Annotated in this window: 42 protein-coding genes; 19 read left to right on the top strand and 23 right to left on the bottom strand. The window is 42.2% G+C overall.

The window, feature by feature from the left end:
* Window positions 1-285: 285 nt before the first annotated feature.
* The 6 genes from GPM24_RS21230 to GPM24_RS21210 form a co-directional block, all read right to left on the bottom strand.
* On the bottom strand, window positions 286-867 hold the full coding sequence (locus GPM24_RS21230) for a Crp/Fnr family transcriptional regulator (protein ID WP_158829604.1): 582 nt from the start codon (window positions 865-867) through the stop codon (window positions 286-288).
* A 138-nt stretch (window positions 868-1005) separates the two neighbouring features.
* Window positions 1006-2283, bottom strand: coding sequence for a fumarylacetoacetate hydrolase family protein (locus GPM24_RS21225; RefSeq protein ID WP_158829602.1), 1278 nt, complete (start codon window positions 2281-2283; stop codon window positions 1006-1008).
* Window positions 2284-2304: 21 nt separating this feature from the next.
* Window positions 2305-3276, bottom strand: coding sequence for a DUF6268 family outer membrane beta-barrel protein (locus GPM24_RS21220; RefSeq protein WP_158829599.1), 972 nt, complete (start codon window positions 3274-3276; stop codon window positions 2305-2307).
* A 723-nt stretch (window positions 3277-3999) separates the two neighbouring features.
* Window positions 4000-4401: a helix-turn-helix domain-containing protein gene (locus GPM24_RS22405; protein ID WP_369409722.1), complete on the bottom strand. Its 402-nt coding sequence runs from the start codon at window positions 4399-4401 to the stop codon at window positions 4000-4002.
* 96 nt (window positions 4402-4497) lie between these two features.
* Complete coding sequence (locus GPM24_RS22400; RefSeq protein WP_369409721.1) at window positions 4498-4917, bottom strand: hypothetical protein; 420 nt, start codon at window positions 4915-4917, stop codon at window positions 4498-4500.
* 53 nt (window positions 4918-4970) lie between these two features.
* Entirely contained in the window at window positions 4971-5738 is a 768-nt protein-coding gene (locus GPM24_RS21210) for an SDR family NAD(P)-dependent oxidoreductase (RefSeq protein ID WP_158829597.1), read from the bottom strand.
* Window positions 5739-6112: 374 nt separating this feature from the next.
* Between GPM24_RS21210 and GPM24_RS21205 the strand changes: the two genes are divergently transcribed.
* The 8 genes from GPM24_RS21205 (at window position 6113) to GPM24_RS21170 (ending at window position 12278) form a co-directional block, all read left to right on the top strand.
* Complete coding sequence (locus tag GPM24_RS21205) at window positions 6113-6697, top strand: Crp/Fnr family transcriptional regulator (RefSeq protein WP_158829595.1); 585 nt, start codon at window positions 6113-6115, stop codon at window positions 6695-6697.
* Window positions 6698-6799: 102 nt separating this feature from the next.
* Complete coding sequence (locus GPM24_RS21200; RefSeq protein ID WP_158829594.1) at window positions 6800-7213, top strand: ABA4-like family protein; 414 nt, start codon at window positions 6800-6802, stop codon at window positions 7211-7213.
* A complete protein-coding gene (locus tag GPM24_RS21195; protein WP_158829592.1) occupies window positions 7210-7974 on the top strand; it encodes a hypothetical protein in 765 nt (254 codons plus the stop codon). Before GPM24_RS21200 ends, GPM24_RS21195 begins: the two co-directional genes overlap by 4 nt.
* A 528-nt stretch (window positions 7975-8502) precedes the next feature.
* Window positions 8503-9240 (top strand): helix-turn-helix domain-containing protein, encoded by a 738-nt coding sequence (locus GPM24_RS21190; protein ID WP_158829590.1) that lies wholly within the window; start codon window positions 8503-8505, stop codon window positions 9238-9240.
* Between the two features lie 119 nt (window positions 9241-9359).
* Window positions 9360-10304 carry an NAD(P)-dependent alcohol dehydrogenase gene (locus GPM24_RS21185; protein WP_158829588.1) on the top strand — a complete coding sequence of 315 codons (945 nt, stop codon included), beginning with the start codon at window positions 9360-9362 and terminating at the stop codon, window positions 10302-10304.
* Between the two features lie 44 nt (window positions 10305-10348).
* Window positions 10349-11110 carry a pirin family protein gene (locus GPM24_RS21180; RefSeq protein ID WP_233268927.1) on the top strand — a complete coding sequence of 254 codons (762 nt, stop codon included), beginning with the start codon at window positions 10349-10351 and terminating at the stop codon, window positions 11108-11110.
* A gap of 99 nt (window positions 11111-11209) precedes the next feature.
* The gene (locus GPM24_RS21175) at window positions 11210-12115 is read left to right on the top strand and encodes an NmrA family NAD(P)-binding protein (protein WP_158829586.1); all 906 of its coding nucleotides are present in this window, start codon (window positions 11210-11212) and stop codon (window positions 12113-12115) included.
* Between the two features lie 10 nt (window positions 12116-12125).
* Window positions 12126-12278, top strand: coding sequence for a hypothetical protein (locus GPM24_RS21170; protein ID WP_158829584.1), 153 nt, complete (start codon window positions 12126-12128; stop codon window positions 12276-12278).
* Window positions 12279-13536: 1258 nt separating this feature from the next.
* Here GPM24_RS21170 and GPM24_RS21165 read toward each other — a convergent pair.
* The 14 genes from GPM24_RS21165 to GPM24_RS21100 all read right to left on the bottom strand — a co-directional run bounded on the left by GPM24_RS21165 (window position 13537) and on the right by GPM24_RS21100 (window position 32179).
* The gene (locus tag GPM24_RS21165) at window positions 13537-13758 is read right to left on the bottom strand and encodes a hypothetical protein (protein ID WP_158829582.1); all 222 of its coding nucleotides are present in this window, start codon (window positions 13756-13758) and stop codon (window positions 13537-13539) included.
* Between the two features lie 36 nt (window positions 13759-13794).
* Window positions 13795-14490: a GIN domain-containing protein gene (locus GPM24_RS21160; RefSeq protein ID WP_158829579.1), complete on the bottom strand. Its 696-nt coding sequence runs from the start codon at window positions 14488-14490 to the stop codon at window positions 13795-13797.
* Window positions 14491-14501: 11 nt separating this feature from the next.
* Window positions 14502-16697, bottom strand: coding sequence for a peptidase domain-containing ABC transporter (locus tag GPM24_RS21155; RefSeq protein WP_158829575.1), 2196 nt, complete (start codon window positions 16695-16697; stop codon window positions 14502-14504).
* Window positions 16694-17983 (bottom strand): radical SAM/SPASM domain-containing protein, encoded by a 1290-nt coding sequence (locus tag GPM24_RS21150; protein ID WP_158829573.1) that lies wholly within the window; start codon window positions 17981-17983, stop codon window positions 16694-16696. The genes GPM24_RS21155 and GPM24_RS21150 overlap by 4 nt, the downstream gene beginning before the upstream one ends.
* A gap of 59 nt (window positions 17984-18042) precedes the next feature.
* On the bottom strand, window positions 18043-18258 hold the full coding sequence (locus tag GPM24_RS21145; protein WP_158829571.1) for a hypothetical protein: 216 nt from the start codon (window positions 18256-18258) through the stop codon (window positions 18043-18045).
* 111 nt (window positions 18259-18369) lie between these two features.
* Window positions 18370-21066, bottom strand: a complete 2697-nt coding sequence (locus GPM24_RS21140; protein WP_158829569.1) for an outer membrane beta-barrel family protein — start codon at window positions 21064-21066, stop codon at window positions 18370-18372.
* Window positions 21067-21188: 122 nt separating this feature from the next.
* Window positions 21189-22166: a FecR family protein gene (locus GPM24_RS21135; protein ID WP_158829567.1), complete on the bottom strand. Its 978-nt coding sequence runs from the start codon at window positions 22164-22166 to the stop codon at window positions 21189-21191.
* A 57-nt stretch (window positions 22167-22223) separates the two neighbouring features.
* Window positions 22224-22802 (bottom strand): RNA polymerase sigma factor, encoded by a 579-nt coding sequence (locus GPM24_RS21130; RefSeq protein WP_158829565.1) that lies wholly within the window; start codon window positions 22800-22802, stop codon window positions 22224-22226.
* Window positions 22803-23409: 607 nt separating this feature from the next.
* Window positions 23410-23919 carry a cupin domain-containing protein gene (locus tag GPM24_RS21125; RefSeq protein ID WP_158829563.1) on the bottom strand — a complete coding sequence of 170 codons (510 nt, stop codon included), beginning with the start codon at window positions 23917-23919 and terminating at the stop codon, window positions 23410-23412.
* Window positions 23916-24308 (bottom strand): DUF4267 domain-containing protein, encoded by a 393-nt coding sequence (locus GPM24_RS21120; protein ID WP_158829561.1) that lies wholly within the window; start codon window positions 24306-24308, stop codon window positions 23916-23918. Before GPM24_RS21120 ends, GPM24_RS21125 begins: the two co-directional genes overlap by 4 nt.
* Before the next feature lie 71 nt (window positions 24309-24379).
* The gene (locus GPM24_RS21115; protein WP_158829559.1) at window positions 24380-24958 is read right to left on the bottom strand and encodes a Crp/Fnr family transcriptional regulator; all 579 of its coding nucleotides are present in this window, start codon (window positions 24956-24958) and stop codon (window positions 24380-24382) included.
* A 657-nt stretch (window positions 24959-25615) separates the two neighbouring features.
* On the bottom strand, window positions 25616-26923 hold the full coding sequence (locus GPM24_RS21110; protein WP_158829557.1) for an alkaline phosphatase family protein: 1308 nt from the start codon (window positions 26921-26923) through the stop codon (window positions 25616-25618).
* 150 nt (window positions 26924-27073) lie between these two features.
* Window positions 27074-28852, bottom strand: coding sequence for a RagB/SusD family nutrient uptake outer membrane protein (locus GPM24_RS21105; protein ID WP_158829555.1), 1779 nt, complete (start codon window positions 28850-28852; stop codon window positions 27074-27076).
* 18 nt (window positions 28853-28870) lie between these two features.
* Window positions 28871-32179, bottom strand: a complete 3309-nt coding sequence (locus GPM24_RS21100; protein WP_158829553.1) for a SusC/RagA family TonB-linked outer membrane protein — start codon at window positions 32177-32179, stop codon at window positions 28871-28873.
* Between the two features lie 569 nt (window positions 32180-32748).
* Between GPM24_RS21100 and GPM24_RS21095 the strand changes: the two genes are divergently transcribed.
* The 5 genes from GPM24_RS21095 (at window position 32749) to GPM24_RS21075 (ending at window position 37368) form a co-directional block, all read left to right on the top strand.
* A complete protein-coding gene (locus tag GPM24_RS21095) occupies window positions 32749-32991 on the top strand; it encodes a hypothetical protein (protein ID WP_158829551.1) in 243 nt (80 codons plus the stop codon).
* A gap of 230 nt (window positions 32992-33221) precedes the next feature.
* The gene (locus GPM24_RS21090; protein ID WP_158829549.1) at window positions 33222-34967 is read left to right on the top strand and encodes an APC family permease; all 1746 of its coding nucleotides are present in this window, start codon (window positions 33222-33224) and stop codon (window positions 34965-34967) included.
* Between the two features lie 17 nt (window positions 34968-34984).
* A complete protein-coding gene (locus tag GPM24_RS21085) occupies window positions 34985-35863 on the top strand; it encodes a mechanosensitive ion channel family protein (RefSeq protein ID WP_158829547.1) in 879 nt (292 codons plus the stop codon).
* A gap of 109 nt (window positions 35864-35972) precedes the next feature.
* Window positions 35973-36887, top strand: coding sequence for a universal stress protein (locus GPM24_RS21080; RefSeq protein WP_158829545.1), 915 nt, complete (start codon window positions 35973-35975; stop codon window positions 36885-36887).
* 10 nt (window positions 36888-36897) lie between these two features.
* Window positions 36898-37368, top strand: coding sequence for a DUF2147 domain-containing protein (locus GPM24_RS21075; RefSeq protein WP_158829543.1), 471 nt, complete (start codon window positions 36898-36900; stop codon window positions 37366-37368).
* 154 nt (window positions 37369-37522) lie between these two features.
* On the opposite strand, the gene GPM24_RS21070 is transcribed toward GPM24_RS21075, so the two are convergent.
* Window positions 37523-38053, bottom strand: a complete 531-nt coding sequence (locus GPM24_RS21070) for a DUF421 domain-containing protein (RefSeq protein WP_158829541.1) — start codon at window positions 38051-38053, stop codon at window positions 37523-37525.
* Window positions 38054-38138: 85 nt separating this feature from the next.
* Between GPM24_RS21070 and GPM24_RS21065 the strand changes: the two genes are divergently transcribed.
* From GPM24_RS21065 to GPM24_RS21055, 3 genes are all read left to right on the top strand, one after another.
* Window positions 38139-39374 (top strand): DUF2254 domain-containing protein, encoded by a 1236-nt coding sequence (locus tag GPM24_RS21065; protein WP_158829539.1) that lies wholly within the window; start codon window positions 38139-38141, stop codon window positions 39372-39374.
* A gap of 257 nt (window positions 39375-39631) precedes the next feature.
* Window positions 39632-41110 carry a trypsin-like peptidase domain-containing protein gene (locus GPM24_RS21060; RefSeq protein ID WP_233268926.1) on the top strand — a complete coding sequence of 493 codons (1479 nt, stop codon included), beginning with the start codon at window positions 39632-39634 and terminating at the stop codon, window positions 41108-41110.
* A gap of 28 nt (window positions 41111-41138) precedes the next feature.
* Window positions 41139-41750: a hypothetical protein gene (locus tag GPM24_RS21055; RefSeq protein WP_158829537.1), complete on the top strand. Its 612-nt coding sequence runs from the start codon at window positions 41139-41141 to the stop codon at window positions 41748-41750.
* Between the two features lie 49 nt (window positions 41751-41799).
* Here GPM24_RS21055 and GPM24_RS21050 read toward each other — a convergent pair whose 3' ends face one another.
* Window positions 41800-42036, bottom strand: a complete 237-nt coding sequence (locus GPM24_RS21050) for a hypothetical protein (protein ID WP_158829535.1) — start codon at window positions 42034-42036, stop codon at window positions 41800-41802.
* Between the two features lie 180 nt (window positions 42037-42216).
* Here GPM24_RS21050 and GPM24_RS21045 point away from each other — a divergent pair, with 180 nt between their 5' ends.
* Both GPM24_RS21045 and GPM24_RS21040 read left to right on the top strand, forming a co-directional pair.
* Window positions 42217-42429, top strand: a complete 213-nt coding sequence (locus GPM24_RS21045) for a hypothetical protein (RefSeq protein ID WP_158829533.1) — start codon at window positions 42217-42219, stop codon at window positions 42427-42429.
* A 379-nt stretch (window positions 42430-42808) separates the two neighbouring features.
* Window positions 42809-44623, top strand: coding sequence for a DUF8459 domain-containing protein (locus tag GPM24_RS21040; RefSeq protein ID WP_233268925.1), 1815 nt, complete (start codon window positions 42809-42811; stop codon window positions 44621-44623).
* Between the two features lie 371 nt (window positions 44624-44994).
* Here GPM24_RS21040 and GPM24_RS21035 read toward each other — a convergent pair whose 3' ends face one another.
* Window positions 44995-45957 carry a CE1 family esterase gene (locus GPM24_RS21035; protein ID WP_158829529.1) on the bottom strand — a complete coding sequence of 321 codons (963 nt, stop codon included), beginning with the start codon at window positions 45955-45957 and terminating at the stop codon, window positions 44995-44997.
* A gap of 103 nt (window positions 45958-46060) precedes the next feature.
* On the opposite strand from GPM24_RS21035, the gene GPM24_RS21030 reads away from it, so the two are divergent.
* Complete coding sequence (locus tag GPM24_RS21030) at window positions 46061-46441, top strand: winged helix-turn-helix transcriptional regulator (RefSeq protein ID WP_158829527.1); 381 nt, start codon at window positions 46061-46063, stop codon at window positions 46439-46441.
* Window positions 46442-46761 lie beyond the last annotated feature (320 nt).

Raw genomic sequence — 46761 nt, 5'->3', positions numbered from 1 at the left:
CTATAAAATTTATAGTACAAAGATGCTTCGCTTTGACCATGCCCGGTTTGTTGAAAAGTCCAAGTTTATATGCTGAAAGGGTCAATTGGTCATCTTAAGACACGCGGGCAGTTATGAGCTCTAAAACAACGCCGCTCATGCCGGTTTAATCACTGGCTACCATGTAGAGATGTTTTGCTGAAGGGACTTACCACCGGGACACGAAGACTAACTTCGTTTTGGTAGTAATGCGGCAGATCAAACGTGCCGTTAAATTATTTGCTTGTTGCTGCTGTCAATCGGTTACTAAACTTTTTTTCGTATCCGGCTCAAGTGTTCCGGTGTTAAGCCGAGGTAAGAAGCAATATAGTATTGTGGTACCTGCTGGATGACGTTAGGATAAAGGGCTGCAAAGTTCCGGTATTGCTCTTCGTGCGTCGTTGCGATGATCTTCTTTCGCTTGGCTTCTACGCCACAGAATACATGCTCGATGATCAGCCGTCCGAAGCGCTCCCAGATTTTATATTTGTCGTACAGCCTGTTGATCCCATCCTTTTTAAAGATTACCAGTTCAACATCCGTTAAGGCCTCCAGATATTGATTTGAAGGTGTTGACAGGATAAAACTTTGGAAATCGACAACAAACTGATTTTCAGACACGAAGTCGACCGTGGCTTCTTTGCCGTTTTCAAATGAATACTCGCGTATGACACCAGAATTCATAAAGCCAATAAAGTTGCAGGTTTGTCCGCCCTCCAGCAACAGGTCTTTCTTCTTTAATTTCTTTTCCTGTAGTATGGCTGCAAATGCATTCCACTCTTCCTCGTTTGGTTGAATGAAATGCCTGATGAATGCTTCTATCTTATAAAGGTATGTAGGGTCGGCCATAAGCTCTGCTGGCAATTAGTCAGGGTATAAATATCGATCATAGGAACTTGTAAACAAAGTATAAAATGGGTTTGATCGATATCAATCAGCGGATCAGATAGCTATGTTTTCTGATCCGCTTTGACGCATACCACCGGCTCATTTCAACCGGGTGAGACTAGCAGGTCTTTGATCCGTTTTGGTGTTGTCCCTAACAATTGTTGTTTTAATGGTTCCGAGGTAACTGATTGTTGTTTCAATGTGATCTCCCGGTTTCAGGTACCGGGTGTTTTTCATTTCTTTCTTCAAATATTCGTTCAGAATATAAGGATGCATTTTTTTATGGAAAAACCCACCGGTGAAAATGTATTTGGTCACTGACCCGAAAATGAAGCCCTTGGTTGGCGCATTGAAGACGACACCTGCGGGCGTCCCGGTGATGATGATACTATTGGCCGGGATACAGTTTCCTTCAAACAATTTGATCATCCGGTTCTGGTAGTAGCTGTCCGTTTTACCTTTTACAGAAAGCGACCGGTCGACGATCTTTTCAATATCCCAGACCATATCCCTGGCATAACCATTTTGGCGGACAACACCATTAACGCTCAACTGAAGATTAAGCTCTTTAATAAAATTGCGCCAGTTTCTGGGAATCACCAGATAGGGTCCGGTCGGCAAACAGCCTTTTTTACTTTTGGCATCTGGGAACCCTTTGCCGCCGGTTACGTTTTGGCTGTCCATTTTGCGCATCAATTCCGCCCGGTCCGTGAAGTCGTTGACCACAAGGAAGCCCACCAGCATGTTGTTAAGGTCAGCCGCAGCGCAAACCGCTGATGGAAATACGATGCCGAGTTCGACCTCATGGTCCAGCAACCAGCCATCGTTATAGTGTAACTGGTGTATGGCGGGATCTGTATGAAGCAATTTAGGGAACATAAAGGGCTTGACCTGTCCCGTTTCTTTACCGTGCTCCGCATAGTTGATGCCGATCGCCAGGTGGTGCGTGCCGGCGATGCTGGGCAGCAAGTCAGTATACTTGAGGGAAATCCGCTTATGGCTATGGCTGATGGTCTTTACCACTTCTTCGTAAGCCATTCCGCGAATTACGTCAAAGGAATTTGTGTCGTAGCGACCTAATTCTGCGCTGATATCTATTCCCGTGACGCTTTGGCCATTGTCTTCTTGTACAGCCAGGGTATGCACCCGGCCATCTTTGTCAAACCTGCTAAGGGTCAGTGCTTCGGAGGTGGTCTTGATCGAAGGCCCGCCTTCTTTTAAAATGCTTGCCTCTGCTACCGTATCGATCAGTAGTTCTGCAACTTCATTGTGGTGTCTTGTGTTTTTCCATTTTGGTAAAAAACTGCAAAACGCCGGACAAGTATTAATGATGGTTAGGAAGCCACCAACGGCTAATCCAATGAGTAATCTGGTCATGGCAATGGTGTTTTATAGTGATTATTTTTTACCTGGAACGATTCTGTAGCTTAAGCCAATCTTAAAGGCGAGGCCCTTGGATACTTCAGGGTTGATCGGGTCGGCGCGGTCTCCAAACTCTGCGAAATCGATGAATGCTTTTGCCTTATCTTTTTTATTGTATATTTCCATGTTCCTGATCAGGGTGTAAGCGGCCGTTGCCCTTACCGCCCAATTGGAAGAAATGTAGCGTTCAACGAAAAGGCCCGGATTAACCGTATTGTATTCGAAATAACGGTCTTGGTTGTTCAGGCGGTAAGTGGAGTTTTGAACAGACAAGTTGAACCCGGTATTCATTTTTGGGTTTAATGCATAATTGATAGTCAGGTCTTTAGGCACATCACCGAAAATCCTTAATCTTTCACTGGCTTTCCAGTCCATGCCAACCGTAGCCAAATACTGTGGCCCGTAAAACTGTTGCCTGTAACCCAATACCGCTCTCCAGGTTAGGTTGTCATTGGCCTTCCAGCTGCCCCTGACAATACCTCCAAATTTGATGTCTGAACTCTTGACGTTTTCATAGTCGCTGTTTATGGTGGGCGTCAGTAATGCGGTCAGGTTGAAAGTCGGACTCACCATGGTGCTGTAACCGAAAGTAGGGGAGATGCTGTAAACCCTTTTCACCTCGAAAGCCGGGTGGGTGCCTGAAAAATTGAACGCTTCCAGGTTGCCACCAACGATCAAATACTTGGATTTGTTCGGCGTCAGGAATATAGGGATTGATGTCGCAATTTTTAGGTTGTTTCCCGTAAATTTCTGTTCCCCGTCCGGTGTTTTTATTTTTATAGGCATGTGCTCATAAGATAGGTTGACGCCTTCCACGTAACCTTGCGCCATAGTTCTGGCCGGTGACAGAATAAGCAGCAGGATCGCTGTCAGGAACGTGATGCCCAAGCGGTAGGTGGTTGCAGCTAACGCTTGGGTGTGGGATGACTTTTTTTCAATGTTTTTCATGTCTCGTGCGGTTGGTTTTAATTTCCTTTTTGGAATGAGACAAAACTATCCGGCGGCACATTGAAAATCATTGATGTTTATCAATATCAAATTTCCCACTTATCTTATACCCGTTAAAGGCTTGCTGGACGGTCAGTGTAAACTATCACTTTAAATGAGCAAAATCTTCGTTTAAATACCTGAAAGGTAACTTTTGTAATTATAAAAGGGCAGTGATCAACGTTTCGGGATTTCCGCACAAATTCGCTTTACCCAATTTTTATTGATAAATATCAACACAGATTCAGCACACCGGCTTCTCCTGTTAGGTATCAGAAATTATTAAATCTTTCAAACGCGATGGCTGGTGGGGATAGCATAGATGTCACACGGTTTCAGTTACCTGGGACGGAACCGAAGCGTAGGTCGCCGGAACTGGTGAAGTCGTTGTTGTTGCAGAGCAAAACGACAACTTGGTTTCTTACTGGCATAACCAATAAAAGCGAAAAAAACGTGACCGTCAGTCTGGCTTTTTCAAGAAAGGCAGATCATTTAGAATGTGCTCATTTGCAAATGGCATTGATGCAAACCGACAGGGCATGGATTGTGAAGTCGCCGATGAGGTTGTTAATGGGGAATCCCGCAAAATATCACATTTAGTACAAACCGAGAGTTCGCTGCCAGTATTGGGTAGCGGGTAACCAAAGTCAACCTAAGTCGTTCAATGATTAAAACTTTATCAAACTAATTGAAAGACTGTCGAAATTCTAAGGGAGAAAGTTTAGTCTTTAACTTAAATAATTTATTGAAAGATGATGAATGTTCAAAACCTAATTGGTAAGCAATTTCGCTGATCGTTAAATTGGTAGTGGAGATTTTTACTTTTGCAATCTCAATGAGTTTGTTGTGAATATGTTGTTGTGCATTCTGTCCCGTTAAGCTTCGCAACATATCACTTAAATAGCTTGGTGAAATAAATAACTGTTCGGCCAGAAACTGAACGGTTGGCAGCCCTTGTAACGATGGTTTCTCGCCATTGAAATATTCTTCCAGAATGTCCTCCAGCCCTTGTAGTAAATTATTATTGATGGCTCTTCGTGTAATGAATTGTCGTTTGTAAAAACGGTTACAACAATTTAGCAGCAATTCAATTTGAGAAACAATTACATCCTGGCTGAAATCATCAATCCGGTTATCAAGTTCTTCTTCAATAAGTTTAAAAATTGAATCGATTGTTAATTTCTATTTTTCTGACAGATGCAAGGCTTCATTCACAGCATAAGAGAAGAATCCATATTGATTGATCTTTCTTGCTAAAGGATAGTTCATTAAAAAATCAGGGCTGAAAAATAAAGAGTAACCATTAGGACTTTCCGAATCAACAATACCAATCAGTTGATCAGGTGCGGCAAACAATAAACCGCCCTCATCAAAGTCATAATGTTCCTGTCCATATTTTAATTTTTCGGTCAACTTGGTCCGATAAGATATCTTATAAAAACTTAAAACAAGGGAAATTGGAACGTCGCCCAGTTTGATAAAGGTTTTCTTATTGTCTATGAGACTAACCAATGGGTGCTGAGGCTTTGGCAGGTCAAATGCCCGGTGTGCTTCAGTTAAAGAAATAAATTTAGGAGGGTCTTTTTCTTCCTTTCTCATCATCAAATTTTAAATACTACCAATTGGAACACAAATAACATGCTGATGGCAGTTGATTACCAAGGTAAAACATTGCCATCAGAACCTGTGAATGTACCTGTTACTTCGCTTTCATCCAGAGCAGCACGAACAATATTACGAGAGGCTACCTCAATTGTATCTGTACCTTGAAAGTTATTGAGTGCTGTTGACGGAAAGCCAGGACTTGCCAAATTGACCTTTATATTTAAGGGTTCTAAATCAATTGCAAAGCTGAGGGTAACGGCATTAAGAGCTGTTTTAGACGCTGCATAACCAGGCCCGAAAATTTTACGATATGGATAGTCCGGATCGGAATTTATGTGTAATGACCCTAACGCACTTGATACATTTACGATTCTTCCTGCAGTAGATTGTTTTAATAAGGGTAGCATAGCTTGCGTGACTGCTATGACACCAAATACATTGGTCTTCCAGATAGATTTCACTTCGTCAAGTGATGCAATACTCGCACGACTTTCATTCATCACCTCTTCAGCTGTTCTGTCAGGTTTTCCAGCCTGTGATATTCCTGCGTTATTAACAAGTACGTCAATTCTGCCAAGGTCTTTACGAATTTGTTCTACCGCATTGATTATTGAAGTTTGATCGGTAACATCGATCTGGATGGGTATGACATTATTTCCAATGTTTTTTGCGGCGACTAAACCGGCTGCAAAATTGCGGGAACCCAATAAAACTGTATATCCATTTGCAGCCAGTTCTTTTGCAACCTGTAATCCGATACCTTGAGTTGCACCCGTTATAAGGGCAATACGATTTTTTTGAAAATTTTGGTTTGCCATTTTTTTGTTATTTATTTAAGAACAAAGTTCAAATTGTGGTAGATTCCCCTAATAGCCTAAATGAGGGTATGTTTAGCCAAAATGAGGAATCAGGAAATATTAAATGGAAGGTTTGCTCATTTCGCTTTAAATGGATGGCAGCCATAAGCAATTCCAGGCAATGTCATCGCCGAAGTGTAATGTGGTTTCTTATTCACCACATCCATCACGCGCCCGCCCGGGCTGATGATGAAAAATTTAAAAAGTCATACATTTCGTAATTAAATGCGCTATTTAGATTTTAGTACTTGAGTGCTGCAATATTTAACTTTAGGGTTCGGATGGTTTAACTGGGCGCCTTATCTTATATTTGGACATCGCCCCATAGTCATATTATGTACGAGGTCATTACGAATTCTTTGCACAAACTGGTCGACTTCACAGATGAAGAGCTGTTTTTATTTATGCAAAAGCTTAAGCCGCTAAGTCTTAAAAAATATGAGCTTTATCTAAAGGAAGGACAGGTCTGTAAGATGATGGTAATGGTGCATAAGGGTGGTCTGCGTTACTTTTCCCGGACGGAAAAAGGAGACCACACGATCGGCTTTGCCTTCGAGGGCGGATGGCTGGGCGATTATGAAAGCTTTCTGCTGCAAACACCCTCAAACTGCCTGATCGAGGCGCTGGAAGATTGTGAATTGTTTACCCTCAGCTATCCGGATATGCAGGCGCTGTATCAGCATAGCCAGCGCTTCGAGAGATTCGGGCGTATTATGGCCGAACAGCTTTTCTTAGCCACCGCCAGAAGCAAAAGCGACTTGATGCTTAGAAACGCTAAAGAGCGGTACATGTCCCTGCTTGCCAATCAACCACAGATATTTGAAAGATTACCACAGCACCTGATCGCATCTTACCTGGGTGTGCTGCCTCAAAGTTTGAGCCGCATCCGCGCCGAAGTGTCTAGGAGCAAGTTAACATAGGATAACGAATTCGGTTTCTTTCTTCACGTTAAGACATTTTACAGCTTACCTGTAAAGCGCAGTTTTGTGATGCGCATTTAAACGCGCCCTTAAAAAATCGTTATGGGCATATCACAAATCTTTTCGCTTGCCAGCACTACCGCGGCGCTGCAATGGCTGCTCCTGATCATTTTTCCCAAATGGAGGGTAACACTTTGGCTGATCAGGTATCCGGTTGTACCTGTACTACTCTCCGTAATCTACTGCATTTATATTGGCGGCTTCTTCAGCACACCTGGAGGCGGCTATGGTTCCCTGCAACAAGTTCGTATGCTCTTCGCAAGCGACAGTTTATTGCTCGCCGGCTGGGTTCACTATCTCGCATTTGACTTGCTGATCGGTTTTGCGATCATCAGATCTTCACAGGAAAGAACCATCCCGCATTGGCTGGTGATTCCCTGCCTAGTATTGACTTTTATGTTCGGTCCTGTTGGCTTTTTACTTTACCAAATCATCAAAAAAATCCGTCAATCATGAAACCATTACTAAACCGTATCAAGACGATCAGTTCGGTGTTGTATTACTGTGCCCTGGCCCACTTCGCCTTATTTATCCTGTTTATCATCATAGCTATGTTTGACCACCGGCAACTGCTGGGCGTGAACTTATGGTTCAAACCAATCAAATTTTCCATATCGATCGTAATATACTGCTTAACATGGCCCTTGCTCTTACAGTACTTGCCATTCGGGCTTGTTAAAAGACAGTTCGCACGGTTCACCGTATTTGCGATGAGTTATGAAATGTTTGCAGTTGCCTCGCAAGCGGGCAGGGGTCAGTTATCGCATTATAATCATTCAAGTGCTTATAATTTGTTTATATATATCCTGATGGGTGTAGTGATCATTTTGCAAACATTATTTGCGCTCTATATCGGGATTCAGTTTTTTAAAGTGAAAGCCACACATACCACCCCGGCGATGTTGTGGGCGATTAGATTAGGGATAATCATGGCTTGTTTCTTTGCCTTTGAGGGTGGTGTGATGTCCGCTAAGATGTCCCACACCATCGGTGCGGCAGATGGGGGTCCCGGCCTGCCTATATTTAATTGGAGCCGCATTGCAGGTGATCTGCGGATCGCGCATTTCATGGGACTGCATGCCCTGCAAATTTTGCCGCTTTTCGTCCTGCTTACCAAATATAGAAGTGCCCGTCCTACGATTGCGTTTGCGCTTTTCTTTTTTGCATCAGTGTCTCTTTTGCTTTTCAATGCTTTACTCGGTCGGCCATTGTTATAGTAAATAGCCGTCGGTTCAGTAACATTACTATACCAAAAGGTAACAGTTTCCTAGGTGTTATATCAAATTACCTAAGAAATGTTTGCGCAGTCTGGTGATCTAATTGTGGTACCCTCATCATCGACATGCTAACAGTTTATGCCTTTCAAACGGCTTTGTTGACTACGGTGCCATTACCTTCCTTTTTTCCGATGTAGTTATTGGAGATACTAAGACTGCCCGGGTAATCTCCCAAGGATATAAGCTTACCCTGGCATACTTTATCGATGTGGTTTTGCTAACTTGAGACTTACTTATGCTTAAGCGATGAGAGTAAGGATCAATTTATATAGCTCTTTTCCAATCGCTTTACAAAAAGGTAAAATTGTACATGTCCATCGGGTAGAACTTCGAACAGATAAAAGAAATTACGGCGAAACTTATCATTTTACAAGGTCATCGTCTTTTTTATAAATTTATCCAAAATTGCAAGACGACCAGTTTAATTAATTATTTTGGATATAATAACACTACTATAAGAACCGCTTAATGATAAAGCAAATCAACAATCCATTTATACTGGCTCTTAAAGCCCGTAACCTTACCGTTGAAATCCATCATCATTCAGCTTATCAGATCGTATTATCAAATGATATGCCTTTTAGTTCGACGATCAATGGAGTTGTACATGATCGCCTTCATGGCTTTCTGATCAAACCTCAGGTTTCCCATTTTTGCGTTGCTGAAAAAGGGACGTTGAACATATTAAATATAGAACCCTATTCTAATATAGGATTGAAGCTGGCTGATCGGTTTAAAGAGAATGAGGTATCCATCGTATTTGATACGCCATCAGCTACCACAGCTTTCTTTAAGACAGCGAAAGACAGCCTGGGCATTCATACTGTTGTCGATGCATTGCTGGCCGAACTGCCTGTCAACGCTTATGATGAAAGGGTTATTGAGATCGTTAATTACATCAAGACCAACTACTTCGAACAGCATATCACACCGCAAACCTTTGCGGATATCGTTTTTCTTTCACCCTCTCGTTTAGCGTCGCTTTTCAAGCAACAAACCGGCAGCAGCTTGTCTAAGTATTTGCTGTGGACTCGGTTGCGCCAGGCCATTTACCTGACCCTTTCTGAAAAGGACAGAAGCCTTACGGATATTGCTTATGATACCGGCTTCTATGACCTGCCCCAACTGAATAAGTATATGTACGAAATGTTTGGCATGCCCCCTAAAGCTTTAAAGTTTAATAGCGATCTGATCGAGATCTATTAGGTCTATTCCATACTTCTTTCTGCCTGCGGCTTTACGCATAACAGTGTTCTGATACAAGTTTGCTGATCAGCGTGTTCCCACCTTTGTGATATCATTTTAAATCACTTAAAAATAATATCATGAAAGCAGTAGTGTATCAAAAGTTCGGCACCATCAACGAATTGCAAGTTATTGAACGATCTATACCTTCCATTGGCGAAGATCAGGTTTTGGTTAAAGTCAAGGCCTTTTCCATTAATCCAATGGATTGGAAGATAAGGAAAGGTGAAATGACGCTGATGTCCGGATCTAAATTTCCAAAGCAAACAGGCGCCGATTTTGCAGGCGTTGTTGAAACTGCCGGGTCTGCAGTCAATCATTTAAAAAAGGGTGATGAAGTTTTTGGGGTTGTCAAGAATATGATGAAAGAAGGGGTATCGGCCGAGTATATTGCCGTCCCGTCATCCTTTGTCTGGAAGAAACCCTCCAACCTAAGCTTTCCTCAGGCAGCTTCGATCCCGGTAGTGGGAACGGCAGCAATGACAGCGATAGAAAAAATGGGGACTATCGGTTCCCACACCCGTATTTTGGTAAACGGTGCTACAGGAGGTTTCGGTATGTTTTTGCTTCAATTACTGAAAAGCAGAAAGGCGATCGTAACCGCAGTCGCAAGTACAAAAGGTCTGGACATTGCAAGACAATGGGGTGCTGATGAAGTAATAGATTACACGAAGGAAAACGTCATGTCCCGTAAAGCAGCTTTCGACGTCGTAATTGATCTGTCAGGTAAAATGAGTTACCAAGCCGCCAGGCAGATCATGAAGTCCAAAGGACGGTTCCTGAACCCTGTACCGAAGCCGATCGACATACCCTGGTCGATTGTAAGCAACTTGTTTACCGCACAAAAACAAATTGTCGTCCTTTCATCACCCGCTGGTAAGTACATCAAGGCTTTGTTAGTCGCCATAGAAAATGGACTGGAAATAAAGGTGGACAAAGTATTCTCATTTGCAGATTATAAAGAGGCTTATCAATACGCTGAGCAGGGCGGATATATAGGAAAGGTCGTTGTAGCTCTTGACTAAAGTCGGTGCGAGAACCCTTGCAATTTTTGTTCACATCACAATCATTGAATTCTACGAACATGTTAACCAAGATTGACAATACCATTAAATATGGTAAGCGCCATGGTGGTTTTGGCATACAGATCTTATACCCGGGTCTTATCCGGCCCGAATTAAACGACAGCGGATTCTCTACAATCGGCAGAATCGATCATGCCCGGATCAATCCCGGAACCCTAATTCCCATGCATCCCCATCAAGATGATGAGATCATCACTTATTTAAGACAAGGTCAGGTAAGACACCGGGACTCTAAACATAACATGGAGACGATATCCAATCAAAGAGTTATGGTCATGAATGCAGGCCTGAACTTTTATCATGAGGAACAGGTGCTGGACGATGGCCCCTTACAAGGCCTGCAAATATTTATCAGACCAGAATCTGCTGGTCTGCGTTCGCGGGTTCAATTCACGCAACTGCCTGAGATCTACAGCGTCAACAACTGGCGTAAAATTGCAGGGAAAGGCCCTGACTATCCTTTACAAATAAGAAGTGATACCTGGGTGTTAGATCTAAGGTTAGAGAAAGGTGACGGAATCGCCTTGCCCAAAGCGCCGGCCAGAAATTGCGCCTTTCTATTTTATGTATTTGACGGAAAAGTGAACATCAATGAAAAAATGTGCCTTGAGGCAGGCGAAAGCGTATTGATAGAAAATGAGCATCCGTTGTTCAGCGCGGTTACGACAACCGACATCGTATTGCTGATTACGCAGACAGATAGTGTCCATTTTGACGAAGGTATGTATAGTGGTAATCTTCAATAAAATTCTTTTGCTCCATATACAACAGTGATCTGATACAAGTTTTGTATCTGCTAACGAAGGACCTTTGTAAGGTAAGATCAACAAATAAAAAACAACCAAATGAAAAAGAAAATAGTCATACTCGGCGCTACCGGAACGGTAGGTAGTAAGATATCAGAGATCCTTTTACAAGAAGGGCATCATGTAACGCTTTTTGCACGGCAAACCGAAAAGCTGGAACCATACAGGAGCCTTGGCGCCGAATTAATTGCTGGTAATATGACCGACGCAAAAATGCTTACCCACATTTTTAAAAATGCGGATAGCGCGTTCGTGCTATTGCCCGACAATGTGAAGGCCGAAAATACCCGGGCTTACCAGCGGCAAATTACAGGCATACTCATTGATGCCATTATAAATTCCGGCATCAAACACATTGTGAATATGAGCAGCCTCGGGTCACACATGCATGAAGGCAACGGGATAATGGCTGGTACCGGCGAGCAAGAAGTACGGTTTAACCAGTTGACGAACGTAAACGTGATACATATCCGTTCTGCCTATTTTATGGAGAATTTCTTAAGAACTATAGGCTTGGTCAAGGCCAAGGGCATTAACGGTACAACAGCAGCCGGCAACCACGCCATACCTATGGTGGCTACACAAGATGTGGCCAGGATAGCAGCGGGGCATTTGGCCGATCTGGATTTCGAAGGTAAGCGCGTTCATGCGGTGATGGGGCCAAAGAACTATACCTATAGCGAGTTTACCAGGTTGATAGGCGAAGCTATCGGGAACCCTTCATTGCCTTATGTGCAAATTCCAAAAGACCAGGCCAGGCAAGTGTTCTTAAACAACGGCTTTTCTGAGGATTTTGTCGACAATTTAATAGAAATGGGTGCCGCGATCGAAACTGGCTATATGAATTACCAAAAAAGGGACGAATCGACGACCACGCCAATCACCGCAGAGGATTTTATCCAACAGGTTTATGTACCTGCCTTTTTCAAAACTGTTAACATCTAATATTATGATCATGAAATTACTTGAAAGCGCAAAATTACGAGATCTAACCTTAAACAATAAAATGCTGATGTCGGCCATGACCAGAAGCCGTGCAGACCAAAACGGTATGGTAGGCGATCCATTTAATGATCTGAGGAGCAAATGCCTGCTAGAAGCCTTTTAAATTTGCATTACCTGTAGGCGTTCTTTCCTGGACAATGGGTTGGATGTCCCTACTATCTCAACCTGCCATCAATGTTGCGTTTTTAAAGCTGAAAATTTTAGGTCCATTAAAGCAGTTTGAATTTTTTTTTCAGTGTTTAACATTTCATATAGACCATAATTCTTAGAGTATATACCAAGACTTTGTTAGAATTCGACTACAATTGTAATCTGTGAAATGAATAATACTGGCGTATCCTATAATCTTAATGTGTAGCAGTCTTGCATCTTTTGCACAAACCTGAATAGTAGCAAGGAGTTTCTGTATATTAAGCTTAAAATTGAGGTCAGCAATGCTGGCTTTAAGGACAAAGGCAATACGCGAACCCAAGTCCAATATAATAAGGCTACCAAGGTGGCTATGCATCACATTAAAGTCAGTACTATGTCTGCTTATTGTGTTTATGGAATCAATCAGTGGTTAACCCTTTTTCAGGATGGTCATGTTCAGGTAGGCCGTAACCAGATGTCGGCACCGCAGGAAGCAGTAGCTTTGGAACAAAGGATCCGCCAGACAGAAGTAGTCAGCTTAAGTAATTCACAAATTCAATCGATTCATAAATACAGCGGAGCTGAAGGAATTTACCTTAGTAAGGATTCTGCTTACCGGATAGCCGTTGTGTCTTCGTTTAATACGTTTCACAGATATCCCGGCGTAGTGTTGCAATCAAAAGATAATTCATGTAAATCCACATCATTAAGAAACGACGCGATGGATTCTATGTGTCGGCTTTGTATCAGATTAGTGACGAGGTAGATCAGGAGACAGGCCAGGTCTTTAAATCTCCAAACTTAACTATGATCACACGCGCCGTCAACGACGTAATAAAGTGGATTCCTAATGATGGCGACAACAAACACCGTATGCCATTATTCGTCACTGCTGACATGGAAAAGGCATGGATAAAGGTTGAACTCTCTGGAGTGACTTGATGAAAAAAATACCTTTGCCATACCATCCGAAAAGCTTGACTTTAACCTGGTTTTCTCTATCCGAGGTGTAAAAAAGCAGCCGGAAGGCAAGCCGAGAAATGCTTATAGTGACCGGGGTAATAGGTTACTGAAGTATGGTGATGAAAGCGGCGTATCCCATAACAACCAGACATCGCTTTTTTAAATTATGGTTTAGCCAAGCGATGCCCTGTTTTCTTGTATTTTAAGTTTATACTATACTGTCATAACTGATGTAATTAATCATTTATATGCAAGATTTGATCATGCTACTTTACGGGAGTGGATGTAGAGCAGCCATGGGTGCAGTTTCCACCACAATTATTAGTCCCAGAATCACCACTGCATCCCGCAAGATTCGTCTCACCTGAACCGGGAAGTGGGCCAGCGGCGATGATCAGATACCCGCCTTTCATCTTTCCATACTCGTCGAGGGCTATCAAAGTATCGGGATGATCAATATCCATCATAAATTTTCCTAATGCATTCATTATATTTAAGGTTATGGCATCTGCGTTTAAAAACAATTATTTGCTTGGAGAGAACTTTTTTGCAGCACCTTTATTATTAATAACTGCGTCTCCCGTGGTCTGCGCGATTAATTCCTTGGCGACGTTTAAATAAACCTTGCTATGGCCGGCTGCCCGAGTGACGCATTTCATTGTTTGTAAGTAAGATCCCTTGAATATCGAACCTCCGATTGCGGACACTTTTAAATGATCACTGTCTCCGCTGAGTGCGGCCCTGGATCCTGCTTGTAACGAAACGATCAGTTCGTCAGCTGATAATTTTCCGTTCAGTACGCTACCGTTGGTGGCTTTTAGGTTAAGAGAACCATATTTAACAGCCTCCTTAAGTTCTAAGTGCGCATCGTTTCTTAATTCTATGAAAGAAATATTAGCATCGGCGGGTAGAACCACTTTAATTCTCGCCTTAGAACCAATCAGGCCTTTCCAATCGTCATCCTTTTCGTAAGCTAATCTTAAAAAGAGCGTGTCATTTATAATATCGCTTTTGATATCCGTAAGCCAAGGTACAGGCGCTGTTATGCTTATTTTTGCAGTGGTATCATCGGTGAACGACAAATCAAACAGCCCTGCAGCCATTATTTTGGTGTATTTGCGGTCCAGCCTGCGTTCCTGGTGTTCCACGCTGTCAATTGATTGCGCATAACCGCTAAAGGAGGCTATCAAAAAGATTATAAAAAGTTTTGTTGATTTCATAATGTTGAATGTTATATACCCAGTTCCAGTTGGTTTTTAACTAGGTCGTAGTAAAAACTTTGCTGCTTTACGAGTTCATGGTGCGATCCCTGTTCAATGATGACACCTTTTTCAAGGACAATGATCTGATCGGCATTCATAACCGTACTTAGGCGGTGCGCAATTACAACCACTGTCCGCCCTTTAAAGAACTGGTTAAGGTTGGCCATGATCTGCCGTTCGTTATTGGCGTCCAAAGAACTGGTGGCCTCGTCAAATAGCATGAATTCGGGGTTTTTGTAAACTGCACGTGCGATCAAAAGCCGTTGTTTTTGGCCCCCGCTTAATTCGAGACCGGATCTGCCTACTTTGGTATTGAAACCCATTGGTAATGATTCAATAAAGTCTGCCAGGCAAGCGATCTGAGCTGCCTGTTGAAGTTTCAGTAAATCAGGGGAGTTATCTGCAAGAGCGATATTTTCCGCCACGGTTCCGCTATAGATGAATCCGTCTTGCATGACCACACCGCATTTGTCGCGCCAGTAATTGATATCAAATTCTTCCAGGGGGATTTCGTTTAGCAGTATATCTCCGGTTTTTTTGGGATAGAAACCTAGGAGCAGTTTCATCAGTGTCGTCTTTCCGCTTCCGCTCGAACCTACAATTGCCGTGATCTTTTTACCTGGAATGGTCAGCTGAACATCTTGTAGTACAAGTGGATTGAAACTGCCGGCATACTTAAATGAAACACCTTCTAATCGTATGGTATCGATATCCTGCAGACCCATCTTGAGCTTCTCATTGACTTGTTCATCAGGTTTCTGATGAATTTCATCTATTCTGTCATAAGCCATCTTCGCTTCTTGGGAAGTTCGGGAAAACTCGATAATCTGATCTGTCGGCCCTTTGAGTTGCCCCAATATGTAGCTGATCGCCATCATTTCCCCTAAAGTCATTTGCTGATGAATAACATAGTAAGCACAAACACCCGTGACACAGATGTCTTTGATCTTGTTAAAAAAATTGACCCCAAACAATTGATAGTAATTGAGATGCAATGCTTTTAAAACGATCTTATTCAATTTGCTTTGCGTGTTTTCCCATGTATCGAGTTTTACCTGTTGAGCATTATTTACTTTAATCTCAGGCATTCCGATAATAAGCTCGTAGATGTTGTTTTTATTTTCGGATAAAACTGAAAACCGCGAATAGTCAAGGATTTTCCGTTTCCTCAGAAAAAGAAGTGTCCAAGTTACAGACGCACCGGTAGCCAACAGGAAAGCGCTGAAAACCGTAAGATTGTAAAATAGCACAATTATAGAGAAAGCAGCTAAATTGAATATGGCAAAGATGAATGCTATTAAGCGATAGGTGAGGAATTGCTGTATCCGTTCCTGGTCATCGATTCGCTGAATCAGATCCGTATTCATCCGGACGTCAAAGAAGCCAATAGGCAATCTGATCAATTTTTGTAAAAACTCAGAAAGAACTTTAATGCCAATCCTGAAATTGACATTCATTAACAGTATGGAACTGGAATAGTCAGATACAATATTCCCGATAAACAAGACAAACTGCGCCATTAGAAAATACCATACCATAGACAAGTTTTTAGGTAATATTCCTTTGTCTATGATTTTCTGGAAAATGACCGGGGTTACCCAGTTGGTGACCATTGCCACAGCAAAAAGCAACAAAACGAAAAGATAGCTGTACTTGTAAGATTTAACGGCGTTTCCTATGTATTGAAACAAATTTGGCCAGTATCTGCGTTTAGAGGCACTGATTGATTCATCTGAAAAGAAGCGTTCACCAGGTTCCAGTAACAATGCGGTTCCTTTATTTTCACTTCCTTTCCATTGGCGGATAAACTCGTCTTCGCTAAGCCTGACTTTTCCAAAAGCAGGGTCTGCAACGCAAAAGCATTTCTTACCTTTTTTAGTGCTGATACTGTAAATGACAACATAATGCTCCTGGCGCCAATATAAAATCGCAGGTAACGGGGCCGACGCGAGTTCATCAATTGTCAGACGTACGGCAGCAGTTTCCAGTCCTATTTTTTCGCTACCGGCAATAATGTCTTTAAGGGTGATGCCCAATCGGGTGACATCACAATATTCTTTCAGTTCCCTCAGGTCGTAGTTTTTCCCGTAATGATGTGCAATCATTTTCAAGCAGGCAGGCCCGCAATCAACAGACTCTAGTTGCGAGAAATATTTAAATCTCATTGGGCGATCGCTTCTTCGAACTTTGCAATTATAATCTTATCTTTTTCCGCTTCATCAAATGAATACACACAGTACTCTTCACCGGCATGTTCAATCGCATGCTGGCTGCATCCGCCATTACAAAGTGGCAGAATGCGACACCGTAAACATGGGGGATTGTTAAATTTTGCGTTAAGGCGAACATTCATGGAGTCGTTTTCCCAAATTAGTTCACCAGATTCATTGATATATCCTTCGCGTTTGATCGTGGTGAAATCCCTTGCTGTGCATTTGAAAAGGTCTCCGTTATAATTGATTGTTGCACTGTTTTTCTTGTCGGCGTAACAGGAATGCAGCACGTTGTTTGGCAAATAATGCGAATTTACACTGAACCCGAAGTTGCGGAAGGTCTTGACCTGTTGTAAAATCAATTCCTCCTGATCTTCCTCTTTATCCTGCCACACTCTATGAAAGTCAACAAGAACGACTTTTCGCTGTTCTTCGGTAAGATCCAATAGGTCATGAACAATTAAACCACATTTGTGGATGTTTGCCAGCGTATAATTGATCCTCATTGTTACCGGAACCGCGTTGCGCGCGAGTAGCTTAATATTTTCTATAATCTCTGAATAGGATCCTCTGGTAGAAGAGACGTATCTTACGGCGTCATGATCGGCACCGTGCCCGTCAAGTGTAATCTGAACACCATGCACATTCAGCAATTTGAAATCATCAACCATGGGCTGATTGATCAGAAACCCATTTGTGGTAAAACCTATGGTGCAATGAACCCCATGCTTCGCACATTCAGCATTGGTATGTTGCATGATGGGTAGGACGATATCCTCATAGTATAAAAGTGGTTCACCACCAAACCAGGAGAGGTTGAACACCTTCAGGGTGCCGCTGGAAACGATAGTACTGATGAAAGCATTGGTTCTTTGAATGATCTCAACATCCATTCTAGACTTTTTAATATGTGTCTCATAGCAATACCAACACTTAAAATTACAGTTCATCGTTGGATTGATAGTCAGTTTATAGGCGGCCGTATCAAGATCAATCCGCTTGCTGATCTTTTTCACCTCTTCTACCTCCTGGCGGTCATTTTCGACAATGAACATGCCGTCTTTTAATGCATGATAAAAGGCAGGGTGAACGGCAACCAAATCATCGACCGACTTTTTATGATGAAGAAGTAGATCTTTCAGTTGTTCAACAAGCAGCAAAAATCGATTGGAAAACGAATTGTAGAGAACATACTTATCATCGTAGGAAACGATGGAGTTAAAATAACTGTATCTCATATAGGTTAAGTTTAAAGGCAAGCAGGAAGCGGTCACTTCCAACTTGCCTTGTATTGGTTTTAATTTTTTACTGTTCCGCAGCCTGCAGTACAGTTGCCACCGTTGCAGTTGTTGGTTGTGGTATCACAGCCAGCTAAGAAGTTGGTTTCGCCTCCGCCGGGTTCGGTATTACCAGAGATGCTCATGAAGCCGCCAACGATCTTACCATGATCGTCAGCAGAGATTTGTTCTAAACCGCCTAAAAGGCTTTTAAAAGAAGAAAATTGAGTTTTCATTTTTTTAACATTTTAAGTTTACCCCTACTCTCTGGCTTTTCGGGTTCCGCCTTTTGGTGTACAACAAAACTCTTTTTGCACTTTTGGTGCTTATGGAATGAGGACTCAGCGTTAATTTGCCGACCTGTTCTGAATATCTCGGTTTATATTTTCCCTGTTCTGGGTCTTTTTGATCTTTGAGTTTCCGAAGTTGTATCGCAGATTAAATTCGACGCCCCGGTTATCATAATAAGTTTTAAAGAAATTACTGGTATTTGATGTATTGAAGACATACCTGTTAACCGATGTTTTAAAGAGATCTGTGCCATAAATAGTGATCGTAAATTGGCTGATCACTTTTCTCAGGCCTATATCCACTGATCCGGTCGGTCTGCTGATTCCTGATCGGCCAAGACTGAGCACCTGTCTGGTATTGTAATTAAGGTCAAGGTAGCCGGTGATTTTATTTGCTTTAGAAAGGTAAAAAACGGTGTTCGCTTTGATTGTGCCCGATATACCCTGGTTGTCTATAATTTCATTGTTTGCGCTGCCGTTAAAGGATGAATAGGTACCGACCAACGTCATGGATGTCATACCGAATTTCCCTAATTGCTGACTGGTGACGAAGGCGAGGTTTCCCTCATCTACGCTTCCATAATTCAATTGGGTGAAACGTACCTGATTAGTCGTATCGTTGGTAAGTATGAATTGCGAATAGGCATCGCGCGTGTGACTATAATTGGCGATAAAGATGTATTTATTCTTTAAGGAATAGGTAAGCTCGTTTTTAAATATGTAAGAAGGCTGAAGGAAAGGGTTGCCCTCAGCATAGCGTGTTGGGTTATAATAAATGCGATTGGTATTTAACTGACCAAAAGATGGCCGATTTACCCGGTTGGTAAGGCTGTAGGATAGTTGGTTATTCTGATTGGGTGCATAGCTTACGGAAATATTGGGAAAGAGATTGGTAAAGTTCCGGTCGACTTTTATATCCGGATGGTTAAGTTCCATCCCCTTGGTGTTGGAGTTCTCCAAACGCATTCCTACTGTTGCTGAGGCTTTTTTGGAGAGGGAAAGACTGTAAGATAAATAGGCGGCGTTAACATGCTCGCTGTATTCGTAAATACTGCTTCTCAAATCATCGAAAACATAGGTATTGTCGCCTGCATTGACTAAATAATCGAGATCATTGTTCGTGTTGGTATTGTAGCTTCGAACACCGGCTTTAATAGTGCCTTTTTTCAATATCGGTTTTACATAATCCAGAGATAAGGTGTAGTTCCGGATATTCTGCCTTAGATAAGCGAATTCGTCTTGTCGGATCGCATTACTTTCTATGAGTTTCGCCAATAGATACTGATCCGATCTGGAACGCAGTTTAAAATAGTCGACGCTGATGTTAAGCGATTGACCCAAACTGTCAAGCAGAAGCCGGTAATTACCGTTGATGTCCAAGGTGTTTCCGTTAACGTCGCGTTGATTGTCAGAACTGAAGGTTGAATCTATACGGCCTGGCCCGAGATCGATGAAACTGCTAACGGTTTGGTTATTCAAATCCTGATTATTGTGATTGTAGTCAACGGTCACGGATAATAACTGCTTGCTGGATAAGTTGAAATCTGCTGATATATTTCCGCCAATGAACCGTTTGATTTCAGGCCGGTTTGCGTCGGTTGGGTTGGACACGCCGCTCGTTCCAAGTTTTAAAAAATTCACCAAAGAATTTTCTGTTATATTTTGCCTGATTCGGTTGGCGTAAACAACAGCATTCAGACCAAGCTCTCCCTTTCTGTAATTTATAGAGGCATTTGCACGTTGGGTATTATAAGTCTGCTGAACCGTTGATAGCGCCGCTGCACCTAAAATTCCGTCAGTCTCCCGTTTTTTGAAGTTTATATTTATTATTCCCGCGTTTCCGGAGGCATCGTACTCACTTCCCGGGGAGGTAATGATCTCTATGTTTTTTAAGTTACTCGTCGGCAAACTTTTCAGGTAATTATATAATGCTTCACCGGATAAATTGGATCTTCTTCCATCCATATAAACGATGGCAGATTGCCTTCCGATTATGGAAAGATTACCGCCATCGGCTGCATTAATTAATGGCGTCCGGGTCAAAGCATCCCAAATATTATTGCTGGCTGCTATACTATTATTTCCAACACTAACCACAAAGCGATCAGCTTTCCGCTCTATTACCGGCGCGGAAGAGGTGATCACTACTTCTTTTAACTGTTTAATCTCTGGTGTAAGTTCTATGTTACCCAGGGAAAAGTTCGGCGATGTAGCACCTACTTCAATGTTTTTCTTATAATACCCTACAACTGAAATCCGTAACGTCATTTTAGTGCTGTCTTGTAACTGGGTAAATTGAAAATTGCCTGAAGTATCTGTATATACTTGTTTCAGAATACGCTGCGCTACACCCGCCAAAAGTTCAACAGATGCATAAGGAAGACCATATTTTGTTTTACTATCTATCACCCTTCCTGAGATATTAAGTGTATATTCCTTAATGCGTTCTAAAAAGATATTTTTGCCCATTTGCTTAATACTAAGCGGACGTTGACCGATTGCCTCTTCAAGTGTCTGTTTAACCGTTCGTTTCTTTTTCTCAATCATAACCGGCGGTAGGTCGGTTATGTCTTCCTTCCGGTAATAGATATGGAATTTCGTCGCGCTTTCAATGCTATTGATTACTTCAACAAAGCTTTTTTGATTAAAACCGATCGTTACTTCTTCTTTCGTTATGTCTTGACCATAGGCTGATAAAGACAGGATCATTAAAAGAAATATTGCCGGACCATGCCAAAAAACACTTAAACGCATAAATATATATTGTATACTAATTGTGATTCAACTGCCTTCTACTTAAAATATAGTCAATACAATCCCGGTTCGTTAAAATAACGATCGTGCGATCTCCCTGAAAACCTGATTGGTACAGAAGGCTAATTGCAGCCTTTACCAGAAATTAAGAACGTATCATCCGTAAGCTTTCGGAAGGTGGAGTGGTTAAAAGCACAAAGAACGCCGAGGATGTCTTCTAGTCTTTCATCTTGCTCAACCGTTCCAGTGAACCTGCAAGTTTCAAGTGCTTTGTTTTCAAATGCTATTTTTACATTAAAGTGCTGCTCAAGCTGCTTTACAGCCGCTGCAAACGTCAGGTCGTCAAACTTAAGTTTGGTATTCGTCCAAGCAATGACAGCTGATGATGAGACGCTTGTTTTCAGATGTTGGTCATTATCTGTATGAACCAACGCCTGCTGGTTTGGAGTTAAGACCTCCAGCACCTCGTCACCAGAACTCACGCTAACTTTACCTCGTGTTACTGTAACGGTCACCAGGTGTTGTTCCATGTTGGCATCGATGTTGAACGCAGTTCCCAAAACATGAGTCAGTATTGTTCCAGTATGCACGATGAAAGGCAGCTTCTTGTCATGAACCACATCGAAATATGCCTGTCCTTCCAGGAAAATTTCCCGCTTTGAGCCGTTGAATTTTCGAGGATATCTCAGTTCGGCGCCCTTTTCTAAAATAACCTTACTGCCGTCAGCCAAGTGCATCGTCATTGATTTATTTGCATGATAAATCAACATGTCGGGCCCGGGGCTGAACAGACCGGAGATTGTTTCCCGTTGCCAAAGAAGACCGATGAAAATCAGCAGTACAGCGGCTACCGCCATCGCTTGTAATAGCTTTGATATTCTGAGCTCACGAACATTTGCTTCCTTTGGCTTAACCTGCTTGCTAATGGCTTCGTAGATTTCCTGAACAAGATTTTCCTCCGAAACCGCTTTGTTACTTCCAAGCCGATTAGCAGACATTTCATGAAGCAAAAGCCAATCTTCAACCAAATCGTTTTCCTCAGGGGTGGCTTTACCTTCCGTATAACGTTCAATGATTGATTTTAGCTGATCGCGCTCCATTTATTAAGCTTGTTTAATTAGTATACGTTTAACCTAACGATTAGTACCGGTCTTTTTTTAATTATTAATCAAGAAAATCAGGCCCAGCAAAAAGACTATTTTCTTACGCAAGTAGGTCAGTGCAATCGAAAGCTGATTTTTTATTGTCTGCTCTGATATGTTTAGCCTAGAGGCAATTTGAGGTATCGACAGATTATCAAATCGGCTCAATTTAAAAATTTCTTTGGTTCGTGGTGGCAACTCATCCAATCGGGATATAATTGCATGATGAAGCTCTTTCGCATCAAAAGCCGTATCAAGCGATTCTGATGCTGGTTCCTGAATACTTGCAAGTTCCGCATCGTAAAACCCTCTTACCAGCCTTTTTCGGTATGTATCGGTTATTTTGTTCCTTGCTGTAGTGTAGATGTAAGCTTTGAAATTGCCGTCAATTTTAAGTTTAGACCTTTCCGTCCAAATTTTCAAAAAGATATCATGAATAATATCTTTAGTTTCATCTGGATCTTTCAACTTATCATTGGTAAAACGAACCAGCGTTTCGGCATAGCGAAAATATAAGGTGGTAAATGCCTCATAACTCCCTTCATTAAGTAATTTCAGTAGTTCTTTATCATCTAAGTTATTTTGTGAGGTCATTGGTTTGGATGATAAATATAGAATTTACCGTTAAGTGAAAGTACAAAAAATAATTATCTAAAAAGGAGCAGTTGCTTTTCTCGTCAATTTTTTACCTGCGGGTAAGATCTTTGCATTGCACTGAGTTAACACCCCTTGTCGATTTAGATGCCGCATCCCCGGATTAATTCCTGATGTGACTCGGATCGGAAATTTTTTAACCGCTTCTACAATTGTGGCGACAGGAAATGTTGTTTGAGATACAATGAGTGTCGCTTCCGTCTTAACTTATTCAATACTTAAATGGCTAAATTTTAACATGAAAGTATTTGGTAAGAAAAGATAGAAATTTGTACCTTTAAGCTAACGATTTAGCTAGTTGAACGGATCGGAAAGCTTGTAGTGAGCGATTCGTGTAGTAGTCGGTAATGTAAATAATAATATATTGTGGCTGAAGTTATTATGAATAAGGCTCATTTCCCTTCCTCACCGCTGAATTTGCTTTTAAATCATACAAAAAGCCTTTAAATCATTGATTTGCAGGCTTTTTTGTTCTCCACTAAGAATTACAGTTCATTGCCAATAGCCTTACCATAATTGTGATTATAGTTTTCATTTATGTTCTAGCTTAACAATATCTCAACTCCAGTTCTTCGAGTCTTCCTTTTTTTATTGCTCTTTTGGCGAGATACTTAAAAAGCGGTGCTGCTATTTTTTGGGCTCCCACCATTTTTGAGTTATTTAAATAAACGAATAACGCCAAATCAGTTAACTTTTTAGGTGTTCCTGCTTCACTGGCTAAGCCATCCTTTGCAAGCCCCTTAGAGATCAGCAGCGCATTTTCAAAATTTTTGTTGCCAGGGCTTACGGTTACTCGTATTAGGCATTCAGTATCCGACACGTTATGAAAATAGTGCTTTTCTTTCGGTTTAATGGTCACTTTACTGCCTTCTTTTAAATGATGAATCTGCTCGTTTAGCCCAACTTCTAAGGTTCCCCTTAACACTTCAAATGTTTCTGAAAAAAGCGTGTGATAATGCCATGGAGTCTTTTCGTTTGGAATGATGTTGAACTCAATTACACTTTCTTTATTTCTATCTGCTGAGCTTATCAGTTGAATTTGTCCTTGCGTTTTCATATAGCTTTATTGGAGGTTTTATTCAGTAGTAAGATGGTTCCTGCTATTGCGCAAATAATAATGGCAGAGATGTGAGGGATTGCTTGTACGATGCTATTGTAATTTTTGCTTAATACAATCAGCATGTCTGCCGTTGGGATGATTGTACCCACAGCCAGCGTAATACCTAATGCTTTTATTTGTTTAGTGAGCACAAAAATGCAAATCAGTAGACCTGAAAACACATCTCGAATACCTTTGATATAATGAAAGGAATAGTCGCTGGCCTCATTAAAGTTTATGCCGTAACCGGCCTCTGCCGTGTCAGGAGCCAGTAGAAATCTGGTTCCAATAAAAATCATTCCTATTCCTGTTAGGAATGCGAGTACAATAGTGATTCTGTGTATCATGATTATTTGTTTTGATGATGATACAAAGTTCCAAATCCCGGTACCGGGATTTATGCACCTGAGTTAACAAATCACTTTTCAGCAAAAATTCTTTTCCGAATTCGGCTAAGGGATTGCGGTTTAACACCGACATAAGATGCAATATGATATTGGGAGATTCTTTGCAGCAAGGCCGGATGCTTCTTTAAAAACTTTTCATAGCGGAGTTCTGGCGAATCTGTATAAAATGAACTGAGATCTTGTAGCGTTTGAATGAAAACTTGTTCAATTATCAGCCTTCCAAAACGTTCCGCACCTTTTACAGACTGGTAGAACGCCTGTAAGTCATCATAAGAAATTTGCAAAATCTCACAATCTTCTAATGCTTGAATATTTTTATTAGAAGGTACTTGCGGTATAAAGCTTTCATAATTGCAAGTAAAAAAGTTCTCCTGAGCAAAATCGTAGGTTTTGTCCTCACCGTCATGGTTGATATAATAGCGAAATACTCCTTTAGTAACAAAACCAACTTGCTTGCAAACTTGCCCCTCTTTTAAGAAGAACGTACCTTTTTTATAAGCTTTTTCTTTAAATAACGACCTGACTGTATTTTTCTCCTCGGAATTGAGGACAATAAAGTTTTCTATCTGCTGGATTAAGTGATTAATCATATGGTATGCCGTGTGAGTAAATGTAAAAATAAATTAGATAGTCGGCATAGTCGCAAACTGGAACAGATCATTAATTAATTAGTTCAATATCCTGAGAAGCGTTCCATTGGAGTTGCTACATTTGACAGGAGAGTATTGTTGGGCAGATTGGGAACAATACAAGGTTGGGCATGTGAGTGCTCCTGCAATAAGCAATCTGCGCGATGATCATAAAGACATCAAAAAGTTAGTAAAACTCAGGTAGGAGGAGCCGCAAGAGCGCAATATTATTAAAAAGGCGGAAGCATCTTTTCCCAAACTAGACGGCAGGTATTCAGTTTGCAAAGCTCATAAAACTGAATACCTGCCGTAGAAAAAATATGCAGCACATTACAGGTAAGTACCCGCTGTTATTATAAATGGTTAAATCACATGACTCTGACACTATGCCGAAATGTAAAAATACTAATTGGCAATAAACTATCTGCTCATTACAATTCCTTCATTAAGTCATTGCAATTCCATTAGCTTGATTGGCATTTTATTGATCCAACCTTGTAGAACGTGCAGTGAAATTTCCTTGCTAGCCCCGGTTGGACTAAAATTAAACTTAATAAATAGACAACTTTCAACAAAACAGGTAGCTACTACCATAATGTAAGGCGACCAACAGATTGATTATTTTAATAACCCTGCCGGTATTTTTCCATCCACCTTTGTAAATGGAATACCAAGAAGCTTTACCATAATAGGCGTCATATCGCGCAAATCCATTTCTTCAATCACAGCACCTTTGCGAATGCCGGGACCGTGAACGATCAAGCCAGTTTGGATGTTTTTGGTGTCGGGAAAATGCCCGTGTGCACCGCCCTTGCCGGTTTTAATGGCACTGCCTGTGCTTGCATTACCAAATGAAGCATCATGCTCGGCAGTAAGCGCAAAAGCAACGTTAGGGTTGTAGCCGCCTGTATTTAATTGATTTTTACTGATAATGCGGTAATATTGTTTCACGCTGTCTGGCTTCGCTTCCAAAAGGGCTTTTACTTTATTAGCAGTAGCTTTATCAGATGGGTCTTTCAGGTATAGATAAGCAGAACCGCCAACTGTATTAAATTGCGCTTTCCAATCGCCTGTTTTAAGATCATTAATCAACCCGGCTTCTTTCAACCATACATTAGGCGATATTGATTTCCTGACGTCATAAAATCCGTGGTCGCCACCTACTAGCAAAACTGTGCTTTCCCATATGCCTGCGGCTTTCAGGGCATCTATAATAATGCCTACCGCAGCATCAGCATCTGACACCGCTTCTTGTACCTGAGTTCCTTTACGTCCCACTGCATGTGATGCGCCGTCAACAGAAAATACGTGAATGGTCATCAGTTCTGGCTTGCTCTTTTTAATGATATATGCGGCTATCTTAGCTATATTCTGGTTTTTTCCATGATCTATTTTATCCACGCCGCCAAACACTTCTTTCTTTACCTCGGCATAAAATCCATGCGGTAAAGAGTATTGCTCACGCACCCCATCGCCCAAGGCACCAATGTCTGGAATGTTATAATCAACAGGAGCATTAGCAGATACGGGCCAGTAGAGCGAAGCGACAGTCATGCCTTTATCTTTGGCCGCTTTCCAGATGGTTGGTACATGAATGGAACTATCTTGCCAGTAAGGCTCTTGCCGCGCACCATCAGGCGTAAATATATTGTTGTAAAATATGCCATGCTTAGCGGGCTGCACACCTGTAACGATGGTGGTATGCGAAGGGTAGGTCATGGAGGGGAATACACTGTTTACGCCTTTGGCATAAGCACCATCTTTCATCAGTGCATGCAGGTTAGGCGTTTGCCATTCACTATCAAGGTAAAAATCAGGGCGAAACCCGTCAATAGTTAAAAAAATAACGTGTTTGGCCGTTTGTGCCATAAGTTGCCCCGTTGTTATACACAAAGCAAAGAATGCGATCAGTAGCTGCTTTTTCATATTATTGCCGTAAGAATTTTAGGAGTTAGAAGCCAGTTAAATGCCGTAGCGGCACCTAACTGGCTTGTAATTGTGGTAGCCATTTTTAACTGGCTATTGGCGTGTTTTCTACGTTTTGCAGTAAACCACTTGGTAAAACATCTTCACTGCCTATTGCCAGCCTGGGTTTTGTTTTAAATTCGGGTTACGCTGAAGATCAACTAATGGAATTGGGTAATAGTAATTGCGATCATTCCATTTTCTTGGAATTTCGTTCATCCAAATCAACTCTCCGGAGGTGCCGTTTTTTAATAATTGTGAATTAACTGCGTTACCTACTCTGGGCGATACATCAACATAAGTTACACCAGCCGCAGGAGGGGTAGGGCGAGTGCCCTGATAGAAAGCAACATCCAGTATACCGTCTTCGTTCAAATCCATTGGGGTGTTTAAGGATGGAACATAAAACCCGTTCCACACCTGTTCCATTAACTGGCCTCTTTTCCATCTCAACAGGTCAGAAAAACGGAAACCTTCCAAACTTAATTCAATGCCTCGCTCTCTGCGTATTTCTAATATCGTCGGGTCGGTAATACCAGGGAAGTAATTAGTTGTTAAATAAGGGTCGGCTACTGTAGGTTTGGCATTAAGTCCGCCTATAATACCGGCTCTTGCTCTTAAGGCACCTATGGTTAACGCCCAGTCTGCATCTGTCAAAGTTCCTAATTCGGCTTTAGCTTCTGCATAGTTTAACAATACCTCGGCATAGCGAAATAATGCGACTGCATTGGTATTTAATGCACCCGCGTCATAATAAGTGTCATCAAGCGTCCATTTAATAGGCTGGTATCCGGTAAAGGTGTATGAAAACACGGGTGGGGCCGGCACTGCTACACCATTGCTAGTACGTTTATAATCGCCCGAACGAATGGTTTGCTTTAAACGTAAATCACGGTTCTTCACCTCGTCTTTAAAGAGCATAGTAGGGTATGCCGGGTCATTGGTAAATGGTGTGCCGTCAAGCTTAAGGTACGTATTAATAAAGGTACGCGTAAAACTTGCTTTTGCACCATAAGTGCCGCTTGTCCACCACCAGTTAGCCTCATTAAGTACGCCTAAATTCACATCGGCAACAGCTGCCTGTAATACTTCCTGAGCAACAGGTGCATTACTCGTAAACACTTGGCGATAGGATGTACCGGGACCACCGGCTGTGTTAATTGAATACCCGCCGTTTTTCATGATTTGCTCTGAAGCCGTTACTGCCTCATTAAGCCATTTGCCGGCAGTGCCGGTTAAATTCAGCTCGGTATGATAATTTCTAAACGTGCCTTCAAAAAGACATACTCTTGATTTGTACGCGTAAGCAACCCATTTAGTAACTGTTGTGCGACTTGCATCATTGGTAGCTTGAATGTTATTGCAGGCAAAATCCAAATCAGCCAATACCGAATCCATCACCATTTCTCTTTTATCGCGGCCTGCCGTTAACGCCGGGTCATCACTATCCAAAGGTTTACCAATCCATGGCACGTCGCCAAAGCGTTTTACTTTTTCCATGTAAAAATACGCCCTGAAGTAGCGCGCAATACCCAGGTAGTTATTACGGATGGCCACAGGAACAGCAGTGTCATTGCAGTTTTCGATGAAATAGTTGATGTTTCTCAAATCTCTCCAGGTCCACCCCGAGCTGTTACTTGCGCTAAAAGCACCGTCACGAATAAAATCGGGCACTTGTTTAACTGCAAGATAATCTGACATGGCATCTTGGCTGGTAGAATTTTTTGGAAGGAAATCCATGCCGTAGAATGAATTTGTGTATAATTTGAGTCCATTCTCTGTTCCAAAAACAGCTTGTTTAGTAGGTGAAGATTCTGGTAACTGATCCAGCTTTTTGCAGGCTGCAAAGCAAAGGCAGCCTAGCAAAATCAATATATAATGCTTTTTCATCTTAATAGCTTTTTATGATTAAAAACTAACGTTTAATCCTAGTGAGTAACTTTTCAATATCGGGTAATTATACCCATCGCCGTTTGTGCTATTTACATTGATATCCTGATCTGAAGGTACAGCGTTTTCTACGTCAATGGTGTTTTTAACTATTTTGTACATCGGAGAATAAGTAAACAGGTTTTCACCCGAGAAGAATATTTTAGCATTACGTACACCTATGCGGTTTACCCATTTTGTAGGCAGTGTGTATCCTATCTGTAAGTTTTTTAAACGCAGATAAGCAACGTTTTGCAGATAACGCGTTTGGGCTACGCCCAAAGTACGGTTGGTATTGCTCGAAGCTGCTCTTGACATTGTTCTTGGGAAGTAAGCATCCGTATTTTCAGGCGTCCACATATTACCTAAATGAAATTTAGGAATGTTATTATACGGACGATTGTATTGGCCCCAAAACATCTCCGTTTCGGTGCTCGGGTACCATTGTTGCTTGCCTACACCCTGAAAAAAAGTAGAGAACGAGAAATTATGCCAGTTTGCACCGAGGTTGATACCATACAAGTATCTTGGCGCAGAGTTTCCGATAATCCGTCGGTCGCCCGATTTGCCCACTTTGTTTTCACCAACGTTGATAAAGCCGTCGCCGTTTAGGTCGCGTAATTTAATATCGCCGGGGAACCATAAGCCTGTTGGCGATGCCCTCATTTGCGGATCTTGTTTGGCGTGTGATGCAATATCGGCAGCATCAATAAAAAAGCCTTCGGTTTCATAACCCCAAATTTCGCCCAGTGTCTGCCCTTCGTAATAATCGCTTAACAGCTTATCAGGGTTGTTGTACTTGTCAATCTTTGTTTTGTTATCAGCAAGGGTAAGCCTTACATTATAGCTGAAGGGGTTTTTACCGCTACCAATCCGGTCATTCCATGCTAATGAAATTTCCCAACCACGAGTGGTTAAGTCGGCATAGTTACCTTTTGGAGGGTCGGCACCAAATACGGCTGGGGGGGTAAGTCCAAAAGTGAACATATTGGTAGTTTTACGTATGTAGGCGTCACCAGCAAAGCTTAAGCGGCCAGACAGCATGGTCAGATCCAAACCAACGTTGGTTGTTGTAGATGTTTCCCAGGTAAGGTTTTCGGGCAATACTGCTGGTATACGGGTGGTTTGAGGCCTTGACCCGTTTAGTATTACGCCTGATTGGCTAACAACGAAATTGTCAAGAAACTGATAAGAGGCAATATTGCCATTACCCAATGAGCCATAAGATGCTCTCAATTTTAAATCTGAAATCAGTTTATCTGAAACCTTCCAGAACGGTTCGCTATTGATTCTCCAGCCTGCGGAAACAGATGGGAAAAACCCATATTGCTGACTAGTCGGAAATTTGGAAGAACCATCGTAACGTGCGTTTACCTCCAAAAGGTAACGGTCTTTGAATGAGTAATTTAATCTTGAAAACCCTCCTTTGATTACCCATTGCTCATAGCCTCCACCGGTGTTAATACCTTGGCCCAAAGCAAGATTAAGATCTGTGGCATCCTCGAAAATGATACCGTTACGCTGTACAAATACCCGGTTGTAGGTAGACTGCTCATAGTTGTAACCGGCCATTGCCTTCAAGTAATGATCAGCTCCAAAATGGTTTTCATACTCTGCGTAAAGGTTGGTTGCCAAGTATCTTGTTTCACGCAGATCGAAAGATAAGTCATTAGTAGTAGTACCTACATAAGCAGTAACACCCTTAAAGTTGCTGTAAGGCACCTGTACTCTTCGTTGTTCCCTGTTATCGTCTGTATTCCGGAAAGTAAAGTCGGCATTAACACGAAGCTTGTTTTTAAAGAAATTACTTCTTAGTCCGGTTATATTTCTAAACACTTCCCGGCGGGTATCAAAACCATTTTTTCCGTATATGAAATCGCCCACTGTATATGCGGCAGCAAATGTCAGAGAGCCATCCGGGTTAAAGATCGGCATAGTCGGTTTTCCCTCGTCTGCAATGTTTCTCCATATACCACCACCTTCGCCAACATTAATTGGGTTGTGGTAATTCATGATGGAGTAATCAGCATTGTTTTCGATACTTAACCATGGAAAAACCTGTATGGAGCCTCTGGCACGCAGGTTTTTCATGTCATAATCATCACTGTTATACCTGAACATGCCCGCTTGGTTAAGCATCCGGCCCGAAACAAGAAATGTTGCTTTATCGCTACCGCCGCTTACCGAAAGGTTGTTTTCAAAAGCAGTTGTATGATCTTTGTAAAGGGCTTTATAATAATCAGTGCTTCCATAGTAAGTATACTCACCGGTAGTTGGGTTTACTTCAATTTGGTTATAAGGCTGGCCAGATTCAACTCTTCTCTTAAATTCATCAAGATAAGCTTGTGAAAATTTCTGTGTTTTATTTGCATTCTGAGGGAATGCACCGTCACCATTAACAAATGCTTCAGAAAACATCTTAGCCCAGGTATAACCATCAGTTACAAAGTCGGGCCTGGTTACCGGAGATTTAAGTGCAAAATTGGAACTGTAAGTTACATTGGTTTGTCCCTTCTGTCCTTTTTTTGTGGTAATCAGCACAACGCCGAAAACTCCTCTCGCGCCATATATAGCAGCAGAGGCTGCATCCTTCAAAACAGATACGGTTTCAATATCATTGGGGTTTAGTAAGCTTGGGTCACCTTCAAAACCATCAATCAAAATCAGTGCACTACCGCCCTGGCCGATAGAAGTGGTACCCCTGATGTTGTAGCTGGGCGACTGCGTTGGCTTACCATCCATCATTTTAAGGTTAAGGTTGGGAATTAAACCCTGAAGGCCCTGTGTTAGGTTGGTAATAGGTCTGTTCTCGATATTTTTAGCCGAGATCTGATCTACTGCACCAGTAGCATTAGCTCTTTTTTGCGTGCCATAACCCACCACAATTACCTCGTTTAAGCTACCGGTTTCAGCTTTCAATATAATATTTAGGGGTGCGCTTGCCCCATCTTTTACTACTATTTTATTTAGAGTTAAAGTAGTATACGATACAAAGCTTACAGTAAGATTATAGGTGCCTGGAGGAACATTTATTCTAAAGGTTCCATCTGCGCCAACCATTGTTGTTTTGTTTAGCTCTTTAACAAATATAGTAGCGCCAGGCAACGGCTCGCCTTTCTCGTCAACTACCTTGCCGGTAATTGCTCCGGGCTCTTGTTTGTGTACCAAACTGGCAGCATTGTTTAGAGTTGCAGTTGCAAAAGCCTGCACCGGAATTGCGTTTGCGTACAAAAGCGCAACAGATGTGCAGGCTATTACTTTAAGCTTAAGCAGTAAAGTTTTTTCCATGTTAATCCAATTAGTTAAGCATTGAGTGTTGTTATAGACTGCCTGCAAATCTATCGGCGCTATGTGAAGAGTATGTTAACCTACTTTAATGTTAAAAACGATACATCAAAAGATTGACAGAGAATAAAGGCATTTTCGCAAATGGCGTATAGCGCTTTGAAAGATGCGGCGGTATAGCCATTTAGTTTCGGATCCTTTTAATTACTTATCCTTGAGATGTTGACGTGTTATGTTAATTGATTTGAAAGAGCTTTTGCTTTTTGCGTCAAAAAAAGTTATGCTCAAAAAATTATCGCGCGGTGCTGTTAGTATTTTACAGGGTTTGTAAAAATAAGTGTATAACGAATCGAAAGAAACCTGACCTTTCGCACAACCATATGTGGCAGTAAAATCAACTATGAAAAACAATAGTTGAGAACAGCATGTTGTCTAATCGATTGTCGTGTTTGCGGGTTCTGCTGCGTGTGGTGAAGTATATCTGTCACAATTTTCCCGGTACCATACTATTTATGCTGATCCGTTAACCCAGACAAGGGGTTTAATAATTCAAATACTTAGAAAAATTAGTTATGAAAAGGTTCAGTATTATTTTGGCAACAGTAGGTTTGGTATTGTTAATAGGTAGCAATTTTCTTTTTAAAACGAAGTCGAACAGTGTTGATACCGGCGGTAGCGTAGAGTATACCACCATGTTTGGTGGATGGACGCCGAAAATACCTGTATTTATGGGTGCTGTGTTGATTGGGCTGGGAGCGGTTTTTTATTACGCCGCTGTCAGCAAATCAGATAAGCAAGCCCATCACTCTGCATAATCGAAACATTCAAGTGAATTGATGTGATAGAGGCGGATGGAAAAGATGCTTGTCAACAGTGCCGCCAAACACCGTAAAAATTACCGTTAGCATGAAAAGCATGTTAGCAGAAATACGATGGGAAGAATTGAACCGATGCTTTAGCGCATATAACGGATCAACTTCTTCCTTTTTTATTTGTATGAATGCTAGTCATACTTAAATATCCAAAACAGTATAACTGCTGATACATGAGTACAAAGAATATTACGCTGCACAAACTAAACGAGCTACAGGCAACCGCTATATGTGGAAATGATATCAGTTCCTCGTGTCTTTACGTTTCTGCACTGACCATTGGCTATGCCGGGCAGTATGCCTGGATTTCGCTGCTGATGGTAGCCTTTGTACTTTTTCTTTTCCGGAAAATTTATGGTGAGGTGGTGGGTGCACTACCGTTAAATGGCGGTGCGTACAACGTATTGCTCAATACCGCCTCTAAGCGTACTGCTTCTTTCGCGGCTTGCCTTACCATTTTGTCTTACATGGCAACGGCCGTGATATCGGCATACGAGGCCATGTTTTATTTTCATGATATCGTGCACGATCTGCCGCTTATACCCGCCACCGTAATGATACTGCTGATTTTTATGATGCTGACCATTATTGGCATCGGCGAGTCAGCATTTGTTGCAGTAATCATCTTTATAACCCATGTGGCTTCGCTGTCCTTACTCGTGCTCATGGGATGCTGGTTTGTGTTTCATAACGGCACTGAAGTATTTACTGCCAACTGGCATCTGCCCGTAACCTCCGGTGGGATCATAAACGCGTTATTTCTCGGCTTCTCCGCTGCCATGCTGGGCATTTCAGGCTTTGAGAGTTCCGCTAATTTTGTGGAGGAGCAAAAGCAAGGTGTATTTCCCAAAACACTGCGCAATATGTGGCGGGTGGTCAGTTTTTTTAATCCGGCAATCGCCCTGCTGGCTTTGGCCGTGTTGCCCATGGGAGAAATCAGCAGTCACCAGGAGTCACTCTTGTCTGTAATGGGACAAAGGGCCGGTGGCAACTGGCTCAGTTACATCATTTCTATAGATGCCGTATTGGTGCTCAGTGGTGCCGTGCTAACCTCATATGTGGGTGTAACCGGGCTTGCCGAGCGGCTAACCCTTGACAGGATACTGCCTAATTTCTTCCTGGCCCAAAACCGCAGAGGCGTAAATTACCGCATTGTTATTGGCTTCTTTCTTTTGTGCATATCCATTTTGCTGGTAACCGGAGGAGATCTGGGAAACCTGGCGGGCGTTTACACGTTTTCTTTTCTGATGGTAATGGCTTTGTTCGGATTAGGTAATTTATTATTGAAGGTTAAACGTGAAAAGCTGCCCCGGCCAGAGCGGGCTTCCGTATTGTCCGTTGTTTTAGCGATCGGTTTTATCGTCGCTGCTTTTTTGGGTAATATGGAGCTCAATCTACCATCGTTTTATGTGTTTATCAAATACCTGATTCCTGCCGTGCTGTTTATCTTAATTATGCTAAATAGGGCGCGGATTATCAGGTGGCTTATTTATGCCACTAATTACCTTGGCAAACCTTTAAAGCAGCTCATTGTAAGTGTGATAAGGCCCTACAGAGTTTTAGTCAACATCAATGCGCAGGAACTGGTGTTTTTTACACGCGGCGATAACGTAGCTATCCTTAATCGGGTGATGATTTATGTGGAAGATAACGAAGCAACCAAGCGGCTCAAAATTGTGCATGTAGCTAATGCTTCCAGTAACAATGATCATCTCAAAAAAGACATTGAAGTTTTAGATAGAGCCTATCCCGATATTGATATTGATTTTGTCGAAATAGAAGGCCAGTTTGGCCCCGAAATTATTGACCGCCTTTCGCAGCAGTGGAATATACCTAAGAACTTTATGTTCATTGGTTCACCCAGTAATAAGTTTCCATACCACGTTTCAGAACTAGGCGGTGTAAGGTTAATTATGTAAACGAGATACAATCTATTATGGATATCAATCATGCTTCGAAACTCATCCTCGATAAACTAACGTTATGGCTACGCGATCTGGTCAGGCTATTGCCCAACATCGCTTTGGCCGCACTTATATTAGTAGTCGGCTTTTTTGTGGCCAAGAAACTAAGTAATGCGCTTAAAAATGTACTACGTAGATTCATTCATAATCAGACGCTTGATAACCTTTTTGGCTCCTTAATTTATATTTTTTTACTGGGCATCGTTATTTTCATTGCCCTGAGCGTGCTTAAGCTCGACAAAGCCGTTACATCAATTTTGGCCGGTGCCGGTATTGTTGGCTTAGCACTAGCTTTTGCCTTTCAGGATATCGCAGCTAACTTTATGTCGGGTATCTTTCTTTCCGTACGGCGTCCGCTTTATGTGGGTGACATTGTCAGAATTAAAGATTTTATGGGTAAGGTAGAAGAAATTAATCTGCGGGATACCATATTGCGAACCTTTCAGGGGCCGATGGTAATTGTGCCCAACAAAGATGTTTTTCAAAATCCTATTGAAAACTTTTCGATGCTGGGTAAAAGGAGGTTTGATCTGAATATTGGTATTTCGTATGGCGAAGATCTGGAAAAAGTTAAAAGCATTACGTTAGACGCGTTGACAGATATGCCTGGACTCTGTCCGGATTTGGAAACGACCATGTTTTATCAGGAATTTGCAGACAGCTCCATCAACTTTGTTATTCGCTTATGGGTTAATTCACCAGAGCAACCGGCTTACCTGCAGGTAGGCAGTGATGCTATTATGCGCATTAAGAAGGCGTATGATGCAAACGATATTATGATTCCTTTCCCGATTAGAACACTTGATTTTGGCATTAAAGGTGGTGTTCCGTTAAGCGAAATGAAGCCTTAAATCGATATCCGGCTAAGTGATTTGGCCCTTTGGTTTATTTTTTGTATATTAAAATCTACCTCACCAGCGTAATTCTTATCGCTTTTTTAAACCATTAAAATTACTAAGTATGAAAACGATCATCAAAAATATTTTGGTTCCAGTCGATTTTTCAGACACTTCGCTGAATGCTTTAAATACTGCGGTCAGGATGGCTACGCGGCATGATGCCACGCTCCATCTGTTATATGTGCAGGATGTTATGCTCTACTACCCGCAAAGAGGACAGTTAACTATGCTTCAGCCGATGTTACAGGAAGCTGTTATCAAAGATGTTGATGCGCTGGAGCAGATGGCCTATCATGTTATTGCTGATTACAACGTCCGTTGCCGCATTCATACCGCTAATGGTAATCGTTCTGCGATTATTTGCGAATGGGCAGATAAGCAGGATATCGATCTGATTGTAGTGGGTATGGCAACAGATATTAGTACTGCCTTCTATTTGTATGATACGCTGCCTTATCAAATCCTTAAATCCGCACCTTGCCACGTGCTAACTGTTCCCGCCAATAAAGAAGTCAATGCCTTTCAGCGAATCATCTACCCCGTGCAAAGCGACGGCTTATCTTTGGGAAAGCTTCCCTTAGCCCAGCAGATTGCAGAAAAGAATAACGCAGAAGTAGCTGTAGTAACCTTGGCGCAAAATAACGATGCCGACGTAATTAGCCGTATCAGTACTTTTTCGGATCGTATTCGGGCGTCGTTGCGTAGGTCGGCAAAGTCGGTAAGAACTAAACACATACGCACGGGCGACCCGGCAAGCTCTTTAATCACTGTATGTAGGGAAGAAGTGGCAGATCTAGTTGTAATTGAGGCTAATACACGCCGAAGTATCAGTGAGTTCTTTTTAGGTGGCTTTACGCAAAAAATGATACGTAATCCGGAAGCCGCAGTTCTTTGCATTCAAACCGTTCAAGCTTCAAAAAATCAGCGCCGAACGCTTCGCATGGTACATAGGCGACGGGTTCGGTTAAATCACTAATGCAAAAGATATGATTCTATCGCAGCGCTCACTACTAAACCTTTATCTTATTTGTTTTCTTATACTTTTTTCAAGCTCAGCTATAAAAGCGCAGCACACTTCTGCGCGTGAAAGAATATGCGGTAAATGGGAGAATAAGGAGAAAACGCTTCGTATTCAGGTTTACACCGAAAAGCAAGATTTTAGAGCAAAAATTATATGGTTTAGTGACACCGAGGGCAAGCCCATGAGCTACTGGAAGGATAAAAGGAATCCAGACCCCGCATTACGAAACCGGACTATTTTAGGGATGAGCATCTTAAGCGGCTTGAAATATAACGCCAGTAGTGGTACCTGGGAAGATGGTAAAGTATACGACTCAAAACATGGCAAAGTATGGAATGCCTCTGCCGCCATCAATAAAAACGGCCTGCTCAAGGTACGCGGTTACTGGCATGTTAAATTTATTGGCCGTACGATGACTTTTCATCGGATTAAATAGGTTAAGTTATATTGTTTAAAGTTGGTATCTAATCTTTATTAATACGCAGCCGTTGCCATAGAGACCTACTCAGTCAATCGAACCATGAAAGTGAGAATTACCGGAAACAAAATAAGATTGCGGGTCTAACCTAAGGCACAAAGCTATTTCGAAATCAGGCATCCTTCGGGTATTTTACACCAGCTAATGTAGACCGTTGGTTTGCAGGTACGGCCTTGGGAACCACGCTAAACTGGCCATTAGATTCCATCACTACAGCTTCTACATCATCGAGTGAATTAATCTTCTGGCTTCTTAAAACGGAGCGTACCTCATTTTCTGTCACGCGTTCTTTCCGTAAGGCTTCCGGTAAAAAGTCTCCTTTGAAGAAGATCAGTGTCGGCTCAGAGCTGATTATTTTAGAGAACGTTTTTGAGCGCACAGACCAGGCAGCTAAAAGATACTGCAACAGAATTAATAAGCCTAAGCCTGTTACGCCATCCAGTAGCGTGATACTCTTGTTGAGCAGTACAGTGGCTAGGGTAGAGCCTAAAGCTACAGTGACAATAAAGTCGAATTCCTTCATTTGGGAAAGCGTCCGTTTGCCTGAGATTCTAAGCATAAGAATCAGTGAAAAGTACGCCAGAACGCCTACAATACAGGTTCGTCCTATACTTTGCCAATTTTCGAAAAATACATTTTCCATAGGCTTGCCCCGCTGTTTGTTGATGTAAGTATTTGTTAAACAGCCTAGCCTTTCATTTGTTGAAATGATTAATGAATACTGCTTTATGAAAAAAATATCTAAGTGGTTACGAGAGCACTATGCTAAAATGATAAGCAGTATCGCCTTTTATCCGGCCATTATCGCTGTTTTCTTTTTGCTGCTTTCTGTGCTCATGTTAAAAGTCGACTTTTCTCCTGCGGGTAAGCAATTCAAACAGCAATTGAGTTGGCTTAGCTTAAAAGATGCCAGTACAGCGCGATCAATTTTAACCACAATAGCGGGTGGCATAATATCCCTTACGGTATTCAGTTTTTCCATGGTGATGATTATACTGAACCAGGCGGCTTCCCAAATGAGCAACCGGATTTTGAACAGCATGATCGAGAACCGGTTCCAGCAAGTTGTTCTGGGCATTTACATTGGTACTATTGTTTACGCACTTTTTCTGCTCAGCACCATACGTGATATCAGTAGTGGTGTTTACGTGCCGGCAATTAGCATATACTTGTTGATATTACTGACGGTAATTGATATTTTCCTTTTTATCTATTTTCTGGATTATGTAACGCAGACGGTCAAATTTGAGACAATCATCAAAAGGGTGCAAATGCAGACGGTCAAATCTATGCAAAAGCATTACTGCCTCGAAACGCAAGAACGTATTGACGAAGAAAACCAGTCTTTCCTTGTTTTGCCTGCAAATGAGTCGGGCTACTATCAAGGGTTTGATCAAAAAAGATTGTTGGCTCTTGCCAACCGTCAAGAGTTAAGATTTGTTATGATGAACCGCAAGGGAACCTACCTCATTAAAGGAGCAGACCTTATTAGAGTTTACGGCTCAGAAAGGCTATCGGATGATTTGAAAAAGGAGATTTATCTCAGCGTTGTCTTTTTCGGCGGCCAGCCTATTGAACAAAACCCGGAATATGGCTTCCGGCAATTGGCAGAAGTGGCCATTAAAGCCCTTAGCCCCGGTATCAACGACCCAGCCACAGCGGTTTTAAGTATCAATGCCTTGTCTGATCTTTTTGCCTATCGGCTTAATCATTGCCTGCCGGTGCGGTTAAAAAACGAACAAGGAGTAGTCTTGATCAGACAAATTGTACCCACGTTTAAAGAACTCTTTGAGGATTGTATTTATCCGGTCTGGGAGTATGGTAAGGACGACCGTTACATTCGCGATGCACTGTTGCATATGCTGAATCAACTGGAGTATCAGGATAAAGAAATGCGTCATGCCAAATTGTTCAAGAAACTGCATGCCCAAGTTTTGAAAAGCAGAATCAAAACGGCTGTTTGATATATTTAATTGCAAAACAATAATTTAAACGATAGGTTAAGCATGAGTGGTGTGTTATATCGGGGTCCACAAGCAATTCTGACGACAAGAATAGTAACCGAATTAGGTTTGAAGAAAGTGGACTAGCCGTAAAATATAAATTATAGGCCCTGAAGGAACAATTGGGTTTGTTAAGTCATGGAACGACCGTGCGGCCATATGGCATCGCTAATGAGTATTCCGTTTGCTAGGAAAGGGTCAAACTAATAAATAAAGTTATGAATAGAATAGGTTGGGTTGTGTTGATGGTTCTGATAGCCGCAGGTGTAAGTTTTGCTACCTTTAAGGTGATGAATGCCCGGGGATCTGCGGCACAGGAAGGTAGCCTGCATTTGCCTGTTCACTTCGCTTCCAACTCCTCGGCCGGGGCAAATACGCCAGATAGCTATCCCGATCTTACCCAAGCTGCAGAAACAGCCGTGGAACAGGTTGCACACATCAAAGTGCAAATGTCGCGTATTGAAAGCGGTGCTGGCTATTATGGTGCTTCTCAACAGCCGGCTGCTGTTATGGCTTCCGGTTCGGGGGTTATTATCAGTACGGATGGCTATATCGTAACCAATAATCATGTGGTGGAGGATGCGTCTGACATTCAAGTGGTGCTGACAGATAAGCGCACCTTTTCTGGAAAACTAATTGGCCGGGATCCAAATACGGATTTGGCATTGATCAAAATTAGTGCTACCGGTTTGAGTGCAGTGAAGATGGGCAATTCAGATGATGTTCGTATTGGCCAGTGGGTGTTAGCCATAGGCTATCCATTTTCACTGAATACTACCGTTACCGCTGGTATTGTTAGCGCGAAGGAAAGAAGTATTGGCATTATTGGCAACAAAGAAAGTGGTGACGGTCAGGATGCTGCATCTGCAGTTGAAGCGTTTATTCAAACCGATGCAGCAATAAATCCTGGTAACAGTGGCGGTGCTCTTATTAATACAGCAGGAGAGTTGATTGGTATCAACGCAGCTATAGCGTCGCAAACCGGTAGTTATGCTGGGTATGGCTTTGCTATACCGGTCAACCTGGTGAAAAAGATTGTGGGCGACCTCAAGCAGTTTGGGGCTGTGAAGCGAGGATTACTAGGTGTAAGTTTTCCTTCTCCGGCTACTGAAGATCAGGTTTTAAAACAGCGCGGCATTAACCCAGGGGCTATCAAAGGTGTTTATGTAACCGGCGTTCAGTCCGGAAGTGCTGCCGCTGCCGCTGGCTTACGTGAGGGTGATATTATCCGGAGCGTTGATGGAAATACGGTTAACTCTTCGGTAGAGCTTTCTGAGCGTATTGCACGGCATCATCCAAATGACGAAATTAAACTGGGCTACCAGCGCAGCGGTAAGGAATTGACGGCAATAGCTACCCTGAAAGCGCAAAGCGCCGAAAATACGGCAGATAACGGTGTTGCCCTAAATGATATTTACAATAAGCTTGGGGCAAAATTCGCGCCGCTGGACGACCGGTTGAAACAGCGCTACCAGGTAACTTCGGGAATGGTGGTGACGGCAACTTTGCGGGGCGGTTTTTTTGAACAGGTCGGTATACCGCCCGGATCAATCATTGTAAGTATCAACGGAACACAAACCAATACGCCATTTGAACTGAATAAAGCGTTGATGGCAGCCTCAAGGGGTACAGTTCGTATCGCGGCCGTAATGCCGGATGGGTCTAAAGTATTGTTTAACCTATCGTTGGGTGCTTAGGCAAAGCACCAATTATAATCATCATATCATGGCAGAAGAACCACAAAAAAGAAATAAAAGTACTTTCTACTGGTTAGGTGGATTCATCGTTGTGGGCTTACTGGCCATTGCAGGCTTTTATTTTTATTTGAAATATTTTGCACATCCCAATAGTGAGCCCCATGCAAATTACGCCAAGCAAGCCCGGCGGCAAAACATCTCATCAGCTATTGATGATTATACGAAATGGGCAACGGCCTTACCGGATCGCCGTATGAATATGGACCATGGGCTGACGAGCAAAGGGCTTCATAAAATTGCCAGCGTGCTCACATTGATGGTCGACTCTGTAAGTGCCGGAAATCAAACGCGGGCAAAAGCGGATGTTGACACCATCCGCATGATGGCAGATTCAGTTACCCAAAATTGGAGAAGCGGGCGGCACGCGGATATGATCAGGAAAGCATTCTTAAAAACGGCAGACGCTTTAGCCCTTAGGCAACAACACCGCTCATCTGCAGTTGATCAGTCCGTTGATAGCCTGGTTCAACAAGCGCAGAAAATCAACCCCGAAACGCTTACCCTTAATCAGCGGGATGAGGTTAAATCAGCCTTTATACAAACAGCCAGGATTTTTGGCAGCAGCCGTTATGGTCACTGATTTTTAGTGCGGGCGTTAACAAGAGTAAAAATAACAAGCAACACATGAACTAGGAAAAAACAGACCTGAAGCAGCCATTATCCTTTGAGGCGAAACGGGGTTTAATGGCTTTACTGATTATCGTTATTTTGCTTATCAGGGCAACCTTTAATGTGGTTATAATTGCGCTGGCCGCCTCGCTGTCGCTTTCTATTTTCAAGGTTTGGCCGGCCTGATTTAACAGAAAATCAAACTCACACGTCAAACGGCGATGCTCCATGATGCTGCCCATTCCAGTGAGTCTCATTCTCTTAATGCTTCTCTTTTGGCTGATTGGGTCAAATATGCAGTCACAGGTGCATCAATCAAACTCCAAGTAGGCAGGGGCTAATCGCGGCATGTACCTTTGTTTCCGAGTTCTGTTACCAGCTTAAGAAAACTAAATCGTGGTTTATTACTTATTAAAAGATATTAGCTGAACAAGGTTATGCAAAGAACAGTCGGATTAGTACTTATTGTGATGGGTGTGATTATGCTCATTTGGACAGGTTTCACTTACACCAAAAAAGAAAAGATAGTAGACGCAGGCCCGATACAGGTATCTGCCGACAAAGAAAAATCAGTTAACTGGCCGCCTTACGCTGGTGGCATACTGCTGCTAGGTGGCGTTGTTTTAGTGGCTACCGCCAAACGTACGTAAATATTTATATTTTGTTGATTTTCTGGATAGCGTATCAACTAACGCTTTATAGCTCAGATGTGACCTGGCACTAATAGGCTGGTGTTTGCCTATGAATCTTGTATTTTAAAATATTACAGATTTTCTATTCAGTCGTTTTAATCCTTATAAAGGTAAAACGGACGAGTCGGTTATTGTAGAAGCAATTTGCAAATGTCGACTTACAAGGCGTTAATTTATAGGCATCGATTTTTTCTATTTGTATGGCCCGATTGAACATCAAATTTAGGTAGAGAAAGTGTAGATTCGTTTATTCATCCTGCCTGAAATGAAGGTTTCTTATTTACTGATATTTATATTTTGGGGCTATTCCGCATTAGGCCAGCTCCACACAGACAGTTTGAAGTCTCGAGATTCGATTCGGAGCGAAAAGCTGGATAGCCAAACTATGTACGTGCGGCAATTGGCTGCCGAGCGCCTGGCCGACTCACTGCGCCGGGAGGAACTGGAAAGGCGTGTTCAGGAACTTCGGAACGATGAATATGAAAAGAAGCAGGAGCTAATTTCCCAGCTGAACAAGTTGAAACAGCAGGATTCGCTTCGTCATATGAAACAGAGACGGCAGATTGATTCCTTGCGTCACTTTGTGAAAGGTATACCTGTAGTATTTAACCGCGACACGCTGTTTTATTTATTTACCCGGCAGGGTAGCTTTACGCCTGTAGATCGGGCCTTGGCCATTGGAGTACGTTTACAAAAGCTTGGTGATCAGCTTTCTTTCAGTGCTGATTCTATGAAGCTGGCCACTGCAGAACAAACCACGGATATAATTTACAGAGATCTTTTGATCATGTCTGTTTCGGAGCAAGATGCGCTTTGGCAAAATAAAACTCGGGACGGCTATGCCGCTGAACTGAAAGCAATAATTGTAAAGGCGGTACGGCAGTATCAAAAGGAAACAAACTGGCAAACCTGGCTGAAAGAATTATTACTCGCATTACTGGTGATCGGCATTGCCGTATTACTGATCTATGGCGTCAATCGTTTTTTTCGATGGATAAACGGTATTGTTACATTGAAAAAGAGCTTTTTGCATAAAGGGATTCGCATACGAAATTATGAAGTGCTGAACAGTGAAAGGCAGCTCGGCTTAATACTTTCCGGGCTTACCATACTGAAGTGGCTGGTGGTATTGCTGGTCATTTACCTGGCTTTTCCGGTTCTGTTTGGCATCTTTCCTTTTACCCGTGATATATCCACCACACTGCTTAATTACATACTTGCGCCAGTGCGTAAGATAGGAATTGCCGTTTGGGATTATATACCTAATCTGATCACGATAGTTGTGCTGGCCTTGGTGTTTCGTTTTGTGCTGCGTTCTTTCAGATACATTAAAACCGAGATTGAACGCGGACAGCTCAAGATCCCCGGCTTTTATACCGATTGGGCCAATCCTACTTATCAAATTATCCGTGTACTGGTGCTGGCCTTTATGCTCATCGTTATTTTTCCATACCTTCCTGGTTCCGATTCACCCATATTTAAGGGCGTCTCTGTATTTATGGGCATACTTTTTACCTTTGGCTCGGCTGGTGCGCTGGGCAATGTGGTGGCCGGGCTGGTACTTACCTATATGCGTGCCTTTAAAACCGGCGACCGTGTGAAAATTGGCGAGGTGACCGGAGACGTTTTGGAGAAGACCTTGCTGGTTACACGTGTCAGAACAATCAAAAACGAGATCATATCCATTCCCAATTCAACCGTCATGGGAACGCATACCATTAACTACAGCAGTGAAGCAGCAATTAAGGGGTTGATTATCAATACCACCGTTACGATTGGCTACGACGTTCCCTGGCGGCATGTGCATGAATTGCTAATCAATGCTGCCATCCAAACCGTATTTATTGAGCAGGAGCCAGCACCATTTGTGCTGCAAACAAGCCTTGATGATTATTATGTGAGCTATAACATTAACGCTTATACACGCGAGCCGAACAAGCAGGCGGTAATTTATTCCAGCCTGCATGCCAACATTCAGGACTGTTTTAACAAGGCCGGCGTAGAAATCATGTCGCCGCATTACCGTGCCGTAAGAGACGGTAACATGTCAACGATGCCGCCGGAATATTTGCCTGAAGATTATGAGGCTCCGGTTTTTCGTGTGCCGAAGCGTACAGATTCGGACGCTTTGCCACCGGAGCCAAAAAAGTAAGCAGGTCCATGATTTGATAAAAGGTAAAATTTACCATAAAAATGTAAACTGATCACCAGTAGAAAGGAAGCTCGAGACAGAGAAAAATATACAAACCCAAATAGTTTTGTTTATGTCTAAAATAAGTTTCGGTAACCAATTAAAGGGTTCAATGTGTTTTTTACTTCGAACCTTATAGATGGTACTTTATTAATTATCTTTATGTTATAAACGATTAAGCACTCTTGCACCTGCGAGTAGTTTCGGGCTTAATGGAAAATTGAGTCCATAAGACATTAAATAAAAGGCGATCAACAAACTGGAATTTTATCTCTGACGGGACTGCTTTTCGGTAGCTGCCAATCTCGGATAAGGAATTGTTAGGCAAACCATTATACGCGGTTTAAATCCCAAAAATCGACTGCCTCGCGGGGCGCACTAAAATCCCGGTTTACTTTTCCCATGAGTCTAGGAAACTTAGTCAGGGCTTGTGGCACGACATGGCCACCGCCATGAATGGTATATAAGGCAACCAGCTTTTGCTGACCCATCAGCCAGATCTTTTGCTCCGCAGTTGTGAGATCACGGGGATGTAGATGTGGCAAGCTGACTGTTTGTGTTGTTTTTGGCCCTTTGTGGCTTTCGGCAAATGTTTCCGCTGTAGCTAAAGCACTGATGACTTTTCCAAGATCCTTTCCAAAAAACTTGACGTTGCCACCTTCATAAGGGATAATTGGGTCTGCGGTTCCATTTACCATAAGCACAGGGGGCATTGGTGCTTGAAGACTGTCTGTCAGATTTTCAGGGGTAGGAAGATTGGAACCTACTGTGGCTATACCTGCCAGCAACCCCGGTTCTGATATGGCCAAGCGGAGCGCCATCATACCGCCATTGGAGTAGCCGAATGCATAAATTTGCTGTGGGTCAATGTTATGGGCAAGCCGGTAGCTTTCAATAATAGATTTAATAAACCCAACGTCATCAATATTTTCTTTTTTTGCAGGAAATGGTGCGTTCTTTCTAAGGTCATTCCAGTTATGTTTGTATCCATCAGGATAAGCCACAGCAAAACCGTATTTATCTGCCATCTGGTCAAACTCAAAACCTGTCCATGCACGTATCTTGGCACCATTTATACCAGAGCCATGTAATACGATAACAAGCGGAACCTTTCTGTTACTCAGCCCCAGGGGGATATATTTCAAGTAAGTGCGTTTTTGTGCGCCAGTCATCAGTACCTCTTTCGATATCTGTGATAGCAACCGGGGCGCTTTTGATGTTGGTGCATATGTCCAGTATAGAAACAAAGTCAGGCAGGCGATGACAAGAATGGCGATGGTTATAGCAATCATCATAATCTGATGCTTAAACGTTAAAATTATAACCAAAGATAGCTACATTTACTTACAAAATATCAGTAGTTAACAAAAGGTAACTAGTAACCAAAAGGTAAGTTGAATGAAAATAGAAAAACATATTGTGCCGGAAGAGCTCGGTTGCGCCGAAAAATTACAGGCAGTGGGCGATTCACTATATGCCATCGGCGGCAAATGGAAACTCAGAGTTATCATTGCACTTTCGCAAGGGCACAGTAGGTTCAATGACCTGCAACGAACCATTACCGGAATATCGGGAAAGGTACTTTCGGCTGAGCTGAAGGAGTTGGAATTGAATGGCTTTGTCAAACGAAATGTACAAGCTGATGCTATTCCGGTTATTGTTGAATATGAACTTACGCCCTACAGCCAAACGTTAAAAGATGTGGTGTATGCCCTTATTAAATGGGGTATATTACATCGCGAAAAGATAAAGTCGGAAAGTAAGGTCGGTAACATTTAGCACCTTTATCGTGGAAAAACCAAATAGATTACTACAGTATAAGTGAGTTGTACCCTTAAGTAATAATTTTAAAGACCGTACTTTTGAACATACATTTCGTATCAAACTGTTAGTAACAATTACTTTTGCTTTAAATTTTAAAAAAGCAGTCTATCAACACCTAATTGCTATCTGGTAGCTTTTAACAATGATTCTGTAAAAAGAAAAACACTTGCGTTAAGTAAAAAGTAAATTCCTGACCCTTTCAGCACATAAACTTGAACTTTTCAACAAACCGTACATGGTCAAAGCAGAGCATCTTTGTACTATAAATTTTATAG

The organism is Mucilaginibacter lacusdianchii, from assembly GCF_009770985.1.
Lineage (GTDB): Bacteria > Bacteroidota > Bacteroidia > Sphingobacteriales > Sphingobacteriaceae > Mucilaginibacter > Mucilaginibacter lacusdianchii.
Note: the sequence above shows the minus strand (reverse complement) of the source record. Positions and strands in the feature narration are given on the sequence as shown.

Bases quoted from the DNA above. Each gene is read 5' to 3' on its own strand.
- GPM24_RS21170 (WP_158829584.1), top strand. From the start codon at position 12,126: ATGAAATTACTTGAAAGCGCAAAATTACGAGATCTAACCTTAAACAAT.
- GPM24_RS21160 (WP_158829579.1), bottom strand. From the start codon at position 14,490: ATGAAATCAACAAAACTTTTTATAATCTTTTTGATAGCCTCCTTTAGC.
- GPM24_RS21210 (WP_158829597.1), bottom strand. From the start codon at position 5,738: ATGGCAAACCAAAATTTTCAAAAAAATCGTATTGCCCTTATAACGGGT.
- GPM24_RS22400 (WP_369409721.1), bottom strand. From the start codon at position 4,917: ATGATGAGAAAGGAAGAAAAAGACCCTCCTAAATTTATTTCTTTAACT.
- GPM24_RS21120 (WP_158829561.1), bottom strand. From the start codon at position 24,308: ATGATACACAGAATCACTATTGTACTCGCATTCCTAACAGGAATAGGA.
- GPM24_RS21080 (WP_158829545.1), top strand. From the start codon at position 35,973: ATGAAAACGATCATCAAAAATATTTTGGTTCCAGTCGATTTTTCAGAC.
- GPM24_RS21175 (WP_158829586.1), top strand. From the start codon at position 11,210: ATGAAAAAGAAAATAGTCATACTCGGCGCTACCGGAACGGTAGGTAGT.
- GPM24_RS21155 (WP_158829575.1), bottom strand. From the start codon at position 16,697: ATGAGATTTAAATATTTCTCGCAACTAGAGTCTGTTGATTGCGGGCCT.
- GPM24_RS21050 (WP_158829535.1), bottom strand. From the start codon at position 42,036: ATGAGACTCACTGGAATGGGCAGCATCATGGAGCATCGCCGTTTGACG.
- GPM24_RS21225 (WP_158829602.1), bottom strand. From the start codon at position 2,283: ATGACCAGATTACTCATTGGATTAGCCGTTGGTGGCTTCCTAACCATC.
- GPM24_RS21065 (WP_158829539.1), top strand. From the start codon at position 38,139: ATGAAAAAAATATCTAAGTGGTTACGAGAGCACTATGCTAAAATGATA.
- GPM24_RS21095 (WP_158829551.1), top strand. From the start codon at position 32,749: ATGAAAAGGTTCAGTATTATTTTGGCAACAGTAGGTTTGGTATTGTTA.
- GPM24_RS21135 (WP_158829567.1), bottom strand. From the start codon at position 22,166: ATGGAGCGCGATCAGCTAAAATCAATCATTGAACGTTATACGGAAGGT.
- GPM24_RS21195 (WP_158829592.1), top strand. From the start codon at position 7,210: ATGAAACCATTACTAAACCGTATCAAGACGATCAGTTCGGTGTTGTAT.
- GPM24_RS21220 (WP_158829599.1), bottom strand. From the start codon at position 3,276: ATGAAAAACATTGAAAAAAAGTCATCCCACACCCAAGCGTTAGCTGCA.
- GPM24_RS21145 (WP_158829571.1), bottom strand. From the start codon at position 18,258: ATGAAAACTCAATTTTCTTCTTTTAAAAGCCTTTTAGGCGGTTTAGAA.
- GPM24_RS21185 (WP_158829588.1), top strand. From the start codon at position 9,360: ATGAAAGCAGTAGTGTATCAAAAGTTCGGCACCATCAACGAATTGCAA.
- GPM24_RS21035 (WP_158829529.1), bottom strand. From the start codon at position 45,957: ATGATGATTGCTATAACCATCGCCATTCTTGTCATCGCCTGCCTGACT.
- GPM24_RS21090 (WP_158829549.1), top strand. From the start codon at position 33,222: ATGAGTACAAAGAATATTACGCTGCACAAACTAAACGAGCTACAGGCA.
- GPM24_RS21070 (WP_158829541.1), bottom strand. From the start codon at position 38,053: ATGGAAAATGTATTTTTCGAAAATTGGCAAAGTATAGGACGAACCTGT.
- GPM24_RS21110 (WP_158829557.1), bottom strand. From the start codon at position 26,923: ATGAAAAAGCAGCTACTGATCGCATTCTTTGCTTTGTGTATAACAACG.
- GPM24_RS21130 (WP_158829565.1), bottom strand. From the start codon at position 22,802: ATGACCTCACAAAATAACTTAGATGATAAAGAACTACTGAAATTACTT.
- GPM24_RS21115 (WP_158829559.1), bottom strand. From the start codon at position 24,958: ATGATTAATCACTTAATCCAGCAGATAGAAAACTTTATTGTCCTCAAT.
- GPM24_RS21030 (WP_158829527.1), top strand. From the start codon at position 46,061: ATGAAAATAGAAAAACATATTGTGCCGGAAGAGCTCGGTTGCGCCGAA.
- GPM24_RS21140 (WP_158829569.1), bottom strand. From the start codon at position 21,066: ATGCGTTTAAGTGTTTTTTGGCATGGTCCGGCAATATTTCTTTTAATG.
- GPM24_RS21060 (WP_233268926.1), top strand. From the start codon at position 39,632: ATGAATAGAATAGGTTGGGTTGTGTTGATGGTTCTGATAGCCGCAGGT.
- GPM24_RS21190 (WP_158829590.1), top strand. From the start codon at position 8,503: ATGATAAAGCAAATCAACAATCCATTTATACTGGCTCTTAAAGCCCGT.
- GPM24_RS21045 (WP_158829533.1), top strand. From the start codon at position 42,217: ATGCAAAGAACAGTCGGATTAGTACTTATTGTGATGGGTGTGATTATG.
- GPM24_RS21100 (WP_158829553.1), bottom strand. From the start codon at position 32,179: ATGGAAAAAACTTTACTGCTTAAGCTTAAAGTAATAGCCTGCACATCT.
- GPM24_RS21205 (WP_158829595.1), top strand. From the start codon at position 6,113: ATGTACGAGGTCATTACGAATTCTTTGCACAAACTGGTCGACTTCACA.
- GPM24_RS21075 (WP_158829543.1), top strand. From the start codon at position 36,898: ATGATTCTATCGCAGCGCTCACTACTAAACCTTTATCTTATTTGTTTT.
- GPM24_RS21200 (WP_158829594.1), top strand. From the start codon at position 6,800: ATGGGCATATCACAAATCTTTTCGCTTGCCAGCACTACCGCGGCGCTG.
- GPM24_RS21085 (WP_158829547.1), top strand. From the start codon at position 34,985: ATGGATATCAATCATGCTTCGAAACTCATCCTCGATAAACTAACGTTA.
- GPM24_RS21165 (WP_158829582.1), bottom strand. From the start codon at position 13,758: ATGAATGCATTAGGAAAATTTATGATGGATATTGATCATCCCGATACT.
- GPM24_RS21125 (WP_158829563.1), bottom strand. From the start codon at position 23,919: ATGAAAACGCAAGGACAAATTCAACTGATAAGCTCAGCAGATAGAAAT.
- GPM24_RS21055 (WP_158829537.1), top strand. From the start codon at position 41,139: ATGGCAGAAGAACCACAAAAAAGAAATAAAAGTACTTTCTACTGGTTA.
- GPM24_RS21230 (WP_158829604.1), bottom strand. From the start codon at position 867: ATGGCCGACCCTACATACCTTTATAAGATAGAAGCATTCATCAGGCAT.
- GPM24_RS21150 (WP_158829573.1), bottom strand. From the start codon at position 17,983: ATGAGATACAGTTATTTTAACTCCATCGTTTCCTACGATGATAAGTAT.
- GPM24_RS21105 (WP_158829555.1), bottom strand. From the start codon at position 28,852: ATGAAAAAGCATTATATATTGATTTTGCTAGGCTGCCTTTGCTTTGCA.